This is a genomic window from Pseudomonas sp. FP2294, assembly GCF_030687625.1.
Taxonomy (GTDB): Bacteria; Pseudomonadota; Gammaproteobacteria; order Pseudomonadales; family Pseudomonadaceae; genus Aquipseudomonas; species Aquipseudomonas shahriarae.
The window spans coordinates 3,551,170-3,606,944 of the sequence record NZ_CP117441.1 but is presented as its reverse complement, the minus strand read 5'-3'; the positions used below and the strand labels follow the sequence as shown (position 1 = coordinate 3,606,944).

Below are 55,775 nucleotides of genomic sequence, written 5' to 3'. Positions count from 1 at the left end.
CACCGCCGAGAAGAAGGGCAAGCTGCGGGAAGCCGATATCGGCCTGGCGCGGGACTGGATGTGCACCCTCAACAAGCCCGGCAGCCGCTTTGGCAAGCTGGCCGGGGTCAGCGCCATGACCGACGTGACCGGTTTCGGCCTGCTCGGGCACCTCGTGGAAATGGCTGACGGCAGCGGTTTGACCGCGCTTATCGAATACGAAAAAGTCCCACGTCTGCCAGGGGTCGAGTACTACCTTGACCAGGGTTGTGTGCCTGGCGGTACGTTGCGCAACTTCGACAGTTACTCGCGCCAACTGGGCCGTATCAATGAGTTGCACAAGCGCGTGCTGTGCGACCCGCAAACCAGTGGCGGGTTGCTGGTGGCGGTCACGCCTGAGGGCGAAGCCGAGTTTCTCGCGGCAGCGGCCGAACTGGGGCTGAACCTTGCGCCCATTGGCCAGTTGGTCGAGCGACAGAGCCACGCGGTAGAGGTGTCTTGATGCCCATCGACATCACCGATTACCGCGATATCTTTCTTAACGACCGGCCGATGATGGATACCCGTGCGCCGGTCGAATTCGTCAAGGGTGCGTTCCCCGGCGTGGTCAACCTGCCGTTGATGAACGATGACGAACGCCAGCGGGTGGGCACTTGCTATAAGCAGCAAGGGCAGCAGGCCGCGATTGTGCTGGGGCACCAACTGGTCAGCGGCGCAACGCTGCAGGAGCGACTGGCGCGCTGGACCGCGTTTGCCCAGGCCAACCCTGACGGTTACCTGTATTGCTTCCGTGGCGGCTTGCGCTCGCACTTGGTGCAGAAGGTGCTCAAGGACGAAGCGGGGATCGACTATCCCCGGGTCGGCGGTGGCTACAAGGCTATGCGTACCTTCTTGCTGGAGACCGTGGACCAGGCTGTGGAGCAGTGCGATTTCGTCCTGCTGGGTGGCCTGACCGGCAGCGGCAAGACCGAAGTGCTCCAGCAACTGCGCAATGGCCTGGACCTGGAAGGCTACGCCAACCACCGGGGCTCCAGCTTTGGCAAGCGGGCCACGGGCCAGCCGTCGAATATCGACTTTGAAAACCGCCTGGCGGTGGACGTACTGAAAAAGCGCGCGCGGGGCATCGAGCAGTTTGTGCTTGAGGACGAAAGCCGCATGATCGGTAGCTGCGCTTTGCCGCTGAACCTGCACCGGGGCATGCAGGCGTACCCGATGGTGTGGCTGGAAGAGAGCCTGGAAAACCGCGTCGAGCGGGTCTTGCGCGACTATGTGATCGACCTGTGCGCGCAGTTCAACGCCGAGTTTGGTGAAGCGGGCTTCAGCCTGTTCGCCGAGCGCCTGGTGCAGAGCCTGGCCAATATCCACAAGCGTCTGGGTGGGGAGCGCTACCAGCGCTTGCACGGGCTGATGCAGGACGCCCTGGCCGAGCAGGCCCGCTCGGGGAACGTGGATTTGCATCGCGGCTGGATTGTCGGGCTGCGTGAATATTACGATCCGATGTACGCGTTCCAGCGTGAGAAGAAGGGCGCCCGGATCGAGTTTTCCGGGGAGCAGGGCGCGGTGGTGGAGTATCTGCGCGAGCGTGCTGCCCGGCGCGGGTGATTGGTTGGTTTTCAGGGCCCCATTGCAGGCAAGCCAGCTACACATCTCTTTAGTGATTTTTAGGTTTGTGTACATATCCGTTGCTGCGGTCATGGCCACTTAGGGTTCCGCCCTTACGGCGGGTCACTTTTGGAAAAGAGCCCCAAAAGTAACCAAAAGGGCTCTTGCCCCACCACTCGGCACCTCGCCCAGGCTCGGTGTGCCCGTCATCCGACATTGATTTGGGGGGCCGCCGCGATGGGCCATCCATGGCCCAGCGCGGCTAACCCGGCGTCCTGCCGGTTTACCCCCCAAATCAATATCGGATGACGGCCAGCGTGGTTTAACGGGGCGCCTCAGATCAAAAGCAAAGCGAGGCGGCCTGACAGCCGACCTGATCGTCGAGATGTACGCATATACCTGTGGGAGCTGGCTTGCCTGCGATGGCGGTGTATCAGTCGATAAATATATTGGCTGAGACACCGCCATCGCAGGCAAGCCAGCTCCCACAGGGGAATGCAGCTTCGCCCCCCGGCTTTGGGATTGCTGTTGCTCTGCTTTTGATCTGGCTTTTGATCTTGATCTTAGGCGCCCCGTTAAACCACGATGGCCGCAGGCAGGTATTGCGCAGTGGGCACCCCGGCATGGATGCCGGGGTAGCCGCGACACGGCCATGGATGGCCGATCGCGGCGGGCCCACGGAGCAATGCCTGACTGCGGGCATGCCGAGCCTAGGCGAGGCACCGAGTGGTGGGGCAAGAGCGCTTTGCTTACTTTGGCGCTCTTCCAAAGTGAGCCGCCGTAAGGGCGGAACCCTAAGTGGCCGTGACCGCAGCAACGGATATGTACACAAACCCAACAAGCACTAGATAAAAGAGTTGTGTAGATACCTATGCTGCGATGAGGCCCTGACAGTCAACCCTTCCTAAAGGACGACCACCGCCACCAACCCGCACACCACACCCATCAGCATGGTCAGCCCGGCCACCGTCACCAGCACCCGCGTATCGAAATCCTTGCGCAGCATCAACAGCGACGGCAGGCTCACGCTCGGCAGGGTCATCAGCAGCGCCACCGCGGGCCCGGTGCCCAGCCCCAGGGCCATCATGGTCTGCACAATCGGGATTTCTGCAGCGGTGGGGATCACAAACAGGGTGCCGACAATCGCCAGGGATACCAGCCACAGCAGGCTATCGGCCATCGCCCCGTCCACGTGTGGGAACAGCCACACCCGCGCTGCGCCCAGTAGCAACACCGCCAGGATGTAGATCGGGATGGTGCTCCAGAACAACTGCCACAAGGTGCGCAGCCAGCGGCTGAGGAACGGCTGGGTCTCGGTGCCGCTGACGTCGGCCACGGCCTCCAGTGCTACCTGGGGCACCTGCTCGGGGCGGGCGATGCGTTGGGCGACCAGCGCGACACCGATCACCAGCACGACACCGGCCACCAGGCGCAGGGCGGCAAAGTCCCAGCCCAGCACAAACCCCATGAAAACCAGGGTCGCGGGGTTGAGTACCGGGTTGGCCATCCAGAACGCCAATGCAGCACCCACCGACACTTGTTGACGACGCATGCCGGCGGCCACCGGCGCGGCGCAGCAACTGCACATCATGCCCGGCAAGGCGAACAGTCCGCCACGCACGGTGGAGCCCAGTCCGGCGCGGCCGAACAGGCGCAACAGCCAGTCCCGTGGAATCAGCACCTGCAATAACGAACCGAGAATCACCGCGAGCACGGCGGCTTTCCAGATCGCCAGGAAATACACCTGGGCATAGGCCAGGGCGGCCGCCAATGGCGAGCCCTGCTGGTCATTGAGAATCGAGTTGCCGATGCTGTGGCTGTCGGCCGCGACAAAGGCCTTGAAGTAGTAGGGCGACCACTTCACGTAATACAGGCCGACGCAGGCCACCAACAGGAACAGCGCCGGTTTCCACCAGAAGGACCAGCCGCGAGCAGGGCTGGCAGAGGTGAGGTTAGACATGGTCAAGATCCGCAGATAAGTCGATAGCGACGCATCATACGCGGTCCCGGTGTCAGGTGTCGGCGGCTACATGCGTCGCATCCGGGCAAGTCTGCAAGCCGTTATCCAGGCCTTGCTTGTAGTTGCGGCTGAGCAGGCTGGCCTTGCCGTTCTGCCAGGTCAGGGTCAACACGTACAGGGTGTCGAAGTCGCCGCCGGACCAGTCTTCGGTGATGGTGTACTCCTCACCGACCGCTTCACTGGCCACCTTGTTGATCAATTCCGGCAGGTAGCCATGGGACCAGGCCGTGTAGATGGTGGAGTTGTGGTACTTGTCCTCCATCAATTCGTCAGCCAGGTCGCTGGTATCGTTGGCCGAAAACTCGATGTTCACCGGCAGCCCGAGTTTGATCGCGCTGGGGCTGATGGTCATCAATGGCCGAATGTAGCTGTAGGAATTGTCGAACTCGCCTTCTTCGACATTGCGCGTCGGGTTGGCCGCGAACACAAAGTCGGCAGCGCCGAACTTTTCCGGCAATACCGTGGCCAGGTTCATTGCGCGGTTGAGGCCCTGGCAATTGAGTTGGCCCAGGCCGCCCACAGGCTTTTCACCATGACGCAGGAACACCAGGGTTTGCACGCCGTTCTTCGGCTCGGCGCTGCTTTCGCGGGCTTCGAAAGCCAGCATCAAGGCACCGCCGACGAACACCGTTGGCACCAGGAAATAAGCATATTTTTTGAAACGTTTGCCAAGGCACAAAGGCTTGATTTTCATTAGTGGTCGAGTCTTCGGTGCGTCGGATCAAGGCTGGAAGGCCCAGCCACAGCGATGCTCCAAGCAACGTGCGGTTTTCCGTGACAGTTATGGCGGTATGCCTCCATTCAACCGTTCAAGCGCTTCTAAGAGTGCGCCAGGGCGTTTTGGTTCGCTTGGTGCAAGAGATTAACCAGCGCATGTTGCGAATTGAAGACCGATGCAGGCGCGCCGCCGGATGGCTATCATGGGTTTTTCTCACCTTGAGGTATATCGATGATTTCAGCTGCAGCGTTTCCGATTATTACCAAATGGCCAGCTGAGCATCCTGAACGCCTGCAGCTGTACTCGTTGCCGACGCCCAATGGGGTCAAAGTCTCGATCATGCTCGAAGAGGTGGGCCTGGCCTATGAGGCGCATAAGGTCAGCTTCGATACCCAGGACCAACTCTCGCCCGAGTTTCTGTCCCTGAACCCCAACAACAAGATCCCGGCGATCATCGACCCCAACGGTCCCGGCGGTGAGCCGCTGGCGTTGTTCGAGTCGGGGGCGATCCTGATTTACCTGGCAGAGAAAACCGCGCAGCTACTGCCCCAGGCACCCGCCGCGCGCTACGAAACCCTGCAATGGCTGATGTTCCAGATGGCCGGGATCGGGCCGATGTTCGGCCAGGTCGGTTTCTTCAATAAGTTCGCCGGCAAGGCCTACGAAGACAAGCGCCCCCGCGACCGCTATGCCGCTGAAGCCCGACGCCTGCTGGAGGTGCTGGAAAAACGCCTGCTGGGCCGCAGCTGGATCATGGGGGATGAGTACAGCATCGCCGATATCGCCACCTTTCCCTGGATCCGCAACCTGATTGGCTTCTATGAATCGGGCGATCTGGTGGGCATCACCGACTTCCCCAATGTACTGCGCGCGCTGGATGGCTTTGTCGCCCGGCCGGCGGTGATCCGTGGCCTGAATATTCCGAGCTGACCCATGCCGACTTTTGATTTCAAGCAACTGGACGTGTTCAGCAGCGTGGCGCTCAAGGGCAACCCGCTGGCCGTGGTGCTGGGCGCCGATAGCCTCAGTGACCAGCAGATGGCTGACTTCGCCAAGTGGACCAACCTCAGCGAAACCACGTTCCTGCTGCAACCGCGCGACCCGCGTGCGGATTACCGGGTGCGGATTTTCACCACCGTGCAGGAGCTGCCGTTCGCCGGCCACCCAACCCTGGGCAGTTGCCGGGCGTGGTTGCAGGCCGGTGGTGTGCCCCGGGGCGACGAGATCATCCAGGAATGCGAGATCGGCCTGGTGCGCATCCGTCGCCAGGGCGAGGAGCTGGCGTTTATCGCGCCACCCTTGCTGCGTTCAGGGCCGTTGGATGCCGAGTTGCTGGAGCGTGTGCGCCTGGCGCTCAACCTTGAGCCCGAAGCGATTGTGCGCAGCCAGTGGGTCGATAACGGCGCCGGTTGGCTGGCGCTGATGTTGACGGACCGGCAGACGGTGCTGGAGTTGCAGCCGGACTATTCAAAACTGCTCGGGCTGGCGGTGGGCGTGGTTGCTCCGTGCGACCCGACGCGCGACGAGGTGGATGCGCAGTTTGAAGTGCGCGCGTTTATTGCCGGTGACGGCGCCCCCGAAGACCCGGCCACCGGCAGCCTTAACGCGGGTGTCGCACAATGGCTGCTCGGTGCGGGCCTGGCCCCCAGCCAGTACGTGGTCAGCCAGGGCACGGCCATCGGCCGCGCCGGGCGTATTCGCGTGCAGCAGCAGGGCGATGAGATCTGGATCGGCGGCGCCGTCTCGCTGTGTATCGAAGGGCGCCTGAGCCTGTAACGCCGTAACGCACCTGTGGGGAAGGGGACAGCTCGGTCTCTACAGGTCACTCGTTGCTGCTCCTGCTTGTTTAGCCTAGACCGCATTGTTACGTGAATGGCAAAACACCGTTATGGCCGCCGTATTTGTGCTCTCGGTCAATCCGGGCATAAGCTTTCGCCCTTAAGCTAGCGGCCTTGCCACGTGCCCTGGCCTTTTTTGTAGGAAACCCCATGTCCAGTCAGTTCCCCGAAGCCCGTTCCCGCCGCCTGCGTCGTTCCCCTGAGCTGCGCAGCCTGTTCCAGGAAACCGAGTTCACCCTCAATGATCTGGTATTGCCGATTTTCGTCGAAGAAGAAATCGATGACTTCGTGCCGATCACCAGCATGCCCGGCGTGATGCGCATCCCCGAATCGAAACTGGCCAGTGAAATCGAGCGCTTTGCCCGTGCCGGGATCAAGTCGGTGATGACGTTCGGCGTGTCCCATCACCTGGACGCCAGCGGCAGCGATACCTGGAACGAGCGCGGGCTGGTGTCGCGCATGTCGGCGATCTGCAAGGACGCGGTGCCGGAAATGATCGTGATGTCCGACACCTGCTTCTGCGAATACACCGACCACGGCCATTGCGGCGTGATGCACGGCAATGAAGTGGACAACGACCGCACCCTGGCCAACCTGGGCAAGCAAGCGGTGGCGGCAGCCCGTGCCGGTGCCGATGTGATCGCGCCGTCGGCCGCGATGGACGGCCAGGTCCAGGCCATTCGCCGGGCGCTGGATGCGGCCGGGTTCAGCCATATCCCGATCATGGCGTACTCGACTAAATTCGCTTCGGCCCTGTATGGCCCGTTCCGCGAGGCGGGTGGCAGCGCGCTGAAGGGCGACCGCAAAAGCTACCAGATGAACCCGATGAACCGCCGCGAAGCCGTGCGCGAATCCTTGCTCGATGAGCAGGAAGGGGCCGACTCGCTGATGGTCAAGCCGGCCGGTGCTTACCTGGACATCATCCGCGACATCCGCGAAGCCTCGCGTTTGCCGGTGGCGGCGTACCAGGTCAGTGGCGAATACGCGATGATCAAGTTCGGCGCCCAGGCCGGCGCCATCGACGAAGCGCGGGTGGTGCGCGAAACCCTGGGTTCGATCAAGCGCGCCGGTGCGGACCTGATCTTTACCTACTTTGCGATGGACCTGGCGCTCGCCGGTATCTGATCCCGGTGCATGTACTGTGGGAGCCGGCTTGAGGGCGCCATCGCGGGCAAGCCCGCTCCTGCAGGGGGTGGGTGTGGGTTTGTGAGATAGTGGGCACTTTCAGCGACTCACAGGACACCCCCCGCATGCTTTCATCCCGGCTGACTCTCGGCCTGGCCGCCTTATTGGTGCTGGCCGGCTGTTCGACCCAACGCAGCCAGCAACTCCCCGAACGCAGTGAGGCCGAGGTCAAGGCGCAGATTGTGCGACTGATGCCGGCCAAGGTGCCGGATCGTGCCGGTTGGGCCCAGGATATCTACACGGCGCTCGACAGCCAGAAGATCTACCCCAGCACCGAAAATATCTGTGCGGTGCTGGCGGTCACCGAGCAAGAGTCCACCTATCAGGTCGACCCGCCGGTGCCGAACATGGGCAAGATCGCCCAGGATGAAATCCTCAAGCGTGCAGCCAAGGTGCATGTGCCGGCCGTGCTGGTGCGCACCGCGTTGCAACTGCGCTCGCCTACGGGTAAGTCCTACGCCGACCGCCTGAGCGCTGCGCGTACCGAGAAGGACCTGAGTGGGATCTTTGACGACTTTATCGGCACAGTGCCGTTGGGCCGCACCTTGTTTGGCCGTTTCAACCCGGTGCATACCGCAGGCCCGATGCAGGTGAGCATTGCCTTCGCCGAGCAGCAGGCGCGCAATTATCCCTACACCGTAGATGGGAGCATTCGCCGCGAAGTGTTCACCCGGCGTGGCGGCATGTACTTCGGCATTGCCCATTTGCTGGATTACCCGGTGAGCTACGAGCAGCCGCTGTACCGCTTTGCCGACTTCAACGCCGGTTGGTACGCCAGCCGCAATGCCGCGTTCCAGGCCGCGGTCAGCCGTGCTTCCGGGACCCGCCTGGCGCTGGATGGCGATTTGATCCGCTATGGCTCGATCATGCCCGGCACCACGGAGTTGGCGGTGCGCTCACTGGGCAAGAAGCTGGACATGCGCAACCCGAGCATTCGCAGCCAGTTGGAGCAGGGTGATCGTCTGGATTTTGAACAGACCACTCTGTACCAGCGAGTGTTTGCCCTGGCCGAGAAAGCCGAAGGCAAGCCGCTGCCACGGGCGATCCTGCCGGGGATTGTGCTCAAGAGCCCGAAGATCACCCGTAACCTCACCACGGCCTGGTTCGCCAAGCGCGTGGATGAGCGTTACCAGCGCTGCATGAAGCGCTGAGGTCAGGGGCGGCGCTTGACCAGCTTGCGCCACAACCAGACCCACAGCCACAACACCGGGAAGGCGAGGATCACGAACGGCAGCACGTAGCTGGAGCGTTCCAGGGCATCGGCGGTGCCGTCGACCAGGTTGTCGCCGAGGTTGCCGAACATCCGCGCAAAACGTGATTGCTGATGCTCGCCGTCGGATGGACTGAAGTTCAAGGTCACGCGGTTGGTGTCCAGGCGCCGCTGCTGGCCGGCGGCGATCTGCGCCAGTTCCTGCAGCTCGTTTTCGATGGAGGCCTGTTCCTTGGTCAGGGTGATCAGGTCGCCCACGGTGATGTCCTTGCGCGCCGCCAGTTCATCCAGGCGTTTTTGCTGGGCCTGCAAACGTTCCTGGCGACGGCGCACATCGGCCACCGCGTCGGCCAGGTCTTCGGCGCTGGTGATGCGCCGGCCCAGTTGCCCGCCCTCGGCCACCATCTTCACCAAGGGTTCGACCCCGCTGGGGGCGATGCGCAACACGATCGTGCCGCCGTCGCTGTTCTCTTCGATACGCAGGATATTGCAGGCGCCGAACTGTGCCGACTCGCAGGCTTGGCGGGTGGCCTGCATGCGCGGCGCGAGCAGGGCCAGCGGCATCGCCAGACTCAACTCGTGCTCATAGGCCAGCAGCGCGCCGGCCCGGCCCTGTTCGCCATTGATCGGCGTCGACTCGGAATACTCCTTGGGCGAACAGCCGCCGAGCAGCAGGGCGGCCAATAACATCAATGCAGTAGATCTGCCTTCCAGGTGGCGCATTACGGTTCCTTCAAGTGTGTGGGATAAAGTGCGCGGCGATTAAAGCCGGTTTGCCCGGCGAACGCAAAGCGGGCGCAGGCTTATCGTCACTGATTTACCCGGTTGATCATGCTGGCTGCATCCACCGGAGCAGGTTAAACCTCAGGCCCGGTCACAAGGAAGATCCACCATGACTCACGTCCCTGAAGGCTTTATTCCCTTGCCCCGCAGCAGCCCGCTCCTGGATTTGCTGGGGCCGGTGTATTGCCGTGGCGAAGGCCTGCAGTTGCAACTGGGTCTGCGCGCCGACAACCGCCATGCCAACGGGCGCGGCACGGTGCATGGCGGCGTGCTGGCGACCCTGGCGGATGTCGGCATGGGGTACGCCATGGCGTTTTCCAGCGACCCGCCGTTGCCGTTGATTACCGCGAGCATGACCCTCGATTATCTGGGGGCGGTGCAGGTGGGGGAGTGGATCGAGGTGCAACTGGAGCACCACAAGCGCGGACGGCAGATGGCGTTTGCCACGGTCAGCTTGCAGGTGGGGGAAAAGGTGGTGGTGCGGGCCACCGCGGTATTTGCCGTGCCGCAATCCAATGGACGCTAGAAGTCTAATGTGGGAGCTGGCTTGCCTGCGATAGCGGTGTATCAGTCAATGCTGCCGATGACTGCCCCCACCGCTATCGCAGGCAAGCCAGCTCCCACATTGGAGGGGGTTCGCAAATCAAATAGGCAAAAAAAGGCCCGGCTTTTCGTGGAGCCGGGCCTCTTTCATGTTGCTCGTTGAATCAGTCGCGCTCAAGGGCCAGTGCCACGCCCTGGCCGCCGCCGATGCACAAGGTCGCCAGGCCTTTCTTGGCGTCGCGCTTGAGCATTTCATGCAGCAGGGTCACCAGCACACGGCAGCCTGAGGCGCCAATCGGGTGGCCAATGGCAATCGCGCCGCCATTGACGTTGACCTTGGCCGCGTCCCACTCCAGTTCCTTGCCCACTGCCAGCGCCTGTGCGGCGAAGGCTTCGTTGGCTTCGATCAGGTCCAGGTCGGCCAACTGCCAGCCGGCCTTGTCCAGGCAACGACGGGTCGCGGACACCGGGCCAATGCCCATGATCGCCGGATCGACACCCGCATTCGCGTAGCTGGCGATACGCGCCAGCACCGGCAGGCCGAGGGCTTTGGCTTTATCGGCACTCATCAGCAACACGGCGGCGGCGCCGTCGTTGAGGCTCGACGCGTTGCCGGCGGTGACGCTGCCGTCTTTCTTGAAGGCCGGTTTGAGTTTGCCCAGGGATTCGGCGGTAGTGCCGGCGCGGGGCTGCTCGTCCACCGCAAAGGCAATCGGGTCGCCCTTGCGCTGGGGAATCAGGATCGGGGTGATTTCATCAGCAAAGCGCCCGGCTTCAATTGCCGCAGCCGCTTTTTGCTGGGAGGCAGCGGCGAAGGCGTCCTGGGCTTCACGGCTGATGCCGTACTTGTCCACCAGGTTCTCGGCGGTGATGCCCATGTGGTAGTCGTTGAACGCGTCCCACAGGCCGTCGGTGATCATGCTGTCGACCATCTTCGCGTGCCCCATGCGCAGGCCGGTGCGGGCGGCGGGCAGCACGTACGGGGCCAGGCTCATGTTCTCCATGCCGCCGGCGATAATCACCTCGGCGTCACCGCAGCGGATGGCCTGTGCGCCCAGGTGCAGGGCCTTGAGGCCCGAGCCGCAGACCTTGTTCAAGGTCAGGCTGGGCACTGCATGTGGCAGGCCGGCGAGAATCGACGCCTGGCGTGCCGGGTTCTGGCCCGAACCTGCGGTCAGGACCTGGCCGAGGATCACTTCGTCCACTTGCGCAGGGTCCAGGCCGGTCTGCTCCAGCAGGCGGCGGATCACGGCGGCGCCCAGTTCCGGTGCCGGGATGCCGGCCAGGGCTCCTTGAAAGCTGCCCACGGCGGTACGGGTGGCAGCAACAATCACGACGTCTTGCATGGAATCTGTCCTCACTGGAAGTGCATTTCTGGAACGTGGTCCGGGACGATCAGTTTACCGGCGGTCTTGCTCACAATCTCTTCAACGCTGACGCCAGGTGCGCGTTCCTTGAGGACAAAAGCGCCATTTTCGATTTCCAGGTACGCCAGGTCCGTCAGCACGCGCTTGATGCAGTGGGCACCGGTCAGCGGCAGGCTGCACTGGCTGAGCAGCTTGGACTCACCGTCCTTGGAGGCGTGGGTCATGATCACGATGATGTTTTCTGCGCCGGCCACCAGGTCCATGGCACCGCCCATGCCCTTGACCAGCTTGCCGGGGATCATCCACGAGGCGATGTTGCCGTGTACGTCCACTTCAAAGGCGCCGAGTACCGTGAGGTCTACGTGGCCGCCGCGAATCATTGCGAAGGACTCGGCCGAGGAAAAGATCGAGGCGCCGATACGCGCGGTGACGGTCTGCTTGCCGGCGTTGATCATGTCGGCATCAATGGTGTCTTCGGTAGGAAACGGTCCCATGCCCAGCAGGCCGTTTTCCGATTGCAGCATCACTTCCATGCCTTCGGGAATGTAGTTGGCCACCAGGGTCGGGATGCCGATGCCGAGGTTGACGTAGAAGCCGTCCTGCATTTCGCGGGCGACGCGTTGAGCCATTTGTTCGCGGGTAAGAGCCATAGTGCTGTTCCTCTTATTGTTCGGGCTGGGCAGATTATTTGCGGACGGTGCGCTGTTCGATGCGCTTCTCGAAGGTGCCGCAGATGATCCGGTCGACGTAGATGCCAGGGGTGTGGATCTGCGCCGGGTCCAGCTCGCCCGGTTCGACGATTTCCTCGACTTCGACCACGGTGATCTTGCCGGCGGTGGCGGCCAGCGGGTTGAAGTTCTGGGCGGTGTGGCGGTAGATGACGTTGCCGAAATGGTCGGCTTTCCAGCCTTTGACGATGGCGAAGTCGCCGGTGATGGATTCTTCCATCAGGTACGGGCGACCATTGAACTCGCGGGTTTCCTTGCCTTCGGCGACGGGCGTGCCAACACCGGTGGCGGTAAAGAACGCCGGAATGCCCGCGCCGCCTGCACGCATTTTTTCGGCCAGGGTGCCCTGGGGCGTCAGCACGACTTCGATTTCACCGCTGAGCAGTTGCTTCTCGAACAGGGCGTTTTCACCGACATAGGAGGCGATGACCTTGCTGATCTGTTTTTCTTCGAGCAATACACCCAGGCCAAAGCCATCGACGCCGCAGTTGTTGGAGACCACCGTGAGGTCGCGGGTGCCTTTGCGCTTGATTTCGGCGATGAGGTTTTCCGGGATGCCGCACAGGCCAAAGCCGCCGGAGAGTACGGTCATGCCGTCTTCAAGGCCTGCCAGCGCTTCTTCATAGGACGCCACGCGTTTATCGAAACCTGCCATATGCACCTCTTTTATTGTTTGTGGTCCAGCCAGTGACTCGAGTGTTGCGCTGACAGATTGATTTGTTAAGTTGTTTTTTAAGGTTGATTGATTTAAAAAACAGCACAATCGCCAAGCCGTAGGAGCAGCGTCATGACAGTTAAACAGATGCGGGCCTTTCTTGCCGTGGCCCAGAGCCTGAGTTTTGCCGCCGCCTGTGAGCGCCTGCATTTGTCCCAGTCGGCCCTGAGCCTGACCATCAAGGGCCTGGAGGAGGGCCTGGGCGGGCGGCTGTTCAGCCGTAATACGCGCAACGTCGCGCTGACCCCTGAAGGCGAATCCCTGTTGCCCCTGGCTCGCCGGTTGATTGCCGACTGGGACAATGCCGAGGATGAACTGCGCCAGCGTTTTACCCTGCAGCGCGGGCGCGTGACGGTGGCGGCGATGCCATCGTTTGCCGGCAACCTGCTGCCGCCGATCCTGAAGGTGTTCCGTGCGCGGTTTCCCCAGGTCAATGTCACGGTGCACGATTTGATCAATGAGCAGGTCCTGGAAATGGTCCGTGATCGCCAGGTAGAGCTGGGGGTGGCGTTTGAGCCTTCACCGGGGTCGTCGCTGGCCTTCACCCCGCTGTATCTGGACCGCTTTGTCGCGGTGGTGCCCGGCGACTCGCCGCTGGCGGACATGACCGCGATCGACTGGAAAACCCTGCTGGCGCAACCGTTCATTACCTTGCAGCGGCCTTCCACGGTCCGGGTGATGCTCGAGGAGCACCTCGGCGCGTTACAGATGAAACTGCCGGTGGCGTTGGAAAGCCATCAATTGGCAACCGTGGGCAAGATGGTTGCCAGCGGCCTGGGCGTCAGCGCCGTGCCTGCATTGTGCGCACAGCAGATGGAAGAGGCGGGGGCCCGTTGCATCACCTTGTGTGACCCGGTGATCGAGCGGCCGATTGGGGTGCTGACCAAGCCGGGGCATGAGCTGTCGGCGGCGGCGCAGGCACTGTTTGATATCTTCCGCGACGAAGCGGGGAAGGGGCGATTCCCGGGGATTTAAGTCGACACAAACAAATGTGGGAGCTGGCTTGCCAGGGATAGCTATTTAACACTCAACAACTAGGTTGATCGTTAAACGGTTATCTCAGGCAAACCAGCTCCCACAAAGGTCTGGTTATTCTTAGTAGTAGCGGTCAATCACTTTAACTTGCGAGTTGTCCTTGAACGACTCCCAGGCATTGTTAAGTGTATCGAAGACCTGCTCGATAAAGTTGCGATCGGCAGCTGCTTTTTTACCAACATAACCCTGGCCGCGGCGGTACATCTTCAGGCGCGCCGCCAGTTCACGGTTATTGCGGTCGAACTCGGCTTCTTCGGTATGGGGCGCCAGGCAGTCAATTTGCACTTCGCCCGATTTGCCAATCCACAGGATATGGTCGTCGAGTGTGTCTTTCTGCGCTGCGAACATCTCAGCCAATTCATCAATAGTTGGTTGGTTGTTCAGATTCATGTGTAAGCCCCTTGACCAGTTGGCGATCTTCAGTTGATTCGTTAATTCACGTTAGTTGTCTCCGGCTATGAAAACCGGGCGTCAGAAACGGTCTGCCAAATACGGACAGGGTCTTGAACCTGATGCATGTAGTGTTTCTGATGAACTGCTACGCAATGGTTTCATAACGAAGACAAGCAGCATTTGAGCTTCTTGTACCGATCCTTTCGGGCCGGTCAGCTTCATCAATCTGCCTTGTGGGCAGTGCACATCCGGAAAAACAGCTCGGCGGTCAGACGAGCTTGTTCAAAACGCTTGTTACCAACACTCCCGATCCGGGAGACGCTTGAATCATGCAAGCTCAAAATGGTTACGTCAACGGTTATGTAGTGATTATTTTTGCTCACTACATATTTTCTGCAGAAGAGAGGGGGGGCTGGGGAAAGGTGACTTGGGCGTCACTTTTTGTGCCGGGGAGTCGAGGGGTTGCGCTGCTGTGGGAGCTGGCAAGCCAGCTCCCACATTGGATTTGTGGTGCTTAGGGGAATGCTATTCGCCGCGGATGTACTGTTCCAGTTGCTGGATCAGTGCCGCCTGCTCGGCGATGGCTTCCTTGACCAGGTCACCGATGGACAGCAGGCCCAGCAGTTCTCCTTCTTCCACCACTGGCAGGTGGCGCAGGTGGCCGTCAGTCATGATGCCCATGCAATCTTCGACGCTTTTGTGGGTGTCCACGGTGATTGCCGGGGAACTCATCACCTGGTGGACCTGGGTGGTCGTCGAGGACAGTCCATGGAGAATCAGTTTGCGCGCGTAGTCGCGCTCACTGATGATGCCGACGACCTTGCCGTCCTTGACTACCGGCAAGGCGCCGACGTTCTTCGCTGCCATCACCACCAACGCTTCAAACACGGTGTGATTCCACTGGATGGTATGGACTTCCTGATTCTTCTGGTCCTTGGACTTGAGCAGTTGTGCGACGGTCTTCATGGTGGCCACCCCGGTTTTGTTATTAGGCAGTGCCTACAGAATCCTCGACCGCTGGCGCCAGGGCAAGAGCCAAAGCGGCGTATATCCGCTTGAAAAGCGTCATTACCTGACTTTTTTTGCAATTTCAGCCCTTGTTTGCCGGTTTTACCGCCCGTTTCGGGCTGGCGGCGGTCTTGGGCTTGGCCGGCTTGCGTTTGTTTTTCCAGGGGGTGGCACCACGACCTGCCGGGCTGGCCGGGCCGCTGATGGTCATTTGCATACCATTGCAGCGGGCCACTTGCTTGCTCATCCAGGCGGCCTGTTTGGCGACGAACTCTTCCAGGCTCATCTCACCGCTCTGCACCATGTCCAGGGCCTGCTCCCAGATGGCGGTGGTGCCGGGATCGGCAATCGCCCTGGGTACCGCGTCGATCAGGCTGAAGGCCGCCGGTGTGGCAGACAGCGCCTTGCCGTCTTTCACCAGGTAACCACGGTCCAGCAGGCCCTGGATGATCCCGGCCCGAGTCGCCTCGGTACCGATGCCGGTGGTGTCCTTGAGCTTTTGTTTGAGCAGCGGGTCTTGCACCAGTTTGGCGACGTTTTTCATCGCCTTGATCAGGTCGCCTTCGGTAAAGGGCTTGGGCGGCTGGGTCCACAGGTCCTTGAGGTTGACCTTGGCCACAGCGTAATCCTGGCCCTGCACCAGCGCCGGCAAAGGCTGCGGCGCCGGCGCCTCACGGCCTTGGCTCGGGGCCAGCGCTTCGGGCAACGCACGCTTCCAGCCGGGTTCCACCACCACTTTACCTACGGCGCGCAAGGCTTCGCCGGCACAGTCGAAGTCCGCCTGGGTGCGGTCGTATTCGTGATTGGGCAGGAACTGCGCCAGGTATCGGGCGCGGACCAAGGTGTAGACGGCGCGGTGTTTGCCGGTCAACTGCGCAAGATCTTTGCCGGCGCCGGTGGGAATAATGCCGTGGTGGGCGCTGACCTTGGCGTCGTTCCAGGCGCGGGAGCGGCGCTGCGCATCGAGGTGTGGCATCAACGCGCTCACCGCCGGGTCGGCGCGGCCCAGTGCCGCGAGAATCGTCGCCGCGTCGCCATGCTGGCTCACGGGCAGGTAACCGCAGTCGCTGCGCGGGTAGGTGATGACCTTATGGGTTTCGTAGAGGGACTGGGCGATATCCAGGGTTTCCTGGGCGCCGAGCCCGAGTTTCTTCGAGCAGATTTCCTGCAGGGTGCCCAGGTCAAAGGGCAGGGGCGCCACTTCGCGCATGCGTTCGGTGCGCAGCTTCACCAGGCGTGCGCTGGCCGCGTTGCTCATCGCCGTCGCCGCGTGTTGTGCCCGCTCCGGGTTGAGGCAACGGCCCTGGTCGTCACAGATATCGTCGGCGGCGCGCCATTGCGCGATAAAACGCATCTGCTGGTGCAGCAACTCAACATCAATGGCCCAGTAAGCCACCGGGACGAAGTCGGCAATGCTGCGGTCGCGGTCCACCACCAGGCGCAGGGTCGGGGTTTGCACCCGCCCAACGGGCAATACACCTTGATAGCCGGACTGACGGCCGAGCAGGGTAAACAGGCGGCTCATGTTCATGCCGATCAGCCAGTCGGCACGGGAGCGGCCCAGGGCCGAATGGTAGAGGCTGAAGGTGTCTGCGCCAGGCTTCAACGATGCCAGGGCCTTGCGGATCGAGGCATCGTCGAGCGCCGACAGCCACAGGCGCTGGATCGGCCCGCGATAGCGGCAATGCTCCACCAGTTCGCGGGCGATCATCTCGCCCTCGCGGTCGGCATCGGTGGCAATCACCAGTTCCCGGGCTTCCCCCAGTAGGCGCTTGACCGCCTTGTACTGGCTGGCGGTCTTGGGCTTGACCGTCATCTTCCATTTTTCCGGGACGATGGGCAGGTCGGCCAGCACCCAGCGCTTGTACTTGGCGTCGTAGGCATCGGGCGGGGCGGTTTCCAACAGGTGGCCGATGCACCAGGTAACGGTGACGTCCGTGCCCAGCCAGCAACCGTCGCCCCGGCGCCGGGCGCCGAGCACGGCCGCGATATCCTTGGCCTGGGAGGGTTTTTCACAGAGGAACAGCCGCATGCTCAGCCCATTCGTTACACAGTTGAATGGGCGAAGGATGGGCAAAAGAAGGCAATTGAGCAACCTTTATCTGGATGGATATACAGCAATTTGTGTGGGCGGCGGGAAACCAGTGTGGGAGCGGGCTTGCCCGCGATAGGGGGTGTGCCAGTCAGTACATTCATTGACTGACCCACCGCTATCGCGGGCAAGCCCGCTCCCACAAGGGGTTTACAGGGTTTGCGGGAGATTAGTTTTTATCCAGATCCACGTTCTTGGTTTCCTTCAGGCACAGCAGCCCGACGATCAGGCTCACCCCGGTAATCACCACCGGGTACCACAGCCCGTAGAAGATATCGCCGGTGTACACCACCAAGGCAAACGACACGGTCGGCAGGAACCCGCCAAACCAGCCGTTACCGATGTGGTAGGGCAGGGACATGGAGGTGTAGCGGATACGCGTCGGAAACAGTTCCACCATCAGTGCGGCGAGTGGGCCGTAGCACATTGCGGCGATCAGGATCAGCGCGACGATCAACACCACCACCATGGTTTTGTTGACCTGGGCCACGTCTGCCGATTTCGGGTAGCCGGCCAGGGTCACGGCGCCGCGCAGGGCGTCTTCGTCGTAGCCGTCGATGCGCACATCGCCGATGCTGACTTGCACCGCGCTGCCGGCAGGTGCGGCTTCGCTGCTGTAGGGCAGGCCCTGTTTGACCAGGAAGGTCTTGACCTTGTCGCATGGGCTGTCAAACCGCGCCTTGCCCACCGGGTCGAACTGGAAGGTGCAGGTGGCCGGGTCTGCCAGCACGGTGATCGGGGCCTGGCGGCTAGCCTGGTCCATCGCCGGGTTGGTGTAGTGGGCCAGGCCCTTGAAGATCGGGAAGTACAGCGCGGTGGCCAGCAGCAGGCCGACCATCAGTACTGGCTTGCGCCCCCATTTGTCCGAGAGCCAGCCGAAGAAGATAAAGAACGGCGCGCCAATCACCACGCTGATGATCAGCAGCATATTGGCCAGGGCCGGGTCCATCTTCAGGAACTGGGTCAGGAAGAACAGTACATAGAATTGCGCGGCGTAGAAGGTCACGGCCTGGCCGGCGTTGATACTGAACAGCGCAATCAACACCACCTTGAGGTTTTGCCAGTTACCGAACGACTCGCGGATCGGCGCTTTGCTGGCCTTGCCTTCCTCTTTCATTTTCAGGAACGCGGGGGATTCGTGCAGGCTCAAGCGGATCCAGGTGGAAATCCCCAGCAGCACGATGGACAGCAGGAACGGCAGGCGCCAGCCCCAGACTTCAAACTGATCGCCCGTGAAATAACGGCAAGCCAGTACCACCAGCAACGACAGCAACAGGCCGAGGGTCGCGGTGGATTGAATCCAGCTGGTGTGGAAGCCGCGTTTGCCGGCGGGGGCGTGCTCGGCGACATAGGTCGCGGCGCCGCCGTATTCACCGCCCAGGGCCAGGCCCTGGAGCATGCGCAGCACCACCAGGATGATCGGCGCGGCGATGCCGATGCTGGCGTAGGTGGGCAACAGGCCCACACAGAAGGTTGCCACGCCCATCAGGACGATGGTGGCGAGGAAGGTGTACTTGCGTCCGATCATGTCCCCCAGGCGGCCGAACACCAGCGCGCCGAACGGCCGCACCACAAAGCCGGCGGCAAAGGCCATCAGGGCGAAGATAAAGGCCGTGGTGTCGTTGACCCCGGCAAAAAATTGCTTGCTGATCACCGCCGCGAGGGCGCCATAGAGGAAAAAGTCATACCACTCGAACACCGTCCCCAGGGACGAGGCGAAGATGACCTTTTGCGACTCCTTGCTGCTGACAGTGGCGCCAGGCATGGCGTCCAGGGGTTGAGCACGTTCTGACATGGGGTAGCCCTCACAGTGATTATTTATTGTTGTTCCACTGTCGGCGCCAACTTCAGCGCCGCTCTTGTCCTGTAGGTGCGAGCAAACTCGCGCCTACAGGTCATGCCGGTGTTGTCTGTTCTCTTTCGGGGGTGAGGTTCCTTGTTTGAGGGGACAGAATCAGTTGCGCGGCTTTTTCCGCGATCATCAGGGTGGGTGAGCAGGTATTGCCGGAGGTGATGCGCGGCATGATCGAGGCATCGGCGATGCGCAGGCCGGGCACGCCGTGCACGCGTAACTGGGCATCGACCACCGCGTCTTTATCCTGGCCCATGCGGCAGGTGCCGACCGGGTGAAAAATCGTGGTGCCGATCCGCGCCGCCGCCTCTTGCAATTGTTCATCGCTTTGCAAGGCCTCACCGGGCAGGTATTCCACCGGGTTGAAGGGGCGCAGGGCCTGGGCGCCGACAATGCGCCGGGTCAGGCGGATGGCATCGGCGGCCACGCGCAAGTCTTCGGGATGGCTCAGGTAGTTGGGCTGGATCAATGGCGGCGTCGCGGGATCGGCCGAGCGGATATCAATGCGTCCGCGACTCTGCGGGCGCAAGTCGCAAACCGACGCAGTAAATGCCGGGAACGCGTGCAGCGGTTCGCCAAAGCGTTCCAGCGACAGTGGTTGCACGTGGTATTCGAGGTTGGCCGAAGTCTGCTCCGGCCCCGAGCGGGCGAAGGCGCCGAGCTGGCTGGGCGCCATGGACAGCGGGCCGCTGCGGTCATACAGGTATTGCAGGCCCATGCCCATCTTGCCCCACACGGAGCCGGCGATCTGGTTCAGGGTGCGGGCGTTTTCCAGCTTGTAGATCAGCCGCAGTTGCAGGTGGTCCTGCAGATTGCCACCGACCCCTGGCAGTTCGTGCAGGACCTCGATGCCCAAGGGCTTGAGGATGCTCGAAGGCCCTATCCCGGAGCGCTGCAGGATGCCGGGCGAACCCACCGCCCCGGCGCACAGGATGATTTCCTTATGGGCTTTCCAGGTCACTACTTGCCCTAGCTGGCGGCCCACCACCGCACTGGCACGGCCGTTTTCCAGGAGTACACGGTCGACTTCCACGCCGGTGAGCACCGTGAGGTTGGCGCGCTGGCGGATGGGCTTGAGAAACGCCTTGGCCGCATTCCAGCGTACGCCGCCTTTCTGGTTGACCTGGAAGTAGCCACACCCTTCGTTATCGCCCTGGTTGAAGTCGTCGATGCTGGCGATGCCACTTTGCTTGGCGGCTTCGCGGAAGGCATCGAGGATCGGCCAGTGCAGGCGCTGTTGCTCCACGCGCCACTCGCCGCTGTCGCCATGCAGGGGCGAGGCACCGGCAAAATGGTTTTCGCTTTGCTTGAACAGAGGCAATACATCGTCCCAGGCCCAGCCGGGGTTGCCTTCGGCGGCCCAGCCATCGTAGTCGTTGGCCTGGCCGCGCATGTAGATCATGCCGTTGATCGACGAGCAGCCGCCCAGCACCTTGCCCCGTGGATAGCTCAGGGCACGACCTTGCAGGCCGGGTTGGGTTTCGGTCTTGAAGCACCAGTCGGTGCGCGGGTTGCCGATGCAGAACAGGTAGCCGACGGGGATATGAATCCAGGGGTAGTTGTCGCGCCCGCCCGCTTCAAGCAGCAGCACACGATGGGCAGGGTTGGCGGACAGTCGATTGGCCAGCAGGCAGCCCGCAGGGCCGGCGCCTACTACCACGTAATCGTATTGCGCAGGTGCAATAGTCATCTGGGGTCTCGCTTGTTTTTCTTATTGGCTCCATCCTAGTTGTTAGTTTTCGTCTTAAAAATGTTAGTTTTTACCCAGCTGCTGTGCGTTTTTAAACAGCGCTGCGCTCATGGCCGAGAGGGAGGGTGACATGTTCGACTGGAATGACCTGCGGTATTTTCTTGAGTTGCAGCGCAGCGGGCGCCTGCTCACCGCCGCCCAGCGCCTGAAAACCACGCATGCCACTGTGGCCCGGCATATCGAGGCCATCGAGAAAAGCCTCGGCACCGCGCTGTTTGTGCAGCATGCCCAGGGGTACGAACTGACGCCGTCGGGCGAGGCACTGCTCAAGCATGCCGAAGCCATGGAGAACGTTGCACTGCTCGCCGAAGAAGAGCTGACCCATTCCGCCGCGCCCCTGGGCAAGATTCGCCTGGGGGTCGCCGAAGGCTTGGGGGTGATGTTCCTTGCCAGCCGCATGGGCGGCCTGTTCGAGCGTTATCCGGGGCTGGAAGTGGAACTGGTGGCGGTGCCGCGTTTTGTCAGCATCCTCAACCGCGAGGCCGAGATCAGCATCCACCTGGAGCGCCCCAGCGTCGATCAACTGGTCACGCGCAAACTCACCGACTACCGCCTGGCCCTCTATGCCAGCCGCAGCTACCTGGCGCGTTCGCCAGCCATCGAGAAACGCGAAGACCTGGCCGCCCACGCGTGGATCGACTACGTCGACGATCTGCTGTTCAGCCAGGAACTGAAACTCCTCAGCAGCTTTTGCCGCAACCCCCGGGTGGTATTCCACAGCACCAGCGTCATCGCCCAGCACCAGGCGGCGCGCTCGGGGTTGGGGATTGCCGTGCTGCCGTGTTTTGTCGCCGCCGGGGACCCGGACCTGGTGCCGCTATTGCCGGAAGAGGGCATCCAGCGCAGCTACTGGATCAGCTCCCGACGCGAATTGCACAAGTCGGTACGGTTGCGGGTGTTGTGGGATTACGTGGTGGAGTTGTGTGCCAAGGAGCAGGGGCTGCTGTTGGGCGCGTAGCGAAGGGCAAGGGGGATCTACAGAGATCAAATGTGGGAGCTGTCGAGCCCTAGCGAGGCTGCGATGGCGGCGGTACTGCCAGCATTGATGTTGACTGACCTGCCGCCATCGCAGCCTCGCAGGGCGAGACAGCTCCCACATGGGACTGTGTGTGGGCTTAGAGTTTTACTGTCTGGTGTACCTGTTCACCACACGCACGAGCATCGTTGATCATCTTTTCAAACGGCGCGCTGACGATTTCATCATGGCTCAACCAGCGCACTTTCTGGGTCAACCGGTAGTGGTAGCGCAAGCCATCCTTGAGCTGTTCGCCATCGAGTTCCAGGTCATACCACGGCGAGTTGATCTTGCAGCCTTGAACAGGCTTGTCCATCTGCCCGCCGGTCAAGGTAAAGGTGTAGTCGACGGTGTCCGGGTTGCCCATGTACAGGTCGCCCCGTTGCCCGTTGCGGCGGTAGTTGAGCAGGCCGTCCCATTTCTCTTTGAGCGACTGGTCGGTGTAGACGTAGCCTTCGTCGAGTTTTTCCAGGGCGCCCAGGTCGGTCATGCTGGCCTTGACCGTGTAGCTGTCGGGCTGCACGAACCCGGTGGGCTGGCGGGTGACCTGGCAATCGCTGATCTCGCGGCCAAAGTTGTCGCAGATGTTCTGGTCGGTGGCGGTAGCCCCCTGTTCGCGATCAGCCATGCTCAGTTGCATCAGGGGCAGGCGGCTGAAGGTGACGCTGGCGCGGGTCGTGCCATTGCCCTGTTTGTCGTAATGCACCTGCTTGTCCAGGCGGATGCTGGTGTCAGGGCGTGCCAGGGGGATATGTTCCTCACGCACCCGGCCCTGGGCATCGTTGACCAGTACCCAGCGGTCCTGGATATCGGGCAGGGTCTGGCCTGGGGCGAACACCGGGTTGGTCGGGTCCAGCCACCACACCTGGCCGGCCACTTCGGCGCGCACGATGGCATGGTTGGGCGCACCGGTGCCCGGCACCAGCAGCGAATCCACCACATCCCCACGGCTGACCCAGGCAGTCTCGGCCTTGATCCCGCTGGCCTTGAGCATGGCGGTGAGGAGGATGGACAGGTCCTTGCAGTCGCCATAACCGTGCTGTTCGATCTCCTCCAGGTTAAACGGCACATAGCCGCGATCGGTGGCACGCCAGTCACCCAGGTAACGGTAATGGTCGTTGATGTGCTGCATCAGGCCGGCCACTTGCTGCGCCGGGTCCAAGCCCTTCACCGCAGCTACGGCGGCGGCACTGTCAGCCGGCAGCTTGGCCGCGAGGATCTGGTTGTAGCGCTGGGCAAAGCCGCCGAAATGTTTTTGCACATCGAGGCTGCTGCCCACTTCGATCCGTGGGATCAGGCGGATATAGGCGTGGCCCGATTCGTTGATGTAGTTGAGATAGGTCGGCGTCTTTTGCTCGATATCCAGGGTCTTGCGATTGACCGAGGGGGTAATGGTGAAGCCGTCCATCAACTCGGCGCGCCACTCGATCGGCCGTTCTGCGGTGAAGCGCGCCTTGAGCCGGTCGCGCCGCGCATTGCTGGGGCCGAACTGCAGGGCGTAGTGGAACTCGGTCATCAGCGGCTTGGCGGGGTGATGCTCGCGCACGGTGTAGCGGATCTGCGTGCCGACCCGCAGGTTGGGGAATGCCAGGGACGTTTGCTTCAGCCTGGAAAACCCCTGGTCAGGGTTGGGCGCGGTGCGCGTGTCGATCTGTGCTTCGCCAAGCCGCTGTGGCTTGCCGCCGGGCTGGGTGGACTCGGCGTGCAGCACTTCAAAGCTATCGCCTTCGGCATAGTTGAAGTCGATTCGCGACAAAATTTCCCGGCCGCTGGGCTTGAGAATGGTATAGCGGTAGGTGGTGGTGCAATCGGTGCTGGCATCACGGTTGAAGTGGCAGTGCAGCTCGGATTCGTTGGCAAGTGCAGCTTCGGCCATGGGTTGCAACGCGGCATGAGCAGTGTGCGAAACAAGCCCCAGACTGGCGCAAATCAAAGGGCAGTAAAACGAGAAACGGTGCATGGGCGCCTCAGGTGGAACATTGACACAGATACCCTGGCGGGTACCAAGAAGGCGGCAGATGATAATGGATCGCAACACCAAAAACCAGTATTGTCGGACAATAAATATCGCTGAAAGGCCCGAGATAGAGCCTTCGTCTTGGTAAAGGTGGTCAGTCGAGCAGCTCGAAGTCGCTGCTGGCCAGGCGTTCGCCGTTCACCAGCACATGCACCGTATGCCGGCCGGGGTAGTGCTTGCGCGTGGTCATATCGCGGATATGTTGGCCACGCAGCAGCGTATGCCGTTCACCCGCGCCGAGGGTAAAAGCCTTGAGCTTGAACACTTTGGCGGCGCTATGGCCTGCGCTTTTTACATAGTCGATGGCGTAGTCCACCACCAGTTTTTGTGGGGCGCTGGTGGTGGATTCGAGGCTGAACGACAGGTTGATCCGCTCGCCCAGGCGAATCACCGGGGGCTCGACCTTGAACTGGTGGATTTTCACCTCGGCCCGCGCCCCGGCCCCCATGATCGTCAGCGCGCGGGTATTGCCCTGCTTGATCAGGCTGCGCAGGGCGTGGCGGGCGATCCAGGCGGTGTGGGGGTTGTCCAGGGACCAGCTTTCGATGACATCCAGCACCCAATCCGGATGGTCCTTGGTGATGTCATTGAGGTGGTTGGCCACGGACTTGCGTACATACAGACTGCTGTCGGCCTTGAGGTTCTCCAGGATCGACGCGCACAGGCGCGGATCGGCCTGCACCTGGGCCAGGCGAAACGACCATGGCAACCTCGGCCGCGAGCCCTCGCTGGCGAGGCGGCGTACGTGCTCGTTGTCATCCAGCGACCACTGCTGCATCACCGCCAGGGTGCGTTGGAAATCCTTGAGCAGAAAGGCCCGCACAGCAAATTCGGCAGAGCCAAATGTGGTGAAGTACTTGAGCGCCGCCATTGAGCGCTGGAAATCATCCAGGCCATAGCTGGCCACATAATGCCCGAGGAACAGGCTGACAAAACCACTGTTCAGGCGCGGGGCCAGGGCATACAAATGTTCGAGGGTTTGCGGATAGTCCAGGGGCATCACCGCGTGCAGGCTTTCACTGACCCGGGCCATGCGCTGCATGACCGACAACCCGGCCAGGTCACGCTTGGCGTGTTTGAGAAAGCCCTTGGCATCGAAGGGCGGGTACACCGCGCTCATCTCATCGGCGATGTGCTGCAGGCGTTCGACGTTGAAGATTTCCTTGAGGGCAGGGGCGCTTTGGTCGGTCATGGGCAATCCGCAGGAGAGGGCGATGGTCGGGCTTTTTCAAAGTAGCACCTTACTCAAGGCCGCGAAGCTCAAAATGTGGGAGCCAGCTCCCACAAGGAATATGCAGGGTGCTCGGTATCTACAGGTACCAGCGATATTCCCGCGCATTGATCTCCTGCTGGAAGGCCAGGTGATCCTGGCGTTTGTTTTCGCAATAGACGTCGACAAACTCCGCCCCCAAGCCCTCGCGCAGGACCGGTTGTTGCTGCATGGCGCGCACCGCCTCGAGCATTTCCAGGGGGAAGTCATGGCCGCTGGTGCGGTCTTCGTTCAGCGGTGCGATAGGCTCCTGCGCGGCGTCCAGGCCATGCTCCAGTCCAACCAGGATCGCCGCCAGCACCAGGTACGGGTTGGCGTCGGCACTGGCCAGCCGATGTTCGATCCGCAGGTTGCGCGGGTCGGACTCGGGAATGCGCACGCAGGCGTCCCTGTCCTCATAACCCCAGCAGGCCTTGGTGGCCGCATTGACCGTGCCGCCCAGGCGGCGGAAGGCGTTGTGGTTGGGCGAGAAAATCGGCATGCAGTGCGGCAGCAGTGCCAGGCAACCCGCCACCGCGTGGCGCAACGGCTGTTGCTGGTGCGCCGCCAGCAGGTTGTTGCCGGCGGCGTCATACAGGCTCACATGCACATGCATGCCACTGCCCGGATGTTGCAGGTAGGGCTTGGCCATGAAACTGGCGCGGTAGCCATGCTTGAGCGCCACGCCACGGGTACTGCGGCAGAACAGGGCGGCCCAGTCGGCGGCGCGCAGGCCATCGTCGAGGTGACCAAAGTTGATTTCAAACTGGCCGGGGCCCAGTTCGGCAGTGATCACCGTAATGTCGATCCCCTGGGCCTGGGCGGTCTGCACCATATCATCGAGCACCGGCGCAAAACGCGACAGCCGCTCGATATGCAGGGTCGGTTGGTCATCGGGGTCGTCGCTCAACGGGTCGCGGGCAAATTGCGGCAGGCCGTCGTTGAGCTTTTTATCGAACAGGTAGAACTCCAGCTCAAACGCCACCACCGGGTGAATGCCCTTGCGGTGCAGGCGCTCGAGGACTTTGGCCAGGACTTCACGGGGTTCGAATTCGATGGGGGCCTCGGTGCCGTCGGAGGTGATCAGCATTTGCCCCAGGGGCTGGGCTTCCCAGCTCACCGGCTTGAGCGTGCCGGGCACCAGGCGGCGGTTGGCGTCGGGGTCGCCGTCATGGAAGCAGTAGTCGCCAATCTTGAACAGACCGCCCTGGGCGCCCAGCAGCACGGCGTTCTGCGGCAACTTCAGGGGGCTGCCGGCGGCGACTTTTTCCAACATTTCAACCGGGTAGCGCTTGCCGTAGAAACGCCCTGGGATATCCAGGGAGATCAGGTCGACATAACGTACATCCGGATGGCTCTGGCGAAAGGTCCGTACTTCGGCCAGTAACGTGGAGGAATGGCTTTTCACGGGTGACGCTCCTTGGTGTGCCTTAGTTGTAGACCCACAGCACGCGTGCCGGCAGGTCGGTCAGGTTGCCGTAGCGGCAGTGGGCAAAACTGGCGAGGTGAAAGCTGTCGCCGGGGCCGAGAGTCACCGCGTCGGCCTCGCCTTCGACCCACAGGGTCAGGTGGCCTTCGAGTACATAACCGGCCTGCTCGGCGCGGTCGCTCATGGTCTGCTCGCCACTGTTGGCGCCGGGTTCGAGCAGGCTGTCGAGGATCGAAAACGCCCCCTGCATGCTGGGGGAGACGAGGATGTCGGTGATGCCGTTGGCGTAATACACCGTGCGCCGCTCGTTGGGGCGGGTGACCCAATCCACCGCCTTGGGTTTGGACAGGCTGTAGAAGTAGGTGGTGGGTACGTCCAGCGCATGGCTGATGGCAGTCAGGTCCGCCACGGTGGGACGCGACAAGCCACGCTCGACCTGGGACAGGAACCCCACGGAACGCTCGATCTTCTGCGCCAGCTGGGCCAGGGTGAGCTTCTTGTATTTGCGCAGGTCGTGAATCAGGATCGCCAGGGCGTCCAGTTCTTCTTGTTTGTCCATGGGTGCTTCGTGAAATTCTTATCTAAAAATTTCATGAAAAATTACAGGATTAATTTCACGCGCGCAATAGAGAGCCCTTGTAAGCGCCGGCCAGCCAGCTCCTGCAAGGGCCTGTATCACCTCACTCGCGCTCGAAGCTATCGGTCTGGTTGCCATCGGCGTCGAACACATTGACCCGGTTTGGCACCTGGGTATCCCAGATGCTATAGGTCGCTTCGTTGCTGTTGTACGGGAAGCTGTAGTGGGTATACGACCCCAGTTTTTTCACCACGCGGTTGTTTTTGTCGATCAATACCAAGCCTTCAAACCCATCCATTTCTGCCGAGGCGAGGTTCTTCTGGAAGGGGTTGAGTTTGCTGTAGGTCACGGGCACGCGCAGTTTGCCGTGTACATCAATGGCGCCATAGCGGCTGCCCTTTTGCACCACCGCCATGCCGTTGGAGAACGGGTTGACGTCATCGAATGGCAGGCTCAAAGGCAGCGCCTTGCCCTGTTCGTTGATAAAGCTGTATTTGCGGCTGCCACGGTCCTGGATCAGCAGGGGCTGGCCCTGGACAAACTGGCCGAAGACGGTCGCGCCGGGTGGGTTGAGTTTCTTCATCTGCAGGTTGTAGACGTCGGTCTGTTTCTGGTCGGCGGAGGTGGCGTAGATAAACTCGCCGCTGCCGTTGATTGCGGAGTAGCGCGGTGCCAACAGCTCCTTGCCGTTCAGGCTCCAGGCGCCGTACAACGAGTTCGAGCCATAGGTGGTCTCGCCAGGGCGGGCGATGAACACGTTGCCGATCACACTGGGGTTGACGTACTTCATGGGCACCACGACCTGTAGCTTCTTCACGTCGTAGACCCCATAGGGGCCGTTGGTTTCACGCTCGACAATCATCAGGTCGTCGTTGACCGCGCTGTCGATGATTTCGAAGGGCAGTTCTTTCAACGTTTGCGTACCGGGTACAAAGGCAAAGTACTTGAGCTGCAATTCGCTCCAGCCCTCGCCGGAGGATTTTTCGCCGACCATGATGTGGTACACGCCGGGCATCTCGGTGGTATCAATGCGCTTGAAGCGCGGCTTGACCACCCATTGCCCCTTGCTGTCGATAAAACCGCTGCTTTCGCTGGCGCTGTCGTAGGCGATGTAGCGCTCGCGAGGGGCGGTGCTGCTGTGCATTTCCCAATCAAGGGTTTGGGGTTGGAGCGGGTCCAGCACGTAAATCACGATGCTGGCGGGGGTGTCTTCGAATTGGTAGGTGGCCTGCACGTTACTCAGCTCGCTGTCGGAGCTGGGCAGGTTGCTGGCGAACTGTTCCAGATGATCCTGCACCGCCGCGGCACTCTTGAAGTCGGCGAAGTTGTCTTCCATACGCAGCAGTTCGTTGTAATAGGCCCGCAGGTTGGCCTTTTGTTCGGCGGTGGGCGAGGAATTGGAGCTGTTGCCGCCGCTGTACAGGGTCTTGCCATCGGCCGTCAGGCCCTGGATCACATAGGATTTGTTTTTCGGCGTTGCCAGTTGCAAGGAGGCGCTGGCGTCGCCCAGATGGGTCAGTTGGTACACCTCGCCACCCTCGGCGGTGGCTTTCGGGTGGGCCCGGTCCAGGACGATTTTATTGAAGCCGGGGTAGGCCTGATACGTCAGGGCCAGGCTGATGCGTTCCAGGGGCTTGTTGAGCTTGAGTTCGGCCTGGGTGGTGTCCTGGTCCTGCTCCTCACTGTCCTCATCCTTGATCGCCACCTCGGCGAAGGGCTGCTGCGAGCCGTCGCGAAAGTACAGGGTCTGGATGCGATAGCTGGCTTCGGTCTGCTGATCGGGCAGGGCCCCGCGCTTGAGCACCTCGCGAATCGCCTCGACTTCCAGTTTCAGCCCGGATGCATTGTCGAAGAACAACTGCTGGAACTGCCCCGGTGTGCGCTTGAGGTCGGTCAATGCCGCTTTCAGTTCGGCGGCGGGGAAGGGCACGAACGGCTCCTCATAGTTCAGCTCTTTCTGTTCGCCTGGTGTAGCGGTGGCCGGGCCGACTTCCAGGCGCATGCTTTCGAGCATGGCGATGCGGTTGATGCCGTCGCGCATATCGAGGATCAGGTAATTCAGGCGTTTTTTTGCTTCTGGCAACGGCAGGTCCCGGATGCCATCCACACCGCCCTCATTGAGTTGCGCTTCGCTGTATTCGGGACCGTCAAGCAGGCCGTGGGTGGCGCGGCGGTCCAGCAAGTAATAAGTGGCACCGCCAATCACGGCGATCACGATCAGGGCGCTGGCCAGCAGTTTGGTTCGGGTCAGGGCTGTTTTCATTGTTCTCGGACTCGATGGAGGGCTGGCGCAAGATTAGCAGGCACCGATACCCGTGGCTGTATTGCGGGTGAATGATTGCAGGGCCCTGCTGTCGGAACCTGGGTACGCATTATTTACTGAAGGAATACCCATGAAAGCAACGTCCCTGATTGCCAGCCTGCTGGTTGCCGCCAGCCTGTCCACCGCCAGCGTTACCGTGCAAGCCGAGGACAATCCGCAGAAAACCGTGGAGCCTTCGAACATCAACACCCGAGACTTGAAAGTCGGAGACCGTGCGCCGGATATCCTGGTGCGCAAGGAGTCGGCCCTGGGCGACTGGAAAAAGCGCGGCCTGAAACCGCCCCACGACGACAGCCAGTGGGCGCGGATCAATGATCGTTATGTGCTGGTGAAAATCACCAATGGCACCATCCTCGACATCACCCCTGCCAAATAACGGGTGCGGGGGGAAACGGGCTGATGCCGCTTTTCCCCCCCTTCGCTGCGCGCATTTAAAAATCGCATGCACGAATGCATAAAACAGTCTTTTTTGCTGCTCATCCTGAGGTAAGGTAGCTGCGCAATGCGCCCGTCATGGCGTGTGCTACGACTCTTTTCAGGAAACGAGAGCAGGATGCTGAAAACAATAAAAAACTACCCCCGCAGCGTAAACCTGCTGCTATCGGCCACGCTGGTATTGACCCTGGCCAAGGCGATCACCTTTCCGTACATGGTGATCTACCTGTCCAGTCACTTCGCCCTGGGCATCAGCCAAGTGGGCCTGGTGATCGGCAGCTCGTTGATCGTCGGTTCCCTGTTGAGCGTGTACGGCGGTTTCCTCGTGGACCGGGTCAATAGCTACCGGCTGTTGCTGGGCCTGAGCCTGCTGTTCGTCCTGGGATTCGTCGGCACCTTGCTGGCTCGCGAGCTATGGCTTTTCTACAGTTGCCTGATCCTGATCAACTTGGCGTATGCGGTGATCGATGTCGCGGTCAAGGCCGGCTTTGCCAGCCTGTTGCCGGTCGATGCGCGCAGCGAAGTGTTTTCCATCAAGTACACCCTGACCAATATCGGCTACGCGGTAGGGCCGTTTCTGGGGGCGATGGTGGCCAAGGTCGATATGAGCTTGCCGTTTGTCTTGTCGGTGTTGCTGGGGATGGGGTTCTTCCTGCTGTACTGGCGCTGGGGCGACCGCAGCCTGGCCACGGTGGACGCCGCGCAAAAACCGGTGCCGTTCCTGGCGGTGGGCCGGGTATTGCTGCGCGATCATCGCCTGGTGTGCTTCACCCTCGGCGGCCTGCTCAGTGCCGTGGTATTCGGGCAGTTCACCGCCTACCTGTCGCAGTACCTGGTGACCACCTCGGACGCCGAATACACCTACACCGTGATCAGCGCCATCCTGACCACCAACGCCCTGCTGGTCATCGCCCTGCAATACGTGATTGGTCGGCAGATCAGCCACCGTCACCTGAGCCGCTGGCTGATCTTCGGGCTGGGCATGTTCATGCTCGGGGTGATGGGTTTTGCGCTGTCCACCAGCGTGTGGTGGTGGGTGGTGTCGATGGCGATCTTCACCGTGGGGGAGATCATCGTGTTTCCCGCCGAATACATGTTTATCGACCGCATCGCCCCTGACCACCTGCGCGGCATGTACTACGGTGCGCAAAACCTCTCCAACCTCGGCGCCGCACTGGGGCCGGTGTTGTGCGGCCTGGTGCTGGCCAGCCTGCCGGCGCACTACATGTTCTACATGTTGGCGGGGTTTATCGTGGCCGGGGGGCTGTTCTACTTTATAGGGGCATCGTTGAAGCCACGCCCGTTGTAGACAAGGCCAAAGCGCGGAGCTGCGCCCCAGTGGGAGCGAGCTTGCTCGCGATGGCGGTGGGTCAGTCAAGTCACTGTTGGCTGTCTCACCGCCATCGCGGGCAAGCCCACACAGGGGTAGGCGCATGCCCCCTACAGAGGGGTGTTGTCAGATGGAGAGCGCGCCGCCCACGGTGTTGCTGTGCAATTCGTAGCGCAGTTCCTCGACCATCGTTGCGACGTCCTGCGGGGTCTTGAGTTTGTTGACGCTGATCCCGGTGACCACCAGGTCCACGCGGCCGCTCTGGGCGTCAAACACTTTCAAGGTCAGTGACGAGTCGCGGCACAGGGTGAATTCGCAGGTCAGCGGTAACAGGGCTTCTTCGATGCAATTACGCAGTTGGGCCAGGGTAAACATGCCAGCCCCCATCAACGACGACGCAGCAACAGGCCCAGCACCAGGCCCACGCCAGCAACGATCGCCACGGTGGCCAGGGGCTTGCGCTGGGCAAAGTCACCAACAGTGTCCAGCGCATCGCCATAGGTCTGTTGCAATTGGCCGGCCGCCTGGCGCGCTACGCCCTGGGCCTGCAGTTGTTCGTCGTCGGTCATTTCGCCGAGAAAGTCCTGAGCCTTGCCCACGGCTTTTTTCACGCGGCCGGTGACTTGTTCACTGTTCATGCTGCCTCCTTCAAGGGCAAAAAACTCGCCATGACACAGGGCATCAAACCCTGTGCCTACCCTTCAAGGTTAAGCAGCCCATCGCCCGGTAATAAGGCGAATTTGCACTGGTCGCCCTAGTGCATTTGCACCTTATTTCGCACTTTTTGCCCGCCGTTCCCCGGCAAACAACCCGCGTTCCCTGGCCCAGACGATGGCGGCGCTGCGGCTGTGCACGTTGAGCTTGGAGTACACCGTGGCCACATGATTGCGCACGGTATTGGGTGCCAGCTTCAAGCGCGAGGCGATTTCCTTGTCGGCCAGGCCTTCGCAAATCAGCCCCAGCACATCCCGCTCGCGGGCGGTCAGGTCGGTAAAGGCGATGGTCGTCAGGTTGGGGCTGTTGACGCTCTTGGCGTTGGCCAGTTTTTCGATCAGGGTCTGGCTGAACCAGGACGCGTCCTTCATCACTTCCTCGATGGCCGACACCAACTCCAGCTCCGAGCGTTTGCGCTCGGTGATATTCATCATCACCAGCAGGTAACAGGTCGTGTCCTGGATGCTCACGGTGTCGGCCGACACCACGCAATCAATCACCTCATTGCCTTTTTTGCGGATTTTCAGGTCCTGGCCGTCGAGGCTGCCGGCTTTTTCCAGGGTGGCGAACAACTGCGTGCAGGCCTCCTTGCTGTCGATGAAGTCGATATCGCTGATGGACTTCCCAATCAACTCTTCGCTGGTGTAGCCGGTGACGCTCATGAACGCGTCGTTGACGTCCACCACCTGCTGATTGTCCGCGTCGCACACCAGGGTCGGCACCGGCGTCAGGCGGAAGGACTTGGCAAACCGCTCCTCGCTCTGGCGCAGGGCGGTTTCGGCCTTGCGCCGGGGCTCAAGGTCAGTGAAGGAAAACAGCATGCACTCCTCATCGTTCATATCCAGCGGCTGGCCGGCAACAATCACCAGCTTGCTGCCGCCTTCGGGCAGTTTCAGCTCGGCTTGCATCTGCGGGATGGTCGCGCCTTCGCCCAGGCGCTGGATTGCCAGCTCCTTGCGCTCGGCCTGTTCCAGCACGTCCAGTTCGTACACTGAACGGCCGATCACCTGGTCGCGGTTGTAGCCGGTCATCTCCAGGAAGCCCTGGTTGACCTTGATATAGCGCAGATCGCTCAAGCGGCAGATCACCGCCGGCGCCGGGTTGGCGTTGAAGGTCTTTTCAAAGCGCTGCTCGGCGCTGGCCCATTCGGTGGCATCGCTCAAAATCAGCACCAGCAGTTCCGGCTTGCCGGCGCTGTCGGTGAGCGCCAGGCTGCGCAGGCGGTGGACCCAGGTGCGGTCGGTGTCGGCGCTGGGCGTGACTTCGACCACCACATCACTGAACTCTTCGCCGTTGGCCACCCGGCTCAGCGGATAGGCTTCCAGGGGCAGCGGGTGATTGTTGCGGTAGCGCAGGGCAAAGCGCTCGGCGTATTCGGCGGTGTTGGCGCCGAGCCCGGCAATGTCATCCAGGCCATGCATGGCCAGTGCGGCTTCGTTGGCCCAGAGAATGCTCTGGTCGATCTCGGCGAGAATCACCCCATCGGACAGTCCGGAAATGATCTGCTGCAATTGGCGGCGATTGGTTTCTTGGGCGAGAACGGCCTGGCTCATGGTTTCTCCAAAATGGCTACATAACGACATCGGCGCCTGCAACAGGGCATGTCTGGCTTGTGTGGAGTACGACAACTGGCCTTGAGCATAGTGCAGACCGATTCAGCTTGACGGGGTGCGAATGCACCAGTCGTCCTAGTGCATTTGTGCCGAGACCGCAGGCGTCGGCCTGGACAAACTGAAGGTCTACTCATTTGTCCAAGGAACGATTATGACCTCCCTCTATGAAACCCATCGCTCGCCTTTTCGTGTGTCCTGGGGCTCGGTACTGGCCGGCAGTGCAATTGCCCTGGTGACCTACCTGGTACTCAGCGTACTGGGCACCGCCATCGGCGCCAGTGCGGTCGACCCCATGGCGGCAGGCAACCCGTTGAGCGGCTTTGGCACTGGCGCCGGGATCTGGCTGTTTGTGTCCACGCTGTTGGCGATTGGCGTGGGCGCCTTTGTCGCCGGCCGCACAGCCCCGGATCGTGGCGGCCTGCATGGTGTCCTGAGCTGGACCATCACTACCTTGCTCACCACGTGGCTGCTGGCGGCATTGGCCACCAGTGTGGTCGGCGCCGCGGGCAATGTCGTAGGCAAAGGCCTGTCGGCGGCCGGTAGCGGCATTGCCGCCGTGGCCCCCGGCATCAGCGACAGCGTCAAGCAGCAGTTGGACGAAAAGGGCATCAGCCTGGATTGGGATAGCCTGCAGGGCGAACTCGACACCTTGCTCAAGCAAAGCGGCAAGGCTGAACTGGATCCGGCTAACGTCGAGCAAACAGCTAACCAGGCAGCGGCAGACGGTCAGCAATCGGCCACTGATGCCGCCACCAACCCGGCCCAGGCCGCGAGCGAACTCAAGCAATGGTTCGAGCGCGTCAAAGCCTCTGGTGAGCCGGCGTTGAATGCGGCCGACAAAGAGGCGCTGGTGAACATCGTCGCCGCCCGTACTGGCAAGAGCCAGGCCGAGGCCAGCCAGATTGTCGAGAACTATGCCCAGGCCTATCAGCAGGCCGTGCAGAAAGTCGAAGAACTCAAGGCCCAGGCCGAACAAAAGGCCCGCGAGGCCGGTGAAGTGGCGGCCAAGCAACTGTCCCGCGCGGCGTGGAGCACCTTGTTGATGTTGGTACTGGGTGCCGCATTGAGCTTTGGCATCGGTCGCCTGGCCATTTCGACCCGCAAAGTGCCCGTGGCTTGATCAAGGCCCATTGATTCGTAACCGCAACACCTTGCGTGAGCGCGTAAACTGTCGGCTTTTTTCGCGCTCACGCAAAGGTATGCTTTTGACCCCGGTAAAAACCACAGCCCTCCTGCTATTCACCACCCTGTTGGCGGCGTGCGGTACCTCGCCGCCACGCACCCCTGACGACATCTGCGGCATCTTCCGCGAAAAGGACGACTGGTACGACGCGGCCAAAGTCACCCAGAAGCGCTGGGGTGTGCCGATCCAGGTGCCGTTCGCCATCATGTATCAGGAATCGGGCTTCCGGCAGAACGCCAAGACTCCGCGCAAATACCTGCTGTGGATCATCCCCTGGGGCCGCGTCAGCACCGCTGCCGGCTACGCCCAGGCCAAGGATGAAGTGTGGGGCGACTACCAGAAAAGCACCGGCCGCAACTGGGCCAGCCGCCAGGACTTCGACGACGCGATCGACTTTGTCGGCTGGTACATGGACAAGACCGCCAGCATCAACGGCGTATACAAATACGACGCCTATGGCCAGTACCTCAACTACCACGAAGGCTGGGGCGGCTACCGTAACCGCACCTATGCCAGCAAGGCGTGGCTGTTGCCGGTAGCCGGCAAGGTCAAGGCCCGTTCCGATCTGTATGCGCGCCAGTATGCAGGGTGCAAGGCGGATCTGGAGCGGGGGTTCTGGGGGCGGTTTTGGCGGTGGTTGTAAGGCTGGGAGCGGGTAAGGCTCAAGAGCCTTACCCGGTTGTTTACGCGATCAATCTTCCAACGACGGGCACAATCAGCAAGGTGCTCAACGCCATCGAGATCACATTACCGATATAGGGGTGAAAGTGTGTCGGCAGCCGCCCGGCAATGGCACAGGCCAGCGGCGGCGCGATCAACGCGCCAAGCAACGCACTTGATCCAATCACCATCCAACTCCCGCCATGGGTCAGCACCGCTGCCGGTACGACCGAGACCAGCGGCACGTAGGTGGGATACCAACCGCGCTTGATCCACTGACTGCGCCAGATCAGCACACCCAGAGCCGATGTCAGCGCCTGGGCACCGATCAGTTGCAGCACCAGTCCCGACCCATAGGCGGCACTCAACGGGTTCAAGGCATACGCCAGCAGGACTCCCGCCAGTAGGCCAAGGCTGGCCCACTCATTGCCGAAGAACGGCGCTTCGGAAAAATCGGCCAAGACCCTGCGCAAGCTCCAGCCCAGGCCATAGGTTGGCGGCTTGAGCGGCAATGGTTTGTCTGCGGCGATATAGTCCGAGCGCACCAGAATCGGCACGCGGCGACAGATGACAAAGGCAATCACGCTGCCCGCCGCCATGCCCAGCACGTTACCAATCACCACCGGCAAATCCAGCGGTACACAGATAAAATTGACGATCAGCAAGCACATCGGCGTGACCAGCAGCGCCCCCAACAACGCGCCATTGAGGGTGACTTTCCAACCACCCCCAAACATCAGCACCATTGCTGCCGGCAGTGAAACAAACGCGGCGAAGGTGGGTTGCCAGGTCTCGGCGGTGACCGTCCAACCCCATAGCAGGTTGCTCAGCAGCAGGCCCAGCAGGGAACTGGTCACCAACCACGGCCACAGCCCACTGCCGTAGCAAATCGCAAAGCCTTGCCAGCGCTTGCCGGTGCGGCTGGCCCACCAGGCCAGGTATGCACCCGCCAACAACCCGAGGGAGGCAAGCTCATGCTTGTAGAAGGCCACTTCGCTGACATCTCCCAGTACCCAGCGTAGCCAGGCGATGGGGTCGGGAAATGCTGCCACCATATCGCCGTAGCTAGGCCAGGAGCCTTGGTGCGTGAGGACCGTCCAGACAATCAGCGAGATGCTGATGAGCCCCAATGCGATGATCGCCTTATCGACCCGAGATCGCTCGTTTCCAGGTTTCATGAATAAATTTTCCATGACTCGCCCTCCCTTTAGCGTGGCAGGGCGGGGTGCTGGCAATACCCGAGCATCTGATCGTAAAGATCATCGCGCCGGTCACGGTGCAGGTCGTTGAGACTGTTCCAGATCGGCGCACTGCGGGCGCTGGTCAGGTCTATATCGGCGAAGAGGATTTCCTGGCGGTTAGCCGACGCCACTTTGCCGATAGGCCAGCCATTGGTCCCGGCAATCAACGAACACCCCAGGTAGCGTGCATCACGCTCCTCACCGATCCGGCTGGCGGCGGCGATAAACACATTATTGACGTGGGCGGCGGTCATGGTCAGGTACGACGCCATGCATTTACCGGCCTCGTCGAACAGCGGCGGCGGCGTCCACACCCAGTTGTTGAGGCTACAAATAATATCGGCGCCTTGCTGGCTGAGGATGCGTGGTACTTCCGGGAACCAGATGTCCCAGCAGATCAACAGGCCAATGCGCCCGATAGGCGTTTCAAACACCGGAAAGCCCAGGTTGCCAGGGGTGAACCAGAGCTTCTCGAGGTTCCATAGGTGGGCCTTGCGGTACTTACCGATCAACCCATCCGGCCCCAGCAATACCGCAGTATTGAATAACTGCCGACCCTCGATCTCATTCAGGCCCGCCACCAGATACACCTGATGGGTGGCGGCAAACGCCATCCAGGCTTGCACACTGGCCCCGCCGGGAACGGGCTCGGCATGCTCGAATGCGTCCTGGCGGCTGCTGAAGAAGTAACCGCAGTTCGACAACTCGGGCAGTACGATCAGGTTAGCCCCACCATTGACCGCCTCGGCAGCCAAGGCCAGGCTGCGATGCAGATTGCTTTCGCGGTTATCCAGGCCGACCTGGGGGTCGAACTGCACGACAGCGACGCGGACAGGGCTTGTTGGTTGGCTCATTGGGGTGTGACCTCTTATTGTTGTGCAACCGGGGTGGTTGATTTTTTATAAGAGGGGAAAAGATGGCTGAGGTTAAGTCAGGCGCTTCTGGCTGAGGCGTAGTCTGGATCCTTAAGAGTGCACTTGCCAAAGGCGCTTGATTCTGGGAAAAAGCCAGCCAGTGTGAACCCAACGAGATCCCCCATGAGCAACGAAGAACTGCAAATCACCGACATCCGCCAAGGCGACGGTAAAGCCGTGGTCAAGGGGGCGCTGATCACCACTCAATACACCGGCACCCTGGAAGACGGTACGGTGTTTGATTCGTCCTGGGAGCGGGGCAAGCCGTTCCAGTGTGTGATTGGCACCGGGCGTGTGATCAAGGGGTGGGACCAGGGCTTGATGGGGATGAAAGTCGGCGGCGTGCGCAAGCTGTTTGTGCCGGCGCATCTGGCGTATGGCGAGCGGGCGATGGGCGCGCATATCCAGCCCCATAGCAATCTGCATTTCGAGATTGAGTTGCTGGAAGTGCTGACGCGCGACGATTGAAGGCTCGGGGTCGCTCAACTGTTCTTGATATGTTTGAAAAAACGTCGGCAGCTCCCACAACTATTTGTTTTACCGTTCGCCGATCTCTCCTTGAATGCCGGGTGTCGCTGCTGATACTGTACAAAAACACAGTATCCGGTAGCCCGCCATGCAGTTGATCGAAAAACTCAGCATCCTCGCCGATGCGGCCAAGTACGACGCGTCTTGCGCCAGCAGCGGGGCGCCCAAGCGCACCTCCGAGGGCAAGGTCGGGCTGGGTTCGAGCGATGGCATGGGCATCTGCCACAGCTACACACCCGATGGGCGCTGTGTGTCGTTGCTCAAGGTGCTGCTGACCAATTTCTGCCTCTACGACTGCCAATACTGTGTCAACCGCCGCTCCAGTGACGTGCCCCGTGCGCGGTTCAACCCGGAGGAGGTGGTGAGCCTGACCCTGGACTTCTACCGGCGTAATTGCGTCAGCGGGCTGTTTCTCAGTTCGGGGATCATTCGTTCGGCGGACTACACCATGGAGCAACTGGTGCGGGTCGCCAAGTTGCTGCGTGAGGAGCATGACTTTCGCGGTTATATCCACCTCAAGACCATCCCCGAAGCGGATCCTGCATTGATTGCCGAGGCCGGGCGGTATGCCGATCGCTTGAGCGTGAACATTGAGTTGCCCACCGATAAAAGCCTGCAGATCCTCGCGCCGGAGAAGCAGATCGGTTCGATCAAGCAGGCGATGCAGACGATTTTCACCGGCGAGCAAACCGTGCTCAACGAGCCCCGGGCACCGCGGTTCGCCCCGGCCGGGCAAAGCACGCAGATGATTGTCGGCGCCGATGACACCGACGACAGCACCATCCTGCACGGTGCCGAGGCGCTGTATGGCAACTTCAAGTTGCGCCGGGTGTACTACTCGGCGTTCAGCCCGATTCCCAATAGCCCGAAAAGCGTGCCCCTGGCGGCGCCGCCGCTGATGCGCGAGCACCGTTTGTACCAGGCCGACTTTCTGCTGCGCAGTTATGGTTTCCGCGCCAACGAACTGTTCGCGGGGCCGGGGGATCTGGCGCTGGATATCGACCCGAAGCTGGCCTGGGCCCTGGAGCATCGCGAGGTGTTCCCGCTGGACCTGAACCGTGCCGAGGCGACGTTGATCGCGCGTATCCCGGGGATTGGCCTGCGTACCACCGAACGCCTGGTGGAGCTGCGCCGGCAACGCAAGATCCGTTTTGAAGACCTGGCGCGCATGCGCTGCGTGCTGACCAAGGCCAAGCCGTTCTTCATCACCAGCGACTACCACCCCCAGCAGGCGGAAAGCACCAGCGTGCTGCTGCGCGAGCAACTGCGCGACCGCCCGCAACCGGAACAGATGGGGTTATGGGGATGATCAGCCTGGAATGCGACAACCTGTTCAGCACCTGGCGCGAGCAGGCACGCTGGCTGCTCAGCCATCAGATCGACCCCAGCCATGTCAGTTGGGGCGAAGTGGAAGTGGCGGACCTGTTTGCCACCGATGAACACTACCCCACGCACAATGGCCCGTTCCAGGCACGCATTCCCAAGGCGCTGCTGGAGCTGCTGGAAAGTGCCGCCTGTTACCACGGTGAGCAGCGCTGGAGCCTGTTGTATGAAGTGCTGTGGCGCGTCAGCCATGGTGACCGCACGGCGATGATGGCGGGGGATCAACTGGGCAGCGAGTTGCAACGGCGGATCAAGCAGGTAAGGCGTGAGGCCCACCATCTGCATGCGTTTGTGCGTTTTATCGCGCTGCCGGCGGCGGCGGGGCCGGAGTTGCCGGAGTACGTGGCCTGGCACGAACCGGCCCACGATATTTTGCACAGTGCCAGCCAGCATTTTGTCGGGCGCATGGGCCGTCATCGCTGGATGATCGCGACGCCCCTGGATGGGGTGTATTACGACGGTGAGCAGTTGATTCATCAACGCCAGTGCCCGGAGCAATGGCAGCAGTTGGCGCAGAATGTCGAAGATCCACACAGTGCCATGTGGCTGACCTATTACAGCCATATCTTCAACCCGGCGCGGTTGAATCCCAAGGTCATGGAGGGGCACCTGCCGAGCCGGTTCTGGAAGAATTTGCCGGAGGGTAAGTTGATACCGGGGTTGATCAGCGAGGCGCGGACGGGGAAGCAGCGGGATGGGCAGGCGAAGCTGATTGGTGAGCGCCCCGGCAAGCGGATTTCAGGCGGGCACGGTTAAAACATGTGGGAAACATATGGGAAGCATATGGCGGGCTGGCTTGTGTGGGAACTGGCTTGCCTGCGATAGCATCACCTCGGTATAGCTGATAGACCGAGGCGTCTGCATCGCAGGCAAGCCAGCTCCCACACAGGCAAGCCCACACAAGTCCACCCCCCACATCTGATCTGCATCGTGTGAGGCGATGGGGTTCAGGCCAACTCAGTCGCGGTGTTTTTCACCACCGCCAGCTCCGGATGGGCCACCAGTTTGTCGATGTGCAGCTCATCATTGTTCAACCAGGTTTCCGTCAGCACGCGGTAGTGCTCCATGTCCCGGCAGCGCATGCGCAGGCTGTAGTCGAAGGGGCCGCTGATCAATTGGCACTCGAACACCTGTGGGCAGGCTTTGACGCAGGCTTCGAAGGCTTTTTGCGCCGAGCGCCCGCTCTGGTTCGACAAGGCCACCAGTACCAGCAAGGACAACCCCGGCGAGACCATTTGCACATCAATGATCGCGCCGTAGCCGCGAATCACCCCGCGCCGCTCCAGCTTGCGCACCCGCTCCAGGCAGGGCCTGGGCGTCAGGTGCACCAGCGAAGACAGCTTTTCGTAGGTGATACGCCCCTGATGGCGCAAGACATCAATGATGGCTTCATCAATGCGATCCAGCACTGGGGTGGAATGGGGTCCGTTGGCCTTGGTATCCATGGTCGATTCTGTGTTCACTTCAAGCGGTTGGAGAGAAATTGCTGCAAGCGTTCGCTGGTCGGATGGTCGAGAATCTCGGCGCTGCCTTGTTCTTCGACGCGGCCCTGGTGCAGGAACAGCACCTGGCTGGAGACTTGCCGGGCAAAGCCCATTTCGTGGGTGACCATAAGCATGGTACGACCTTCCTCGGCCAACGTCTGTATGACTTTGAGGACTTCTCCTACAAGCTCCGGATCCAGCGCCGAGGTCGGTTCATCGAACAGGATAATCTCCGGCTCCATGGCCAGGGCCCGGGCGATGGCCACGCGCTGTTGCTGACCACCGGAGAGAAACGCCGGGTATTGATCGGCGACCCGGCCCGGCAGGCCGACTTTATCCAGGTACATCCGCGCGCGTTTCTCCGCTTCGGCGGCACTGACGCCCAACACCCGGCGTGGCGCCATGCAGATGTTTTCCAGCACGGTCATGTGGCTCCACAGGTTGAAGTGCTGGAACACCATGGCCAGGCGCGTGCGCAGGTTCTGCAGTTGTGCCTGGTGCGGCGCCTGCACCCCGGCGCGACCCTGGCGCATTTCAATGCTGATGCCGTCCAGGGTGATTACCCCGGCGTCGGGCTGTTCGAGGAAATTGATGCAGCGCAGCATGGTGCTTTTGCCGGAGCCGCTGGCGCCGATCAGGCTGATCACATCGCCCTTGCTGGCGTTGAGTGAAACCCCCTTGAGCACTTCGTGGTCGCCGTAGCTTTTATGCAGGTCTTCGACCTTGAGTTTGACGTTGGCGCCGGCCGCCACCACGTTCGGGCGGGGCGCGGCAGTGTGTGTGGGATGAGCGGCCAGGGCCTGTGCGGACTGATTCATGGGTTAGCCTCGGGTCGGGACAAGAAAGCGCATCCAGCGTCGTTCGGCCAGTCGGAACAGGCCCACCAATGCGAAGGACAGCAGCATGTACAGCAGCGCAGCAATGCCGAAGGCCTGGAACGTGAGGAACGTTTCGGCATTGGCGTCACGGGCCACCTTGAGGATGTCGGCGATGGTTGCGGTAAATGCCAGGGACGTGGCGTGCAGCATCAGGATCATTTCGTTGCTGTAGGCCGGCAATGCGCGGCGCAGCGCGGCGGGGATCACCACGAACAGGTTCATCCGCCAGCCGTGCAGGCCGTAGGCCCGCGCGGCTTCAATTTCGCCATGGGGAATATTGCGAATGGCCCCGGCGAAGATTTCCACGGTGTAGGCGCAGGTGTTGAGCACAAAGGCCAGCAGCGTGCAGTTCAAGGCATTGCGGAAAAACTGATTGAGCAGGGCGTTATCCTGCACCACTTCCAGGCTGTACAGGCCGGTGTAGCAAATCAGCAACTGGATATACAGCGGCGTGCCGCGAAACAGGTAGGTGTACACCTCCACCGGCCAGCGTAGCCAGAAGTGCTCGCTGACGCGGGCGATTGCCAGGGGGATGGACAGGAAAAACCCGAGGATCACCGACACGATAAACAGCCACAAGGTCATGGCCACCCCGGAAAACCCCGAGCCATCGGTCCACAGGTACGCCAGGCCATATTGCTGGATCAGTTCGATCATCGCGCCACTCCTTTGATGCCGACGTTGTAGCGCCGTTCCAGGCGTTTGAAGATGCGGTTGGAGAGGGTGGTGATCACCAGGTACACCAGGCCCGCAAGGATCAGGAAGTACAACGGGTCATTGGTGGTCTTGCCGGCGTTCTGCGCGGCCTTGACCAGGTCCGCCAGGCCGATGATCGACACCAGCGCCGTGGACTTGAGCAGTACCAGCCAGTTATTGCCCAGCCCCGGCAACGCAAACCGCATCAATTGCGGGAACATCACCAGCCGAAACCGCTGCCAGCGGCTCAAGCCGTAGGCGGTCGCTGCTTCCAGTTGGCCCACCGGCACACTGAGCATCGCGCCGCGAAAGTTTTCGGTGAAATACGCACCGTAGATAAAACCCAGGGTGATCACACCGGCGGTGAAGGGATCAATTTCGAAGTAGTTCCAGCCAAGCATCTCGGTCAAGTCATTGAGCCACAGTTGCAGGCTGTAGAAGATCAGCAGGATCAGTACCAGGTCCGGCACGCTGCGGATCAAGGTGGTGTAGAGGGTGGCGGGGATGCGCAACAGCTTATGGCTGGACAGCTTGGCACCGGCGGCGATCAGGCCCAGGCTCAGGCTCAGGACCAGCGCGAGGAACGCCAGCTTGATGGTCATCCAGGCACCCTGGGCCAACAGCGGGCCGAAGCCTTGCAGGTTGAGGAGTTCATTCACGGGAAAGTCTCGATAGAACCGGTAGGAACCTGCCGCAAATGGCGGTGTTTGTCGCACCGCCAGCGCTGGCAAGCCGGCTCCTACAGGGGATAGGGCGGGGGATTACTCGTGATAGATATCTTCGTCACCGAAGTACTTCTTCTGGATCAGCGCGTAAGTGCCATCGGCCTGGATGGCTGCGATGCCCTTGTTGATCAGCGCCAGCAGTTCCTGGTCGTTCTTGCGCAGGCCCATGGCAATGTCCAGCGGCAAGGTCGGGTCCTTGAAGGCCGGGCCGGATTGGTAGTCGGCGCCTTCAGGCTTGGACAGGAAGTTGAGCTGGGCTTCGAGCTTGTCGGTCAGCGTCGCGTCGAGGCGGCCGTTTTGCAGGTCGGCATAGTTCTGGTCCTGGGACTGGTATGCCTTGACCTGGGCACCGAGCTTGGCCAGGTGGGCGCGGGCATAGGCTTCCTGCAGCGAGCCCTGGAGCACGCCGACCTGTTTGCCCTTGAGGGATTCCGGCGTATCGCCGAAACCGGCGCCCTTGCGGGTGATCACCGAGGTGGGGCTGAGGAACAGGCGGTCGCTGAAGTCGATCTGTTTTTGCCGGGCCGGGGTCACGGCCATGGAGGACATGATGGCGTCGAACTTGCGCGCACGCAGTGCCGGGATCATGCCGTCGAATTCGTTGTGGACCCAGGTGCACTTGACTTCAAGCTTGGCGCAGATAGCGTTGCCCAGCTCAATGTCGAAACCTTGCAGGCTGCCGTCGGCGGCCACGGATTCAAAGGGTGGGTACTCGGGGAACACGCCGAAACGGATTTCTTTCCATTCCTGGGCCTGGACGGCGGTGGCGCACAAAGGCAGGAGCAGCGCGGCGACGAGTGATCGGAGCGGAGTCATGGTGTTTTCCCTATATTTTGTAATTGATGTCAGGGCAGTAGAAAGGGTGCGGCATGCATTCATTTGCTGACTCTTTGGTCGCGCTCAGAATGCTTCATGATGGTGCGTTTTTTGTGTCGTTTACCTAGTCCTTCGCATGCGGAATGCGCTGTTAAAACGCGGATTGCAGCAGAATCGGCTGCGGCACCCTGTATATCGGCTTTTCAAACCGCGGTTTAGGGCCCGCCGCTTGCGCAAAGCGGCAGGCCAGAGCGGTTTCAGGCGCGCTTTTTATGCTGTGCGGTTGGTCGCTGGGCCAGGCGGGCGAACAGGTCCTTGGGGTCGGCCAGGTCCGGTACCAGCTCCAACTCGCTGCCCACGTCCAGGGCCTTGGCCACATCCAGTACATAACGCAGGGCCGAATAGTCTTCGAGGGCAAAACCTACCGAGTCAAACAGGGTGACCTGGCGCGCATTTTCCCGGCCCGGCTTCTGGCCGTTGATCACTTGCCACAGCTCGGTGACCGGCGAGTCCTCGGGCATATGCTGGATTTCGCCTTCGATACGGCTTTGTGGTTCGTACTCGACGATCACCCGCGCGCGCTCGACGATGCGCCGGTCCAGTTCGGTCTTGCCGGGGCAGTCGCCGCCCACGGCATTGAGGTGCATGCCGGGCTCGATCATGTCGTCGGTAAGGATGGTGGCGTAGGCCTTGTCGGCGGTGACGGTGGTGACGATATCGGCGCCTTTCACCGCTTCGGCGACGCTACCCGCGAGGGTCAGCTTGATCGCCGGGAAGGCCTTGAGGTTGTTCGCCAGCTTGTGCATGGCCTGGGTATCTATATCGAACAGGCGGATCTCATTGATGCCCAGCAAGGTGTGAAACGCCAGGGCCTGGAACTCACTTTGCGAGCCATTGCCGATCAGCGCCATGCTGCGGCTGTTGTCCCGTGCCAGGTAGCGCGCAACCAGGGCCGAAGTGGCGGCAGTGCGGATCGCCGTGGTCAGGGTCATCTCGCTGAGCAGCACCGGTTTGCCGGTATCCACATCCCCCAGGGCGCCGAACGCCATGACCGTGAGCATGCCGCTCTGGGTATTTTTCGGGTGGCCGTTGACGTATTTGAAGGCATACAGCGAAGCATCCGAGACCGGCATCAGTTCGATCACGCCCTCGGGCGAGTGGTTGGCCAGGCGCGCGCATTTTTCGAAGTCATTCCAGCGCAGGTAGTCGGCGCGGATGTACTCGGCCATCTCGGTGATGCAGGTTTGCAGGCCTTTTTGCGATACCAGGTAGCTGAGGTCGTTGACGTCGATATAACGGGTCATGGAAAAACTCCTTATTGGAATGAGGCGCGGGCCGGAAGATGCACTTCGGCCAACATGCAGCGGGCACTGCCGCCGCCGATGCGTTCGATGTTGTCGATATTCACCACGACTGGGTGGGTGTGGCGTTCCACATGCAGGCGCTGCGCCGGCTTGAGCGAGCGCCAGGCGCTGGCCGACATCACCAGCAGCGGCTGGCCGTCGCGGTCGTGGAGTTCCAGCATGTTGCCGGCGAAGGCTTCCAGTTGGTCGAAGTCCAGGGCCAGGATGTCTTTGCCGGTGTCGCGCAGGGAGCGTTCCAGGCCCTGGCGTTCTTGGGTTTCGGGCAGCGCGTCCAGGCACACCACCGACAGGTCGCGGCCGACGCTCATCATCACGTTGCTGTGGTAGATCGGTGCGTGATGGCGGTCGACGGCGTGGAAGGCGCAGACCTGATAGTCCAGGCGCTCGGCAAACTGGCGCAGGGCATCGTGATGGGTGCGCCCGGAGTGGCAGGCGTAGCTGATGCGGTGCTGGCGGTCGAGGACCATGCTGCCAGTACCTTCGAGGAACATGTTCTGTTGTTCCAGGTGGCTGAAGTCGATGGTGTCTTTGATTGCGAAGCGCTGCTCCAGTACTTGCAGCACGCCTTTATCGCGCTCCAGGCGGCGGTTCTGGCCCTCCATCGGGTACAGCACCAGGCTGCCGTCGGCATGACTGCTCCACCAGTTATTGGGGAAGATCGAATCCGGGGTATGGGGCGCGGGTGTGTCCTGCACCACCAACACGTCCACACCATGCTGGCGCAGGGTGTCGACATAACCGTCGAACTCTTCCAGCGCTTTGTGCTGTGCGGCCACCGGATCGACGGGCGCGCGCTGGAAGCGGTTGTTGATCGCGGTGTCCGGGTTAAAGGCAAAGTGCGCCGGGCGAATCATCAGGACGGTATTGGTGGTTTGCATGGGGGCACGAGTCCATGGGGTTGGGCATTGAGGCTATTTTGTGCGCTCTGGCCGTAGAATCCCGGCTGAAACAGGGGAGCAGCCCAGCCGGGAAAGCTGAAAAGAGGGGTGTGGCAGCCGAATCGGCTGTCAGGGGGCGCTCAAACCTGTAGGAGCCGACTTGTGTGGGAGCTGGCTTGCCTGCGATAGCATCACCGCGGTGTAGCGGACACACCGAGGTGCCTGCATCGCGGGCAAGCCCGGCTCCCACACAAGCCCACACATGGGTATTGTGGTGGCTGTCATTACGTCACCCGTCAGGAGGAGTCATGTCTACCGCCGTCCGCCTCGCCCAACCCACCGATGCCGAAGGCATCAGCCAGGTCATCCTGGCGGCCCTGCGCAGCAGCAACGCCCGTGACTACCCGGCGGATGTGATTGCGCGGGTGGCGAGCAACTTCACGCCGGAGGCGGTGCTGCAATTGCTCACGCGGCGTACCGTGCTGGTTGCACTCCAGGATCAAGAAATCGTCGCGACCGCCGCCTTGGACGCCAATGTGGTGCGTTCGGTGTTCGTCAACCCGGTGCTGCAAGGGCAGGGCATCGGCCGCCAACTGATGGCCGATATCGAACAGCGGGCCCGTGAGGCTGGGGTCACGGTATTGAGCGTACCGTCGTCCCTCACCGCCGAGCCGTTTTATACCAAGCTGGGGTTCCAGACCGTGCGGGATGTGTACCACGGCAACGAGCGCACCCTGGTGATGGAGAAAGTATTGTCGTCTCGCCACCCCATCGGCGTGTATCGCGACCGTTTGCATCGGGCCCAGGTCGCGGCGTTATGGCAGACGGCGTTTGGTTATGACACCCCACATAACCGGCCGGAACTGGCGATTGATAGAAAGCTTGCGGTGGAGGACGGGCTGTTCTTTGTCGCCACCCACGGCAAGGCCGTGATCGGCACCTTGATGGCAGGTTACGACGGGCATCGGGGTTGGTTGTATTCGGTGGCCGTGCATCCGGACTATCGCCGGCAAGGCCTGGGCGCGTCGTTGGTGCGCCATGGGGAACAGGCGTTGATCGCCCTCGGCTGCCTGAAGATCAACCTGCAGATCAATCTGAGCAACGATACGGTGGTGGGTTTCTACGAAGCACTGGGGTATGGCGTGGAGCCGAGGATCAGCATGGGCAAGAAGATTGCGCAGAACCTGCCCAAATCCTGAAACCACCCGTAAGCAAATGTGGGAGCGGGCTTGCTCGCGAAAGCGGTGGGTCAGTCACTGATGACGTTGACTGATCCACCGCTTTCGCGAGCAAGCCCGCTCCCACATTTTGTTGCGCAGCGGGGCTTAGACCTTGACGATCCAGCCAGCTGGCGCTTCAACGTCGCCGGACTGCACACCGGTCAGCTCTTTGTAGAGCTTCTGGGTCACTGGGCCGACTTCTTTTTCGCTGTAGAACACGTGCAGCTTGTCTTTGTACTCGATCCCGCCGATAGGCGTGATCACTGCCGCCGTACCGCAGGCGCCGGCTTCCTTGAAGTCTGCCAGCTTGTCGATCAGCACGTCGCCTTCGACCACGTCCAGGCCCAGGCGGGTCTTGGCCAGTTCGATCAGCGACAGGCGGGTGATGCCTGGCAGCACCGACGGCGAGTTCGGGGTGACGAACTTGTTGTCGTGGGTGATCCCGAAGAAGTTGGCCGAACCGACTTCTTCGATTTTCGAGTGGGTGGCCGGGTCCAGGTAGATGCAGTCGGCAAAGTTGGCTTTTTTCGCCAGGGAGCCGGGCATCAGGCTGGCTGCGTAGTTGCCACCGACCTTGGCGGCGCCGGTGCCGTTCGGCGCGGCGCGGTCGTAGCCGGAGATCAGGAAGTTGTGCGGGGTCAGGCCGCCCTTGAAGTAGGCGCCGACCGGGATGCAGAAGATCGAGAAGATGAACTCGGGCGCGGTACGCACGCCGATGTTGTCACCGGTGCCGATCACGAACGGGCGCAGGTACAGCGCGCCGCCAGTGCCGTACGGCGGGATGAACCGCTCGTTGGCGCGGACCACTGCCTTGCACGCCTCGATGAAGGCTTCGGTCGGCACCTGCGGCATCAGCAGGCGGGCGCAGCTGCGTTGCATGCGGGCGGCGTTCTGGTCCGGGCGGAACAGGTTGATCGAACCGTCCTTGCAGCGATAGGCCTTCAGGCCCTCAAAGCACTGCTGGCCATAGTGCAGGGCGGTGGAGCCCTCGCTGATGTGCAGCACGTTGTCTTCGGTCAGGGTGCCTTCTTGCCAGGCGCCGTCTTTCCAGGTCTGGAGAAAACGCTTGTCGGTCTTGATGTAGTCAAAACCCAATTTGTCCCAATTGATGCTTTCGTTACCCATGACACCCTCTATCTCTTTTCAACCGCCTGGTCGAAGGCAGGCTTTTGGTTTATTTCTGGATGGGCGCAACAATACTTCATTCTTGGCCTGTGTGGGAGCGGGCTTGCTCACGATAGCGGTGGGTCAGTTAACGCCTCTGACACTGACACATTGCTATCGCGGGCAAGCCCGCTGCCACAGTGGGTCAGAGGTGCAGGGCATGCCCCAGCGCCCGCAGCGCCGCTTCCTGCACGGCTTCACCGAGGGTCGGGTGGGCATGAATGGTGCCTGCCACATCCTCCAGGCGCGCGCCCATTTCCAGGCTCAGGCCAAAGGCCGTGGACAGTTCGGACACGCCAACCCCCACCGCCTGCCAGCCAACAATCAGGTGATTGTCGCGGCGTGCCACCACCCGCACGAAGCCGGTCTTGGACTCCAGGGTCATGGCCCGGCCATTGGCCGCAAACGGGAAGCTCGAGACAATGCAGTCCAGGCCCGCAGCCTTGGCTTCGTCCGGGGTGTTGCCGACCACCACCAGTTCCGGGTCGGTAAAGCACACCGCCGGGATCGCCGCCGGGTTGAACTCGCGGGATTTACCGCTGATCAGCTCCGCGACCATTTCGCCCTGGGCCATGGCCCGGTGCGCCAGCATCGGTTCGCCGCTCAGGTCGCCGATGGCCCACACATTGCGCATGCTGGTCTGGCAACGACTGTCGATCTGGATTGCCGCGCCGTTCATCGTCAGGTTCAAGGCTTCCAGGTTCCAGCCCTGGGTGTTGGGTTTGCGACCGACGGCAACCAGCACCTGGTCGGTGCCGAGGGCCAGGGTCTCGCCATTCGGATCGCGCACTTGCAGGCTGCCACCTTCAAAACCCGTCACGCTGTGCTTGAGGTACAGCTTGACCCCCAACTGCTTGAGGGATTCGGCGACCGGCTGCGTCAGCTCGGCGTCGTAGGCCGGCAGGATGCGGTCCTGGGCTTCGACCACGCTGACCTCGGCCCCGAGTTTGCGATAGGCAATCCCCAGTTCCAGGCCGATATAACCGCCACCCACCACGATCAAGCGTTTTGGCACACGGCTCGGCGCCAAGGCTTCGGTGGACGAAATGATCGGCCCGCCAATCGGCAGCATCGGCAGGTTGACGCTTTTCGAACCGGTGGCCAGCAGCAGGTGCTCGCACTGGATGCGTTGGCCATCCACGTCCACGGTCTTGCCGTCGACGATCTTGGCCCAGCCGTGGATCACCTGCACTTTGTGCTTTTTCAGCAGCGCGGCAACCCCGGTGGTCAGGCGGTCGACAATGCCGTCCTTCCACTCGACGCTCTTGCGGATGTCCAGGGTCGGCACATCCACTTCGATGCCCAGGGCCGAACCCTGGCTGTGGTGCACGGTTTGCTGGAACTGCTCGGCAACGTGGATCAGGGCCTTGGACGGAATGCAGCCGATATTCAGGCAGGTACCGCCCAACGCCTGGCCTTCTACCAGAATGGTCGGGATGCCCAGTTGGCCGGCGCGAATCGCCGCCACATAGCCGCCCGGGCCGCCGCCGATAATCAGCAGCGTGGTATGCAAAGTCTGAGTCATGCCCTTACTCCAGGAACAGGCTGGCGGGTTGTTCGAGCAGGCCACGGATGGCCTGGATGAATTGCGCCGCGTCCATGCCATCGACCACCCGGTGATCGAAGGAGCTGGAGAGGTTCATCATCTTGCGGATCACGATCTGCCCCTTGATCACCATTGGTCGCTCGACGATGCGGTTGACGCCGACAATCGCCACTTCCGGCAGGTTCAGCACTGGGGTGCTGACAATTCCGCCCAACGCGCCGAGGCTGGTCAGGGTGATGGTCGAGCCCGACAGTTCGTCACGGCTGGCCTTGCCATTGCGCGCGGCGTTGGCCAGGCGGGTGATTTCTTCGGCGGTGCCCCACAGGCTGCGCGCCTCGGCGTGACGCACCACGGGCACCATCAGGCCGACATCGCTCTGGGTGGCGACGCCCACATGCACCGCGCCAAGGCGGGTGATGACTTGGGCTTCGTCGTCATAACGCGCGTTGATCTGCGGGAAATCGCGCAAGGCCACAACCATCGCGCGCACCAGGAATGGCAGCAACGTCAGCTTGCCGCGGCTGGCGCCGTGTTTTTCATTGAGGTGTACGCGCAAGTCGTCGAGGGCCGTCACGTCGATCTCTTCGACGTAGCTGAAATGTGCGGCGCGGCGCGTGGCGTCCTGCATGCGCTGGGCGATCTTGCGGCGCATGCCGATCACCGGGATCTGCTCTTCGTCGTTACGCTCGGCATACGGGTTGGCGCCGGCCGAGGCGCGGGTGCTGCCCTGTTGCAGATAGGCATCAAGGTCTTCATGCAGAATACGCCCGGCCGGGCCCGAGCCCTGGACCAGGCGTAGCTGGATCCCGGCGTCCAGCGCATGCTTGCGCACGGCGGGCGAGGCCAGCGGGCGCTCATTGGCGTCGCGGGCCACCGGGGCCTGGGCGGCCACCACCGGCTTGGCGGCCGGTTTGCTTTCAACCGCAGGGGCCTTGATTTCGGCTTTTGGGGCCGGCGCGGCTTCTTCAACCACCGCCGACAACGCCGACTCCCGGGTATTGCCCGCGCCTTCGACTTCAATGCTGATCAGGATACTGCCCACGGCCATGACTTCACCCGGCTCGCCGCCCAGCGATATCACCTTGCCATGGACCGGCGAGGGAATATCCACCATCGCCTTGTCGGTCATCACATCCGCCAGCACCTGGTCTTCCACGACCATATCGCCGACCTTGACGTGCCATACCGACAACTCAACTTCTGCGATGCCTTCGCCAATGTCCGGCATCTTGATAACGTGCGTGCCCATTCAGACCTCCATGACCCGTTGCAAAGCCGCGCCCACACGGGTCGGGCCAGGGAAATACGCCCACTCTTGCGCGTGGGGGTAGGGGGTGTCCCAGCCGGTCACACGCTCGATAGGCGCTTCCAGGTAGTGGAAGCAGTGTTCTTGCACCAACGACACCAGTTCGGCACCAAAACCGCAGGTCCGAGTGGCTTCATGCACCACCACGCAACGGCCGGTCTTTTTCACCGACTTGACGATGGTTTCCAGGTCCAGCGGCCACAGGCTGCGCAGGTCGATGACTTCGGCGTCGATGCCGGTTTCTTCGGCGGCCACTTGCGACACGTACACGGTGGTGCCGTAAGTCAGCACCGTGACGGCCGAGCCTGGACGCACGATGGCAGCCACATCCAGCGGCACCGTGTAGTAGCCGTCCGGCACCTGGGCTTGCGGGTGTTTGGACCACGGGGTCACCGGGCGGTCGTGGTGGCCGTCGAACGGGCCGTTGTACAGGCGCTTGGGCTCGAGGAAGATCACCGGGTCATCGTTTTCGATGGAGGCGATCAGCAGGCCCTTGGCGTCATAGGGGTTGGACGGCATCACCGTGCGCAGGCCGCAGACCTGGGTGAACACCGCTTCGATACTCTGGCTGTGGGTCTGGCCGCCGTAGATGCCGCCGCCGCAGGGCATGCGCATGGTCAGCGGTGCAGTGAACTGGCCGGCCGAGCGATAACGCAGGCGCGCCGCTTCCGAGATGATCTGGTCGGTGGCCGGGTACACGTAGTCGGCGAACTGAATCTCGGCCACCGGGCGCAGGCCATAGGCACCCATGCCCACGGCCACGCCGATAATGCCGCTTTCGGAGATCGGCGCATCAAACACCCGCGAGGTGCCGTACTTGCTCTGCAAGCCTTCGGTGCAACGGAACACGCCGCCGAAGTAACCGACGTCCTGGCCGAATACCACCACATTGTCGTCGCGCTCAAGCATCACATCCATGGCCGAGCGCAGGGCCTGGATCATGGTCATGGTGGTCGTGGTCATGGCGGTTTCCAGCTCGATTTTATTGTTGTGATCGTTCATGTCAGATCCCCAACTCTTGACGCTGGCGCTTCAAGTGCTCCGGCATCTCTTTATAAACGTCTTCGAACATGCTCGCGGCGCTTGGAATCTGGCCACCGGCCAGGGTGCCGTACTGTTCGGCTTCTTTCTGCGCGCTGATCACTTCGGCCTCCAGCTGCGCACTGACCGTGGCGTGTTCCTCTTCGGACCACTGGCCAATCTTGATCAGGTGCTGCTTGAGGCGGGCAATCGGGTCGCCCAGCGGGAAGTGGCTCCAGTCGTCGGCAGGCCGGTACTTGGAGGGGTCATCGGAGGTGGAGTGCGGGCCGGCGCGGTAGGTGACCCATTCGATCAGGGTCGGGCCGAGGTTGCGGCGCGCGCGTTCGGCGGCCCAGGCAGAGGCGGCGTACACCGCGATAAAGTCGTTGCCGTCCACCCGCAGGGAGGCGATGCCACAACCCACGCCGCGTCCGGCGAAGGTGGTGGCTTCACCACCGGCGATGGCCTGGAAGGTGGAGATCGCCCACTGGTTGTTGACCACGTTGAGAATCACCGGCGCGCGGTACACGTGGGCGAAGGTCAGGGCGGTGTGGAAGTCCGATTCGGCGGTGGCACCATCGCCGATCCATGCCGAGGCAATCTTGGTATCGCCCTTGATCGCCGAGGCCATGCCCCAGCCCACGCCCTGTACGAACTGGGTGGCGAGGTTGCCGGAAATGGAGAAGAAACCGAAGTCTTTTACCGAGTACATGATCGGCAACTGGCGGCCCTTGAGCGGATCGCGCTCGTTGGACAGCAGTTGGCAGATCAGGTCTACCAGTGGCACTTCACGGGCCATCAGGATGCTTTGCTGGCGGTAGGTGGGGAAGCACATGTCGTCGATGCTCAAGGCCAGGGCCTGGGCGCTGCCGATGGCTTCTTCGCCAAGGCTTTGCATATAGAACGACATCTTTTTCTGACGCTGGGCGACCACCATGCGGTTGTCGAAGATCCGCGTCTTGAGCATGGCACGCATGCCGCGGCGCAAAATGTCTACCGGGACACCTTCGGCCCATGGGCCCAGGGCCTGGCCCTGGTCGTCGAGCACGCGGATCAGGCCCTTGGCCAGGTCGGCGGTGTCGGCGGCTTCTACGTCAATTGCGGGTTTGCGCACCGTACCCGCATCGGTCAGATGCAGATAGGTAAAGTCGGTCTTGCAACCTGGACGGCCAGAAGGCTCGGGAACGTGCAGGCGCAGCGGTTCGTATTGCTGGGTCATGGCTTTCTACGCTCGATCTTGTGAATTTCTTGTAGTGGGCGCGCTTAGCTGACAGTCAGTCCCCGGGTAGGAGAAATCTTGTCCTACAACAATCATAGGCCGGGGCGTGGAGAATATTTATCTCTGTTTGGTTGCGCCTGAGATCATTTGAGGATAAAAAATCTGCATAAACATAATAAACAGGTGGTTTTGTCTCATGCGCAAGCTGGACCGTATTGATATCGGGATTCTCAACAGCCTTCAGGAGAATGCCCGCATCACCAACGCCGACCTCGCACGTTCGGTCAACCTGTCGCCCACGCCGTGTTTCAACCGGGTCAAGGCGATGGAAGAATTGGGCTTGATCCGTGACCAGGTCACGCTGCTGGACGCCGATTTGCTGGGGCTGCATGTCAATGTGTTTATCCACGTCAGCCTGGAAAAGCAGAACGAGGAAGCCCTGCAGCAATTCGAGGGGGCGATTTCCGACCGGCCGGAGGTGATGGAGTGCTACCTGATGGCCGGCGACCCGGACTACCTGATCCGGGTGCTGGTGCCGACCATCCAGTCGTTGGAGCGCTTTATGATGGATTTTCTGACCAAGGTGCCGGGTGTGGCGAACATCCGCTCGAGCTTTGCACTCAAGCAGGTGCGCTACAAGACCGCGCTGCCGCTGCCGGCCAATGGTTTGAACCTAGGCAGCTGACTTATTCATAACGGTAGTCAAGTTGCTCAAGGTCCAGGGTCTGCCTGACGGTCCAGCGCTCTGGCCAGGGTGCCGGTTCGTTTGGCGGGTTGAACACCAGGCTTGAGTCCAGCACGCCGTTGGGGGCGTCAGCCCTGGGCTGGAACGGCTCGCTGATCGGATGCTGCTGGCGCCACTGCTCCCACAGAAAGTCCAGATGGCAATGGTGCAGGAAAAACAGCGGGTCATTGGAAGAGGAGGCGGTGGTCATATCGCCGCCGATCCAGGCATGAACCCTGTTGTGCAATCGGTCTTCACTGACATTTTCCCAACCTCCGGAGGCTTCAGCCACGGGGACTTGCCAGTACGGGGTGCGCGCTAACGTTGAAATCACTTCCAGGGGGCCTGGCAAGGGCTGCTCGGGATTTGCCCCCAGGTCGCGACGCAGACCCTGATCACCCGAATTGTCGTCCCACACCTTGAGTTCGAATGCGCCGTTGAACACGGAAAATGGGCCGGTGGTGACACGTTGGTTTTGCATGTTGTCGCCGTTGCCCCCCATGAAATCGGCGGTGAAGGGGTTGCTGCGACCCTCTAGCTGCCAATCCCAATAGGGCAGGGTGATAGACGGATCATTTGCGGCGGCTTTGAGCGCCAGTTCGAACTGCCGAATCAGGATCCGGTGCCAGGGATAGAACAGCGGGCTTTGGTGGGGGTTGGGGACCAGTGGGTTGGGCCCGCCCATAGAGTTGCGATGGACCTGCACGAAATCGTCATAGCGGCTCTGCAGGCCGGGGCGCAGGACACTTGGAACGTCGTTCTTGAGCCGCAGAATGGCGGTGACAAAGGCTCGTTTCTGCTCCCCGGTCAGGTCGCGGTGGTTGCGTCGGATGTCCATGTTTCAGATGCTCCATAGAATGTGGGTTCCTGGAGTATCCGTGGGGGAGGCAGCGGAATGTGGTGTATAGATCTTCCTCTCGTAACGTCGGTAATACGCAATTGTTTCTATTCATACGAGGCGATGTGACTGATAGCGATCATCTGGAAGTGTCTGGTGAGCAAGCCATTATTATAAAAAACGCTTGTCCTTATGGGCAGTAAGGTATCTGCTAAGCTCATGTCTTATTCGGAAGAGCGAGTCATAGAGAATGAGAAACTAGTCCATCTGGCTATTTAAGGCTCTAAGGGTGCTCGCCCGTCTGTTATCGTCGCGGCGTATTCTTGGTCTACTTGACTTATATGAGTAGTTAGCTAAGTAGTGGTTTGCGTGATTTTTTGTTTGTCGGCTCCATAAAACAACGATAGGCCTACATTTTTTTCACAGAACGCTCCACACACTGATGCCATCGAGGCTGTAAAAGTCCTT

General features: G+C 61.4%; 52 protein-coding genes (1 of these 52 running past the window's edge). 18 read left to right on the top strand and 34 right to left on the bottom strand.

What is annotated here, in order from left to right:
* Positions 1–481, top strand: partial view of a selenide, water dikinase SelD gene (gene selD, locus PSH73_RS15925; RefSeq protein WP_057439455.1) — the final stretch only. 554 nt of this gene lie to the left of the window's left edge; only the last 481 of its 1,035 coding nucleotides appear in the window; its start codon lies off the left edge, out of view; its stop codon occupies positions 479–481.
* Complete coding sequence (gene mnmH, locus PSH73_RS15920; protein ID WP_057439454.1) at positions 481–1,581, top strand: tRNA 2-selenouridine(34) synthase MnmH; 1,101 nt, start codon at positions 481–483, stop codon at positions 1,579–1,581. The genes selD and mnmH overlap by 1 nt, the downstream gene beginning before the upstream one ends.
* A gap of 904 nt (positions 1,582–2,485) precedes the next feature.
* On the opposite strand, the gene PSH73_RS15915 is transcribed toward mnmH, so the two are convergent.
* On the bottom strand, positions 2,486–3,541 hold the full coding sequence (locus tag PSH73_RS15915) for a permease (protein ID WP_198792702.1): 1,056 nt from the start codon (positions 3,539–3,541) through the stop codon (positions 2,486–2,488).
* Positions 3,542–3,593: 52 nt separating this feature from the next.
* Positions 3,594–4,295 (bottom strand): histidine phosphatase family protein, encoded by a 702-nt coding sequence (locus PSH73_RS15910; protein WP_169990481.1) that lies wholly within the window; start codon positions 4,293–4,295, stop codon positions 3,594–3,596.
* Between the two features lie 255 nt (positions 4,296–4,550).
* On the opposite strand from PSH73_RS15910, the gene PSH73_RS15905 reads away from it, so the two are divergent.
* The 4 genes from PSH73_RS15905 to PSH73_RS15890 all read left to right on the top strand — a co-directional run bounded on the left by PSH73_RS15905 (position 4,551) and on the right by PSH73_RS15890 (position 8,493).
* Positions 4,551–5,249, top strand: coding sequence for a glutathione S-transferase N-terminal domain-containing protein (locus PSH73_RS15905; RefSeq protein ID WP_057439451.1), 699 nt, complete (start codon positions 4,551–4,553; stop codon positions 5,247–5,249).
* 3 nt (positions 5,250–5,252) lie between these two features.
* Positions 5,253–6,095 carry a PhzF family phenazine biosynthesis protein gene (locus PSH73_RS15900; protein WP_057959110.1) on the top strand — a complete coding sequence of 281 codons (843 nt, stop codon included), beginning with the start codon at positions 5,253–5,255 and terminating at the stop codon, positions 6,093–6,095.
* A gap of 212 nt (positions 6,096–6,307) precedes the next feature.
* Positions 6,308–7,282: a porphobilinogen synthase gene (gene hemB, locus PSH73_RS15895; RefSeq protein ID WP_057959111.1), complete on the top strand. Its 975-nt coding sequence runs from the start codon at positions 6,308–6,310 to the stop codon at positions 7,280–7,282.
* A gap of 125 nt (positions 7,283–7,407) precedes the next feature.
* Complete coding sequence (locus PSH73_RS15890; RefSeq protein WP_305460898.1) at positions 7,408–8,493, top strand: DUF1615 domain-containing protein; 1,086 nt, start codon at positions 7,408–7,410, stop codon at positions 8,491–8,493.
* Positions 8,494–8,495: 2 nt separating this feature from the next.
* Here the strand turns inward: PSH73_RS15890 and PSH73_RS15885 are convergent, their stop codons facing one another.
* Complete coding sequence (locus PSH73_RS15885) at positions 8,496–9,275, bottom strand: DUF4349 domain-containing protein (protein WP_198792705.1); 780 nt, start codon at positions 9,273–9,275, stop codon at positions 8,496–8,498.
* Positions 9,276–9,444: 169 nt separating this feature from the next.
* Between PSH73_RS15885 and PSH73_RS15880 the strand changes: the two genes are divergently transcribed.
* A complete protein-coding gene (locus tag PSH73_RS15880; protein WP_057959114.1) occupies positions 9,445–9,861 on the top strand; it encodes a PaaI family thioesterase in 417 nt (138 codons plus the stop codon).
* A 181-nt stretch (positions 9,862–10,042) separates the two neighbouring features.
* On the opposite strand, the gene PSH73_RS15875 is transcribed toward PSH73_RS15880, so the two are convergent.
* The 3 genes from PSH73_RS15875 to PSH73_RS15865 are packed head-to-tail and all read right to left on the bottom strand — an operon-like array spanning position 10,043 to position 12,628.
* Positions 10,043–11,224: an acetyl-CoA C-acetyltransferase gene (locus PSH73_RS15875; RefSeq protein ID WP_057444130.1), complete on the bottom strand. Its 1,182-nt coding sequence runs from the start codon at positions 11,222–11,224 to the stop codon at positions 10,043–10,045.
* An 11-nt stretch (positions 11,225–11,235) separates the two neighbouring features.
* Positions 11,236–11,895 (bottom strand): CoA transferase subunit B, encoded by a 660-nt coding sequence (locus tag PSH73_RS15870; RefSeq protein ID WP_057439446.1) that lies wholly within the window; start codon positions 11,893–11,895, stop codon positions 11,236–11,238.
* A gap of 34 nt (positions 11,896–11,929) precedes the next feature.
* On the bottom strand, positions 11,930–12,628 hold the full coding sequence (locus tag PSH73_RS15865) for a CoA transferase subunit A (RefSeq protein WP_010211319.1): 699 nt from the start codon (positions 12,626–12,628) through the stop codon (positions 11,930–11,932).
* Between the two features lie 132 nt (positions 12,629–12,760).
* Here PSH73_RS15865 and PSH73_RS15860 point away from each other — a divergent pair, with 132 nt between their 5' ends.
* Positions 12,761–13,663, top strand: coding sequence for a LysR family transcriptional regulator (locus PSH73_RS15860; protein ID WP_057439445.1), 903 nt, complete (start codon positions 12,761–12,763; stop codon positions 13,661–13,663).
* Positions 13,664–13,783: 120 nt separating this feature from the next.
* Here the strand turns inward: PSH73_RS15860 and PSH73_RS15855 are convergent, their stop codons facing one another.
* The 5 genes from PSH73_RS15855 to PSH73_RS15835 all read right to left on the bottom strand — a co-directional run bounded on the left by PSH73_RS15855 (position 13,784) and on the right by PSH73_RS15835 (position 20,758).
* The gene (locus PSH73_RS15855; protein WP_029296579.1) at positions 13,784–14,113 is read right to left on the bottom strand and encodes a hypothetical protein; all 330 of its coding nucleotides are present in this window, start codon (positions 14,111–14,113) and stop codon (positions 13,784–13,786) included.
* Positions 14,114–14,641: 528 nt separating this feature from the next.
* Positions 14,642–15,082 carry a CBS domain-containing protein gene (locus PSH73_RS15850; protein WP_057959116.1) on the bottom strand — a complete coding sequence of 147 codons (441 nt, stop codon included), beginning with the start codon at positions 15,080–15,082 and terminating at the stop codon, positions 14,642–14,644.
* Positions 15,083–15,206: 124 nt separating this feature from the next.
* Positions 15,207–17,156 carry a DNA topoisomerase III gene (locus PSH73_RS15845; RefSeq protein ID WP_305460896.1) on the bottom strand — a complete coding sequence of 650 codons (1,950 nt, stop codon included), beginning with the start codon at positions 17,154–17,156 and terminating at the stop codon, positions 15,207–15,209.
* A gap of 229 nt (positions 17,157–17,385) precedes the next feature.
* Positions 17,386–19,011 (bottom strand): MFS transporter, encoded by a 1,626-nt coding sequence (locus PSH73_RS15840; RefSeq protein ID WP_057439443.1) that lies wholly within the window; start codon positions 19,009–19,011, stop codon positions 17,386–17,388.
* Positions 19,012–19,111: 100 nt separating this feature from the next.
* Positions 19,112–20,758 (bottom strand): GMC family oxidoreductase, encoded by a 1,647-nt coding sequence (locus PSH73_RS15835; RefSeq protein WP_120733546.1) that lies wholly within the window; start codon positions 20,756–20,758, stop codon positions 19,112–19,114.
* Between the two features lie 130 nt (positions 20,759–20,888).
* Here PSH73_RS15835 and PSH73_RS15830 point away from each other — a divergent pair, with 130 nt between their 5' ends.
* Positions 20,889–21,776, top strand: coding sequence for a LysR family transcriptional regulator (locus PSH73_RS15830; RefSeq protein ID WP_057439441.1), 888 nt, complete (start codon positions 20,889–20,891; stop codon positions 21,774–21,776).
* Between the two features lie 157 nt (positions 21,777–21,933).
* Here the strand turns inward: PSH73_RS15830 and PSH73_RS15825 are convergent, their stop codons facing one another.
* The 5 genes from PSH73_RS15825 to PSH73_RS15805 all read right to left on the bottom strand — a co-directional run bounded on the left by PSH73_RS15825 (position 21,934) and on the right by PSH73_RS15805 (position 29,368).
* Positions 21,934–23,793, bottom strand: a complete 1,860-nt coding sequence (locus PSH73_RS15825) for a DUF3857 domain-containing transglutaminase family protein (protein WP_198831233.1) — start codon at positions 23,791–23,793, stop codon at positions 21,934–21,936.
* Positions 23,794–23,944: 151 nt separating this feature from the next.
* Positions 23,945–25,042: a DNA alkylation repair protein gene (locus PSH73_RS15820; protein ID WP_169990473.1), complete on the bottom strand. Its 1,098-nt coding sequence runs from the start codon at positions 25,040–25,042 to the stop codon at positions 23,945–23,947.
* A 118-nt stretch (positions 25,043–25,160) separates the two neighbouring features.
* Positions 25,161–26,507, bottom strand: a complete 1,347-nt coding sequence (locus tag PSH73_RS15815; RefSeq protein ID WP_305460892.1) for a glutamine synthetase family protein — start codon at positions 26,505–26,507, stop codon at positions 25,161–25,163.
* Between the two features lie 22 nt (positions 26,508–26,529).
* Positions 26,530–27,087, bottom strand: coding sequence for a helix-turn-helix domain-containing protein (locus PSH73_RS15810; RefSeq protein WP_038441866.1), 558 nt, complete (start codon positions 27,085–27,087; stop codon positions 26,530–26,532).
* Between the two features lie 121 nt (positions 27,088–27,208).
* Positions 27,209–29,368 carry a WG repeat-containing protein gene (locus tag PSH73_RS15805; RefSeq protein ID WP_305460890.1) on the bottom strand — a complete coding sequence of 720 codons (2,160 nt, stop codon included), beginning with the start codon at positions 29,366–29,368 and terminating at the stop codon, positions 27,209–27,211.
* A 130-nt stretch (positions 29,369–29,498) separates the two neighbouring features.
* Here PSH73_RS15805 and PSH73_RS15800 point away from each other — a divergent pair, with 130 nt between their 5' ends.
* Both PSH73_RS15800 and PSH73_RS15795 read left to right on the top strand, forming a co-directional pair.
* Positions 29,499–29,804, top strand: a complete 306-nt coding sequence (locus PSH73_RS15800; RefSeq protein ID WP_057959123.1) for an RcnB family protein — start codon at positions 29,499–29,501, stop codon at positions 29,802–29,804.
* Positions 29,805–29,981: 177 nt separating this feature from the next.
* Positions 29,982–31,172: an MFS transporter gene (locus PSH73_RS15795; RefSeq protein ID WP_057959124.1), complete on the top strand. Its 1,191-nt coding sequence runs from the start codon at positions 29,982–29,984 to the stop codon at positions 31,170–31,172.
* Positions 31,173–31,319: 147 nt separating this feature from the next.
* Here PSH73_RS15795 and PSH73_RS15790 read toward each other — a convergent pair whose 3' ends face one another.
* The 3 genes from PSH73_RS15790 to PSH73_RS15780 form a co-directional block, all read right to left on the bottom strand.
* The gene (locus PSH73_RS15790) at positions 31,320–31,568 is read right to left on the bottom strand and encodes a DUF1652 domain-containing protein (protein ID WP_038441863.1); all 249 of its coding nucleotides are present in this window, start codon (positions 31,566–31,568) and stop codon (positions 31,320–31,322) included.
* An 11-nt stretch (positions 31,569–31,579) separates the two neighbouring features.
* Complete coding sequence (locus tag PSH73_RS15785) at positions 31,580–31,831, bottom strand: CsbD family protein (protein WP_057439434.1); 252 nt, start codon at positions 31,829–31,831, stop codon at positions 31,580–31,582.
* Between the two features lie 132 nt (positions 31,832–31,963).
* Positions 31,964–33,460 carry a PAS domain S-box protein gene (locus PSH73_RS15780; protein ID WP_252118017.1) on the bottom strand — a complete coding sequence of 499 codons (1,497 nt, stop codon included), beginning with the start codon at positions 33,458–33,460 and terminating at the stop codon, positions 31,964–31,966.
* A gap of 211 nt (positions 33,461–33,671) precedes the next feature.
* Here PSH73_RS15780 and PSH73_RS15775 point away from each other — a divergent pair, with 211 nt between their 5' ends.
* Positions 33,672–34,640, top strand: coding sequence for a hypothetical protein (locus PSH73_RS15775; RefSeq protein ID WP_120733539.1), 969 nt, complete (start codon positions 33,672–33,674; stop codon positions 34,638–34,640).
* Between the two features lie 85 nt (positions 34,641–34,725).
* Entirely contained in the window at positions 34,726–35,346 is a 621-nt protein-coding gene (locus tag PSH73_RS15770; protein ID WP_225923796.1) for a hypothetical protein, read from the top strand.
* A gap of 40 nt (positions 35,347–35,386) precedes the next feature.
* Here PSH73_RS15770 and PSH73_RS15765 read toward each other — a convergent pair whose 3' ends face one another.
* On the bottom strand, positions 35,387–36,556 hold the full coding sequence (locus PSH73_RS15765; protein ID WP_200660018.1) for a hypothetical protein: 1,170 nt from the start codon (positions 36,554–36,556) through the stop codon (positions 35,387–35,389).
* A 14-nt stretch (positions 36,557–36,570) separates the two neighbouring features.
* Positions 36,571–37,458 (bottom strand): nitrilase family protein, encoded by an 888-nt coding sequence (locus PSH73_RS15760; RefSeq protein WP_057439430.1) that lies wholly within the window; start codon positions 37,456–37,458, stop codon positions 36,571–36,573.
* Between the two features lie 183 nt (positions 37,459–37,641).
* Here PSH73_RS15760 and PSH73_RS15755 point away from each other — a divergent pair, with 183 nt between their 5' ends.
* The 3 genes from PSH73_RS15755 to PSH73_RS15745 all read left to right on the top strand — a co-directional run bounded on the left by PSH73_RS15755 (position 37,642) and on the right by PSH73_RS15745 (position 40,185).
* On the top strand, positions 37,642–37,986 hold the full coding sequence (locus PSH73_RS15755; protein ID WP_057439428.1) for an FKBP-type peptidyl-prolyl cis-trans isomerase: 345 nt from the start codon (positions 37,642–37,644) through the stop codon (positions 37,984–37,986).
* A gap of 148 nt (positions 37,987–38,134) precedes the next feature.
* A complete protein-coding gene (locus PSH73_RS15750; protein WP_198799391.1) occupies positions 38,135–39,355 on the top strand; it encodes a putative DNA modification/repair radical SAM protein in 1,221 nt (406 codons plus the stop codon).
* Positions 39,352–40,185 carry a TIGR03915 family putative DNA repair protein gene (locus tag PSH73_RS15745; RefSeq protein ID WP_057439426.1) on the top strand — a complete coding sequence of 278 codons (834 nt, stop codon included), beginning with the start codon at positions 39,352–39,354 and terminating at the stop codon, positions 40,183–40,185. The genes PSH73_RS15750 and PSH73_RS15745 overlap by 4 nt, the downstream gene beginning before the upstream one ends.
* 191 nt (positions 40,186–40,376) lie before the next feature.
* Here the strand turns inward: PSH73_RS15745 and PSH73_RS15740 are convergent, their stop codons facing one another.
* From PSH73_RS15740 to ctlX, 7 genes are all read right to left on the bottom strand, one after another.
* Complete coding sequence (locus tag PSH73_RS15740) at positions 40,377–40,874, bottom strand: Lrp/AsnC family transcriptional regulator (protein ID WP_057439425.1); 498 nt, start codon at positions 40,872–40,874, stop codon at positions 40,377–40,379.
* A gap of 14 nt (positions 40,875–40,888) precedes the next feature.
* Positions 40,889–41,731: an ABC transporter ATP-binding protein gene (locus tag PSH73_RS15735; RefSeq protein ID WP_225923795.1), complete on the bottom strand. Its 843-nt coding sequence runs from the start codon at positions 41,729–41,731 to the stop codon at positions 40,889–40,891.
* Positions 41,732–41,734: 3 nt separating this feature from the next.
* Positions 41,735–42,448: an ABC transporter permease gene (locus PSH73_RS15730; RefSeq protein WP_057439424.1), complete on the bottom strand. Its 714-nt coding sequence runs from the start codon at positions 42,446–42,448 to the stop codon at positions 41,735–41,737.
* A complete protein-coding gene (locus PSH73_RS15725; RefSeq protein ID WP_057960092.1) occupies positions 42,445–43,146 on the bottom strand; it encodes an ABC transporter permease in 702 nt (233 codons plus the stop codon). Before PSH73_RS15725 ends, PSH73_RS15730 begins: the two co-directional genes overlap by 4 nt.
* A gap of 102 nt (positions 43,147–43,248) precedes the next feature.
* Positions 43,249–44,028: an ABC transporter substrate-binding protein gene (locus PSH73_RS15720; RefSeq protein WP_057439422.1), complete on the bottom strand. Its 780-nt coding sequence runs from the start codon at positions 44,026–44,028 to the stop codon at positions 43,249–43,251.
* A gap of 257 nt (positions 44,029–44,285) precedes the next feature.
* On the bottom strand, positions 44,286–45,332 hold the full coding sequence (locus tag PSH73_RS15715) for an ornithine cyclodeaminase (RefSeq protein WP_057960091.1): 1,047 nt from the start codon (positions 45,330–45,332) through the stop codon (positions 44,286–44,288).
* A gap of 11 nt (positions 45,333–45,343) precedes the next feature.
* Positions 45,344–46,270 (bottom strand): citrulline utilization hydrolase CtlX, encoded by a 927-nt coding sequence (gene ctlX / locus PSH73_RS15710; protein ID WP_198818234.1) that lies wholly within the window; start codon positions 46,268–46,270, stop codon positions 45,344–45,346.
* Between the two features lie 308 nt (positions 46,271–46,578).
* Between ctlX and PSH73_RS15705 the strand changes: the two genes are divergently transcribed.
* Positions 46,579–47,469 (top strand): GNAT family acetyltransferase, encoded by an 891-nt coding sequence (locus PSH73_RS15705; RefSeq protein ID WP_169990468.1) that lies wholly within the window; start codon positions 46,579–46,581, stop codon positions 47,467–47,469.
* A gap of 126 nt (positions 47,470–47,595) precedes the next feature.
* On the opposite strand, the gene PSH73_RS15700 is transcribed toward PSH73_RS15705, so the two are convergent.
* From PSH73_RS15700 to PSH73_RS15680, 5 genes are all read right to left on the bottom strand, one after another.
* The gene (locus PSH73_RS15700; protein ID WP_057439419.1) at positions 47,596–48,615 is read right to left on the bottom strand and encodes a branched-chain amino acid aminotransferase; all 1,020 of its coding nucleotides are present in this window, start codon (positions 48,613–48,615) and stop codon (positions 47,596–47,598) included.
* Positions 48,616–48,799: 184 nt separating this feature from the next.
* Positions 48,800–50,179, bottom strand: a complete 1,380-nt coding sequence (gene lpdA, locus PSH73_RS15695) for a dihydrolipoyl dehydrogenase (RefSeq protein ID WP_169990466.1) — start codon at positions 50,177–50,179, stop codon at positions 48,800–48,802.
* A gap of 4 nt (positions 50,180–50,183) precedes the next feature.
* Positions 50,184–51,449, bottom strand: coding sequence for a dihydrolipoamide acetyltransferase family protein (locus tag PSH73_RS15690; protein ID WP_057960088.1), 1,266 nt, complete (start codon positions 51,447–51,449; stop codon positions 50,184–50,186).
* Complete coding sequence (locus PSH73_RS15685) at positions 51,450–52,508, bottom strand: alpha-ketoacid dehydrogenase subunit beta (RefSeq protein WP_057439417.1); 1,059 nt, start codon at positions 52,506–52,508, stop codon at positions 51,450–51,452.
* Between the two features lies 1 nt (position 52,509).
* Positions 52,510–53,745: a 3-methyl-2-oxobutanoate dehydrogenase (2-methylpropanoyl-transferring) subunit alpha gene (locus PSH73_RS15680; RefSeq protein WP_198799387.1), complete on the bottom strand. Its 1,236-nt coding sequence runs from the start codon at positions 53,743–53,745 to the stop codon at positions 52,510–52,512.
* A 196-nt stretch (positions 53,746–53,941) separates the two neighbouring features.
* On the opposite strand from PSH73_RS15680, the gene bkdR reads away from it, so the two are divergent.
* Positions 53,942–54,430 (top strand): Bkd operon transcriptional regulator BkdR, encoded by a 489-nt coding sequence (gene bkdR, locus PSH73_RS15675; RefSeq protein ID WP_057439415.1) that lies wholly within the window; start codon positions 53,942–53,944, stop codon positions 54,428–54,430.
* A gap of 1 nt (position 54,431) precedes the next feature.
* On the opposite strand, the gene PSH73_RS15670 is transcribed toward bkdR, so the two are convergent.
* Complete coding sequence (locus PSH73_RS15670; RefSeq protein WP_128593641.1) at positions 54,432–55,307, bottom strand: tyrosinase family protein; 876 nt, start codon at positions 55,305–55,307, stop codon at positions 54,432–54,434.
* Positions 55,308–55,775 lie beyond the last annotated feature (468 nt).

What these genes read in the sequence shown, in the direction of transcription:
- PSH73_RS15715 (WP_057960091.1), bottom strand. Translation starts at nt 45,332, where the DNA reads ATGACCCGTTATATCGACGTCAACGACCTCAGCTACCTGGTATCGCAA.
- PSH73_RS15830 (WP_057439441.1), top strand. Translation starts at nt 20,889, where the DNA reads ATGTTCGACTGGAATGACCTGCGGTATTTTCTTGAGTTGCAGCGCAGC.
- PSH73_RS15765 (WP_200660018.1), bottom strand. Translation starts at nt 36,556, where the DNA reads ATGGAAAATTTATTCATGAAACCTGGAAACGAGCGATCTCGGGTCGAT.
- PSH73_RS15880 (WP_057959114.1), top strand. Translation starts at nt 9,445, where the DNA reads ATGACTCACGTCCCTGAAGGCTTTATTCCCTTGCCCCGCAGCAGCCCG.
- lpdA (WP_169990466.1), bottom strand. Translation starts at nt 50,179, where the DNA reads ATGACTCAGACTTTGCATACCACGCTGCTGATTATCGGCGGCGGCCCG.
- PSH73_RS15790 (WP_038441863.1), bottom strand. Translation starts at nt 31,568, where the DNA reads ATGTTTACCCTGGCCCAACTGCGTAATTGCATCGAAGAAGCCCTGTTA.
- PSH73_RS15915 (WP_198792702.1), bottom strand. Translation starts at nt 3,541, where the DNA reads ATGTCTAACCTCACCTCTGCCAGCCCTGCTCGCGGCTGGTCCTTCTGG.
- PSH73_RS15760 (WP_057439430.1), bottom strand. Translation starts at nt 37,458, where the DNA reads ATGAGCCAACCAACAAGCCCTGTCCGCGTCGCTGTCGTGCAGTTCGAC.
- PSH73_RS15805 (WP_305460890.1), bottom strand. Translation starts at nt 29,368, where the DNA reads ATGAAAACAGCCCTGACCCGAACCAAACTGCTGGCCAGCGCCCTGATC.
- PSH73_RS15745 (WP_057439426.1), top strand. Translation starts at nt 39,352, where the DNA reads ATGATCAGCCTGGAATGCGACAACCTGTTCAGCACCTGGCGCGAGCAG.
- PSH73_RS15835 (WP_120733546.1), bottom strand. Translation starts at nt 20,758, where the DNA reads ATGACTATTGCACCTGCGCAATACGATTACGTGGTAGTAGGCGCCGGC.
- PSH73_RS15670 (WP_128593641.1), bottom strand. Translation starts at nt 55,307, where the DNA reads ATGGACATCCGACGCAACCACCGCGACCTGACCGGGGAGCAGAAACGA.
- PSH73_RS15890 (WP_305460898.1), top strand. Translation starts at nt 7,408, where the DNA reads ATGCTTTCATCCCGGCTGACTCTCGGCCTGGCCGCCTTATTGGTGCTG.
- mnmH (WP_057439454.1), top strand. Translation starts at nt 481, where the DNA reads ATGCCCATCGACATCACCGATTACCGCGATATCTTTCTTAACGACCGG.
- ctlX (WP_198818234.1), bottom strand. Translation starts at nt 46,270, where the DNA reads ATGCAAACCACCAATACCGTCCTGATGATTCGCCCGGCGCACTTTGCC.
- PSH73_RS15870 (WP_057439446.1), bottom strand. Translation starts at nt 11,895, where the DNA reads ATGGCTCTTACCCGCGAACAAATGGCTCAACGCGTCGCCCGCGAAATG.
- PSH73_RS15700 (WP_057439419.1), bottom strand. Translation starts at nt 48,615, where the DNA reads ATGGGTAACGAAAGCATCAATTGGGACAAATTGGGTTTTGACTACATC.
- PSH73_RS15690 (WP_057960088.1), bottom strand. Translation starts at nt 51,449, where the DNA reads ATGGGCACGCACGTTATCAAGATGCCGGACATTGGCGAAGGCATCGCA.
- bkdR (WP_057439415.1), top strand. Translation starts at nt 53,942, where the DNA reads ATGCGCAAGCTGGACCGTATTGATATCGGGATTCTCAACAGCCTTCAG.
- PSH73_RS15825 (WP_198831233.1), bottom strand. Translation starts at nt 23,793, where the DNA reads ATGCACCGTTTCTCGTTTTACTGCCCTTTGATTTGCGCCAGTCTGGGG.
- PSH73_RS15850 (WP_057959116.1), bottom strand. Translation starts at nt 15,082, where the DNA reads ATGAAGACCGTCGCACAACTGCTCAAGTCCAAGGACCAGAAGAATCAG.
- PSH73_RS15900 (WP_057959110.1), top strand. Translation starts at nt 5,253, where the DNA reads ATGCCGACTTTTGATTTCAAGCAACTGGACGTGTTCAGCAGCGTGGCG.
- PSH73_RS15865 (WP_010211319.1), bottom strand. Translation starts at nt 12,628, where the DNA reads ATGGCAGGTTTCGATAAACGCGTGGCGTCCTATGAAGAAGCGCTGGCA.
- PSH73_RS15750 (WP_198799391.1), top strand. Translation starts at nt 38,135, where the DNA reads ATGCAGTTGATCGAAAAACTCAGCATCCTCGCCGATGCGGCCAAGTAC.
- PSH73_RS15855 (WP_029296579.1), bottom strand. Translation starts at nt 14,113, where the DNA reads ATGAATCTGAACAACCAACCAACTATTGATGAATTGGCTGAGATGTTC.
- PSH73_RS15755 (WP_057439428.1), top strand. Translation starts at nt 37,642, where the DNA reads ATGAGCAACGAAGAACTGCAAATCACCGACATCCGCCAAGGCGACGGT.
- PSH73_RS15775 (WP_120733539.1), top strand. Translation starts at nt 33,672, where the DNA reads ATGACCTCCCTCTATGAAACCCATCGCTCGCCTTTTCGTGTGTCCTGG.
- PSH73_RS15785 (WP_057439434.1), bottom strand. Translation starts at nt 31,831, where the DNA reads ATGAACAGTGAACAAGTCACCGGCCGCGTGAAAAAAGCCGTGGGCAAG.
- PSH73_RS15685 (WP_057439417.1), bottom strand. Translation starts at nt 52,508, where the DNA reads ATGAACGATCACAACAATAAAATCGAGCTGGAAACCGCCATGACCACG.
- PSH73_RS15860 (WP_057439445.1), top strand. Translation starts at nt 12,761, where the DNA reads ATGACAGTTAAACAGATGCGGGCCTTTCTTGCCGTGGCCCAGAGCCTG.
- PSH73_RS15720 (WP_057439422.1), bottom strand. Translation starts at nt 44,028, where the DNA reads ATGACTCCGCTCCGATCACTCGTCGCCGCGCTGCTCCTGCCTTTGTGC.
- PSH73_RS15795 (WP_057959124.1), top strand. Translation starts at nt 29,982, where the DNA reads ATGCTGAAAACAATAAAAAACTACCCCCGCAGCGTAAACCTGCTGCTA.
- PSH73_RS15840 (WP_057439443.1), bottom strand. Translation starts at nt 19,011, where the DNA reads ATGTCAGAACGTGCTCAACCCCTGGACGCCATGCCTGGCGCCACTGTC.
- PSH73_RS15875 (WP_057444130.1), bottom strand. Translation starts at nt 11,224, where the DNA reads ATGCAAGACGTCGTGATTGTTGCTGCCACCCGTACCGCCGTGGGCAGC.
- PSH73_RS15845 (WP_305460896.1), bottom strand. Translation starts at nt 17,156, where the DNA reads ATGCGGCTGTTCCTCTGTGAAAAACCCTCCCAGGCCAAGGATATCGCG.
- PSH73_RS15800 (WP_057959123.1), top strand. Translation starts at nt 29,499, where the DNA reads ATGAAAGCAACGTCCCTGATTGCCAGCCTGCTGGTTGCCGCCAGCCTG.
- PSH73_RS15905 (WP_057439451.1), top strand. Translation starts at nt 4,551, where the DNA reads ATGATTTCAGCTGCAGCGTTTCCGATTATTACCAAATGGCCAGCTGAG.
- PSH73_RS15730 (WP_057439424.1), bottom strand. Translation starts at nt 42,448, where the DNA reads ATGATCGAACTGATCCAGCAATATGGCCTGGCGTACCTGTGGACCGAT.
- PSH73_RS15820 (WP_169990473.1), bottom strand. Translation starts at nt 25,042, where the DNA reads ATGACCGACCAAAGCGCCCCTGCCCTCAAGGAAATCTTCAACGTCGAA.
- PSH73_RS15735 (WP_225923795.1), bottom strand. Translation starts at nt 41,731, where the DNA reads ATGAATCAGTCCGCACAGGCCCTGGCCGCTCATCCCACACACACTGCC.
- PSH73_RS15705 (WP_169990468.1), top strand. Translation starts at nt 46,579, where the DNA reads ATGTCTACCGCCGTCCGCCTCGCCCAACCCACCGATGCCGAAGGCATC.
- PSH73_RS15680 (WP_198799387.1), bottom strand. Translation starts at nt 53,745, where the DNA reads ATGACCCAGCAATACGAACCGCTGCGCCTGCACGTTCCCGAGCCTTCT.
- PSH73_RS15740 (WP_057439425.1), bottom strand. Translation starts at nt 40,874, where the DNA reads ATGGATACCAAGGCCAACGGACCCCATTCCACCCCAGTGCTGGATCGC.
- PSH73_RS15885 (WP_198792705.1), bottom strand. Translation starts at nt 9,275, where the DNA reads ATGCGCCACCTGGAAGGCAGATCTACTGCATTGATGTTATTGGCCGCC.
- PSH73_RS15780 (WP_252118017.1), bottom strand. Translation starts at nt 33,460, where the DNA reads ATGAGCCAGGCCGTTCTCGCCCAAGAAACCAATCGCCGCCAATTGCAG.
- hemB (WP_057959111.1), top strand. Translation starts at nt 6,308, where the DNA reads ATGTCCAGTCAGTTCCCCGAAGCCCGTTCCCGCCGCCTGCGTCGTTCC.
- PSH73_RS15910 (WP_169990481.1), bottom strand. Translation starts at nt 4,295, where the DNA reads ATGAAAATCAAGCCTTTGTGCCTTGGCAAACGTTTCAAAAAATATGCT.
- PSH73_RS15810 (WP_038441866.1), bottom strand. Translation starts at nt 27,087, where the DNA reads ATGGACAAACAAGAAGAACTGGACGCCCTGGCGATCCTGATTCACGAC.